The following is a 56816-nucleotide window of genomic DNA, read 5'->3' on the forward strand; positions in this document are numbered from 1 at the left end:
CGCCCGCCGCCACCGTGCCCACGTTCCGCGACACCTCCTCCGCCGCCGCCGACACCACACCCGACTGCGCGGAGGTCTCCTCCGCCGACGCCGAGATCTGCGCCGAGGACGCCGACAGCTCCTCCGACGACGCCGCCACCGCGTCCGCGGAGCCGGCGACGGTGGTCATCAGGCCGCGCAGGTTGTGCACGGCGGCGTCGAGCGAGGCGCCCATCAGGCCCAGCTCGTCACGGGTGTGCAGCCCGCTGGACCGGGTCAGGTCGCCCTCGGCCAGCGCGTCGGTGACCGCCCTGACCCGCCCCACGCTGCGGGCGATGCCCCGCGCCACCGCGAACCCGAGGCCGAGCGCGACGGCGACGCCGACGACGAGGACGACGAGGGCGACGGTCCGCTGCGACTGGTACTCGGACCGCGCCTCCGCCGCGGCGTCCGCAGCGGCCTGCTTCTCGAGACCGACCAGCTCGTTGAGCGAGTCCTCCACCTGCGCGGCGACCGGGGAGACCTGGGTGGTGTTGGCCGCGTTCCAGCCGACGACGTCGCCGGTCAGGGCCAGCGGAGCGAGGACGTCGACGCTCAACTGCTCGTACTGGGTGAAGGACGCGGCGGCCGAGTCGGCCAGCGCCCGCTTCTCCGCGGTCAGCTCGAGGGCCTCGTAGGAGGAGTGCGCGGCCTCGAACCGCTCCCCCGCGGCCACGACGTCCTCCACCGCCTGCTGCGCACCGGGAGAGCCGAGCTGGAGGACCACGTTCCGCGCACCCACTCGCATGTCCTTGACCGCGCCGCGCATGGCGGTGGCCTCGACGATGCCCTGGACGTTGGCGGAGTAGAGGTGCTGCGTCCGGTCGGCTCCGCTGCCCATGGCCGTCAGCCCGGTGAACCCGACGACCCCGGCGACGAGACCGGCGGCACCGACGGCGGTGAGGATCTTCGTGCTGACCCCGCGGTCGCCCCACCAGGAGGCCTTGCCGCCGGAGGCGCTGTCGTCGGGGGAGAGGGCGGCGCGCGGATGGTCGGCCATGGTGGAGCTCCTGGGGTCGGGCGGGTCGAGGTGATCGGTGCTGCCGGCGCGCGTTCGACATCGAGCCGCTGGCTCCAGAGGTGCCTGCCCGGCGCGGCACGGGTTTCATCGGCACGCCCGCCTACCGGTACAGCCGGCCGGCCGGACTCTGCCCGGAAAGTCCGGCGGGGCGCGCCGGAAGGCGTCTCGGCGCCGTGTCGACACGCTCAGCCGGCGAGCGCGGCCACCAGACGCTCGAGCACCGCGCGGACGCCGTCCAGGCCGGCCACCCGGTGGGCGGCGTCCGTCGGCCCCGCGCCGACCTTGACGCCCACCCCGTCGGCGTCCAGCGCGCGGAAGGCGTCCTCGTCGGTCACGTCGTCGCCGAGGTAGAGCACGCCGCGGGCGCCGAGCTCGCGGGCGAGCTGGGTGAGCGCCGTCCCCTTGTCGGCGTCGGTGACCGCGAGCTCGAGCACGTCCTTCCCCGGCTTGGCCGTGTGGTGCGGCCCGCCCGCGGCGGCGGCGCGCTCCAGCAGCGCCCGCCCGGCGGCCGGGTCGGCGACGGTGCGGACGTGCACGGCGACCGCGGCCGGCTTGACCTCCAGGCGGGCGCCGGGCACCGCGTCGACCAGCGGGGACAGGGCCGCGACGAGCTCGTCGCGGGCAGCCTGCAGCTCGCCGGTCAGCGGCCCGTCGAACTCCGCCCCGTGGCTGCCGATCCACCGGAAGGGCCCGGTGAAGCCGCTGGTCTGCTGCAGGTCGGCGACGCCCCGACCGCTGACCACCGCCACCGTGACGCCGTCGACCGCGGCCAGCCGGGCGAGCAGCTCGGGGACGCCGGACTCGGGGACGGCGGCCGCCGGGTCGTCGACCAGCCGGGCGAGGACGCCGTCGTAGTCGCTGGCCAGCAGCAGCGGACGCCGGGTCGCCAGGTCGTCCAGGGCCCGGGTGAGCCCGGGCTCCAGGCCCATCAGGCCCGGGCCTGCAGCGAGTCGAAGAAGGAGTTGGCCCAGTGGTCCAGGTCGTGCCGGGCCACGTGCCGCCGCATCGCGCGCATCCGCTTGGTCGCCTCGGCCGGGTCCATCCGCAGCGCCCGCAGCAGCTGGTTCTTCACCCCGGCGATGTCGTGCGGGTTGACCAGCAGCGCCTGCTTGAGCTCCGCCGCGGCGCCGGCGAACTCGCTGAGCACCAGCACCCCGCCCAGGTCGCCGCGCGCGGCGACGTACTCCTTGGCGACCAGGTTCATCCCGTCGCGGTACGGCGTCACGAGCATGACGTCGGCCGCCCGGTACATCGCGGCCAGCTCCTCGCGCGGCATCGACTGGTTGAAGTAGCGGACGGCGGACCCGGCGATCGAGCCGTACAGCCCGTTGATGTGCCCGACCTGCTGCTCGATGGTCTCCCGCATCGTGACGTAGTGCTCGACCCGCTCCCGGCTGGGGGTGGCCACCTGCACGAACGTCGTCCCCGGCGCCTCGATCGCGCCGTCCTCCAGCAGCTCCTGGAACGCCTCCAGCCGGACGGCGATCCCCTTGGTGTAGTCCAGCCGGTCGACCCCCAGCACGATCTTCTCCGGGTTGCCCAGCTCGGCCCGGATCTCCTTGGCCCGCGCGAGGACCTCCGGGGAGCTGGCCAGCTCGTCGAAGGAGCGCACGTCGATGGAGATCGGGAATGCCTTGGCCACCACCGTGCGGCCCTCGTAGGAGACGGTGTTGCCCTTGGTCGGCAGGTCGTGCAGGCGGCGGGCCAGGGTCACGAAGTTGCTGGCCGCGGTGGGCAGCTGGAAGCCGATGAGGTCGGCGCCGAGCAGGCCCTCCACGATGGCCGAGCGCCAGGGGAGCTGGGAGAACAGCTCGAAGGGCGGGAAGGGGATGTGCAGGAAGAACCCGATGGTGAGGTCGGGACGGCGCTGGCGGAGCAGCGCCGGGACCAGCTGCAGCTGGTAGTCGTGCACCCAGACGATCGCGCCCTCGCCGGCGACCTCGGCGGCCCGCTCGGCGAACCGCCGGTTGACCTGCACGTAGGAGTCCCACCAGGCCCGGTGGTACTCGGGCTTCTCGACGACGTCGTGGTACAGCGGCCACAGCGAGGCGTTGGAGAACCCCTCGTAGTAGCGGTCCACCTCGTCCTCGGACAACCCGACCGGGACCAGGTGCATCCCGCCGGAGTCGAAGGGCTCCGGGGCCTCGCCGGCCGAGCCGGACCAGCCGACCCACGCGCCGCCGCGGCCGGCGACGAACGGCTCGAGGGCGGTGACCAGCCCGCCCGGGCTGCGCTGCCACCGCGTCGTCCCGTCGGGGTCGGTGACCTGGTCGACCGGCAGCCGGTTGGCCACCACCACCACGGGGCTCTCGGCTGCCACTCGTTGCTCCCCGCGCTCGGCTGGCATTCCGTCGCTGACCCTACGCAACCCGGTGCCCGGTTGGCTCGCCACCGCCCCTGCAGGACCCCGGCTCAGCGCCGGCGGGTCTCCGGGAACAGCAGGTCGACGAAGCGTTCGGCGGTCGGCTGGGGCTCGTGGTTGGCCAGCCCCGGGCGCTCGTTGGCCTCGATGAAGACCGCCTCGGGCCCCTCGACGTCGGGGACCAGGAAGTCCAGCCCGGTCACCGGGATGCCGATGGCCCGGCTGGCCCGCACCGCCGCGTCCCCGATGTCCGGGTGCAGCCGGTCGGTGACGTCGACGATCGTGCCGCCGGTGTGCAGGTTCGCCGTCCGCCGGACCCGCAGCCGCGCACCGACGGGCAGGACGTCGTCCATCCCGTGGCCCGCGTCGGCGACGACCTCGGCGGTGGTGTCGTCCAGCGGGATCTGCGACTCCCCGCCGGTGGCCCGCTCGCGGCGCCGGCTGGTCTCGCGCACCAGGGCGGCGACGTCCCGGCGCCCGTCCCCGACCACCTCCGCCGGCCGGCGCAGCGCGGCGGCGACCACCTCGTGGTCGATGACCACCACGCGCAGGTCCTCGCCGGGGACCAGCTCCTCGACCAGCACGTCCGGGCAGTGCTGCAGCGCCAGCTCGACGGCGCGCGCCAGCCCGTCGGCGTCCCGGACACCGACGGTGATGCCCTGGCCCTGCTCCCCGCGGGCCGGCTTCGCGACCAGCGCGCCGCACTCGGCCAGCAGCCGCTCGGCCGGGGCGAGGTCGTCGCCGGTGACCACCGCCGCCCGCGGCACCCGCACCCCGGCCCGCTCGACGATCCGGCGGGTGACCCGCTTGTCGTCGCAGCGGCTCATCGCCACCGCGCTGGTCAGCTCGGACAGCGACTCCCGGGTGAGCACCGAGCGCGCACCCCAGCTCAGCCGCAGCTCACCCCACTCGGCGTCGGTCACCTCCACCCGGATCCCGCGGCGCAGCGCCTCGTCGGCGACGAGCCGGGCGTAGGGGTTGAGGTCGGTCAGCCCGCGCGGGGGAGCGGCGAACAGCGGGGCGTTGATCGGGTTCTTGCGCTTCACGCAGACCGCGGGGACCCGTCCGAACCCCAGCTTCCGGTAGAGCGCGATGGCGGCGTGGTTGTCGTGCATCACCGAGAGGTCGAGATGGGACCGCCCGCGGGCGACGTAGCGCTCGGCGAGCACCCGGACGAGCGCCTCGCCGGTGCGTGGTGGCGCGTCCTGCGGGTCGACGGCCAGGCACCACAGGCTCGTGCCGCCGTCCGGGTCACCGAAGGCGAGCCCGTGGTCCACGCCGGTCACCGTGCCGACGATCGTGCCGGTGCGGGAGTCCTCGGCGACCAGGTGGGTGTACGCCCGGGTGCGGTGGTTGGCCCACATGGTGGCCGGGTCGCCGGCGACCAGGCCGGTCCGGGTGTAGAGCTCCACGATCCGGTCCATCTCCGCCGCGGAGGTCACGGTGCGGACGAAGACCCCGCGGATGAGCTCAGCGCGCGGCCGGTAGCGGTGCAGCGGGAGCCGGTAGACGAACGACGGGTCGATGAACAGCTCGTCCGGGGCCAGGCCGACCAGCACCTGCGCGTCCCACGGGTAGACGCAGATGTCCCGCCGTCCGGACTCCTCGGCGCGCAGCGCGGCGACGATGCCCTCGAGGTCGTCGAAGGTCTGGCCGAAGACCAGCCGGCCCCACCCCATGTCCAGCACGACGTCCGCGCCCATGTCCTGCCGCTCCCGCGCGGTGGGCCGGCGCCAGGACCGGCTGGTCAGCGGATCGGGGGAGCGACGGGAGCGGTGGCCGGCGAGCCGACGGGTGCTGCTCACCCCGCCCATCGTGCCGGAGTGCGGGGTGAGGGGGACGACCGGCCGTGGTGGCCGACATGGCCGGTCGCTGGTTCCACGTGGAACGGGGAGCCGCTCAGTAGTAGACGGCGAGGCGGCCGCGCGGCCCGTCGACGACCTCGACCTCGGTGTCGAAGACCCGGGTGAGGACGTCGTCGGTCATCATCTCGCCCGGCGTGCCGACCGCCACGACGCGACCGTCCTTCATCGCGCAGATCCGGTCCGCGTAGTGCCCGGCGAAGTTGATGTCGTGCAGGACGATCACGATGGTCCTGCCCAGCTCGGTCGCGGCGCGGGCGAGGTGCTGCATCATCTGGACCGAGTGCCGCATGTCCAGGTTGTTGAGCGGCTCGTCGAGGAGGACGTACTCCGTGTCCTGCGCGAGGACCATCGCGACGTAGGCACGCTGGCGCTGACCGCCGGAGAGCTGGTCGAGGTAGCGGCCCTCGAGCTCGCCGAGGTCCAGGAAGTCGATCGCCCGGCTGATGTGCTCCTCGTCCGCCGGGGTGAGCCGGCCCCGGGAGTGGGGGAACCGGCCGAAGCCCACGAGCTGGCGCACCGTGAGGCGGGTGACGAAGTGGTTCTCCTGCCGGAGGATCGAGATGATCTTCGCGAGGTCCTTGGAGCCGGTGCGCGCGACGTCGTAGCCGGCGATCTCGATCGTCCCCTCGTCCATCCCGAGGAGCCGCCCGATCATGGTGAGCAGGGTGGACTTGCCGGCACCGTTGGGGCCGACGAGGGCCGTGATCCCGCCGACGGGGATGGTGAGGTCCAGCGGCCCGATGGCGACCTCTTCGCTGTACTTCTTGACCACCCCGGTGGCTGTGATCACAGACGTCCCTTTCGGAGGATGTGGACCAGGAAGAACCCGCCCCCGACGACCTCGATGATGATCCCGACCGAACCCTCCGCGTAGAACAGGTGGCGGAGGACGAAGTAGGCGCCGGAGAGCACCACGAACCCGGTCAGCCAGGCGACGGGGAAGACGTACCGGTGGTCGTGGGTGTCGGCGAGCTGGTAGGAGAGCATCGCCACCAGGAAGCCGAGGAAGGTCAGCGGGCCGACGAGCGCGGTGGAGACGGCCATGAGGACCGAGACCAGGAGCAGGACCTTCATCGTCTCGCGCCGGTGGTCGAGCCCGAGGTTCACCGCCGCCTCGCGACCGAGGGCGAGGACGTCGAGCCGCCGCGCGTCCAGCCACAGGCACCCACCGGCCAGCGCGACCAGCGGGACGGCGAGGGGCAGGTAGCCGGCGTCCGCGTTGGAGACGTCGCCCAGCAGCCGGGCGGTCAGGACGTCGAACTCGCTGGGGGAGAGCAGCCGCTGCATGAACGTGGCCACCGCACCCAGGCCGCCACCGAGGATGATCCCGATGAGCAGCATGATCTGCAGGTTCGCGAACCTGCCCGAGAGCAGCCAGCCGTAGAGCAGCGCGGCGAACACGACCATCAGCAGCACCTGCAGCAGGAACTGCAGGCCGCCCTGGACCGCGACGACGCCGGCGGCCCCGAGCAGGAAGACCGCGCCGGTCTGCACGAGCCGGTACAGCGACTCGAAACCCATGATCGACGGGGTGATGATCCGGTTGTTCGCCGCCGTCTGGAAGCTCACGGTCGCGATCCCCTGGCAGAACGCCACCAGGAGCATGACCACCAGGTTGGTGCTGCGCATCTCTGCGATGAGCCAGAACCCCTCGCTGCCGACCGGCATGGGGTTGCCGTAGGCGAGGTTGCCGGCCCCGGAGGCCGCGGCCAGCACGGCGAGCACCGCGACGACGGTCCAGTACCGGCGTCGGGCGCGACCGGACGGCAGGGCGCCCGACCGGCGTCCGGACCGGCCCCCGGGCGCGTCCGGGCTCCGGGTGGACGGTCGCTGCCGCCGCGTCCCCTGCCTGGTGTCAGCCACGACGACGCTGCCGGAGGAGGAGGGTGATGAACACGGCGGCGCCCAGCACCGCGAGGATCAGGGAGACCGGCACCTCGAACGGCATGATGATCGTGCGGCCGACGATGTCGCACAGCGTGACGACGGAGATGCCGAGCAGGCACACCCACGGCAGGTTGCTGCGCAGGTCGTCCCCGCGGAACATCGAGACGATGTTGGGCACGATGAGCCCGAGGTAGGGCAGGTTCCCGACGACCACCGTGACGACGCCGGTGGCGACCGCGATGAGGCCGGTGCCCAGCAGGACGATCCGGCCGTAGTCGAGGCCCACGTTGGTGGACACCTCCTCGCCGAGACCCGCGACGGTGAACCGGTCGGCGACGAGGAAGACGACGACGCCGACGACGGCGACCACCCACAGCGGCTCGTACTGGCCGCGGAGCACGGAGGTGAAGCTGCCGGCGAACCAGATGCCCATGCTCTGCAGCAGGTCGGTCCGGAGTGCGATGAAGGTGGACACGGCCCCGACGACGGCGCCGAGCATGATCCCGACGATCGGCACGATGACCGACGACTGGAGCGTGACCCGGCGGAGGAACGCGAAGAAGACCATCGTCCCGAGGAACGCCGCGACGCAGGCGCCGGTCATCCTCACCAGGAGCGAGGCGTCCGGCATGAGGATCATGACGCCGAGCAGGCCCAGCCCGGCCCACTCGGTCGTGCCCGTGGTCGTGGGCTCGACGAACCGGTTCTGCGTGAGCAGCTGCATCACCAGACCGGACATGGCCATGGCGGCGCCGGCCAGCACGAGGGCGATCGTCCGCGGGATGCGGGTGATCGCGAACATCTCCCCGCCGTCGTCGGAGCCGAAGATGTCGTAGACCCCGACGAAGAGCGAGGCGATCACGAGCCCGGCGGTGACGACCGCGCCGATCAGGAGGGGCCAGGAGAAGAGCGGCCCCCGGGCGGGCGAGGCCGGTCGGGTGGCCGTCGCCGTGCCGCGGGTCGTCCGGTCCGTGCGGGTGGGGCCGGACACCGCCGGAGAGGCCCAGCGGCGGTCGCCGCTGGGCCTCTCCGGGGAGGAGGCGTCCATCTCAGGACAGCTGGGATGCCGCGGGGCGGTGCTAGTTGCTCGCCTCCATGGCGTCGGCCAGGGTGTCGAGGAACTCGGTGTAGGTGAGGATGCCCTCGTTGAGGTAGGTGTCCTGCGGTGCGTAGACGATCTGCCCGTCCCGCACCGCCGTGGTGTTCTGCAGGGCCTGGGAGCCGGCCAGCAGCTCGTTCGCCGGGGTGTACGCCTCCCCGGAGTTCGCGGCGACGCCGGCATCGCGGTCCATGACGAGGACCCAGTCGGGGTCGGCCTCGGCGATCGCCTCGACGCTGATGTCGTCACCGTGCGACTCGTCCTCCGCCGCGACCTCGAGAGCCGGTGTGAGGCCGAGGATGTCGTACAGCGGGCCCAGGGTGCGGCCGGTGGACGGCGCCACGTAGCTGATCTCGCCACCGGAGGTGAGCACGGCCATGACGGTGTCCGCGGGGTCGTAGGCGGCGATGACCCGCTCCGCGGCGGCGTCGAAGTCGTCGACGAGCTGCTGGGCGTCGTCCTCGTGACCGAAGATCTCGCCGAGGGCCAGGGTCTGCCGCTTGAGCTCGTCGGCGAAGGGCTCGCCGTCCCGGGGGTCCAGCTCGACGATCGCGGCGTCAGGCACGAGCTTCCTGAAGTCCTCGTGGTACTGCGAGAAGCGCTGGCCGTTGACGATGAGGTCCGGCTCCGCCGCGACGACGGCCTCGAGGTCGGGCTCGTTGTGCGTACCGAGGTCGATGACGGAGTCGTCGGTCTTGTAGGACAGGTCGGCCGGCATGAGGGCCACGGCCCCGGCGGAGAGCTCGACACCCCAGCTGTCGAGCAGCTCGAACGTGCGGTTGTCGGTGGCCACCACGCTCGTCGGGGGCACCGGGACCGTCTGGGTGCCGTGGTTGTCCTCGATCTCGACGGTTGCCGGGCCGGTCGCGGCCGCCTCCTCGGGAGCCTCCGCGGCGGAACCGCACCCGGCCAGGCCGAGGGTGAGCGCAGCCGTGGCGGCCACGGCCACCGAGGGGCGGCGGTGCCGGGCGGAGCGGGCGGCCACTCCGGTGGCACGGGTCGAACGGCGCATCAAGGACTCCATCGTCGGGCGTCGAGGAAGGCAAGGCTGACCTCAGTAAGCGGAGCCTAACCTGACAGCTGCGCAGGCTGTGGACCAGGTCCGGACGCATCCGGGGCCGGTGATCCGGGCCACTGCCGCGCGGGCACGGTGCCGGCCCCGGGTCGGGTTGCGCGCCGGCCACCGCGGGCAGGGCCCTCCCATGCAGACACGCAGACTGCGCGACCTGACCGTCTCCGCCCAGGGCCTGGGCTGCATGGGGATGAGCGAGTTCTACGGCACCGGCGACCAGACGGAGGCCGAGCGCACCATCCACCGGGCGCTCGACCTGGGCGTCACGTTCCTCGACACGGCCGACATGTACGGCCCGTTCACCAACGAGCGGCTGGTCGGCCAGGCCCTCGCCGGCCGCCGGGACGAGGTGGTGCTGGCCACCAAGTTCGGCAACGAGCGCGGCGAGGACGGCTCCTTCCGCGGCATCAACGGCCGGCCGGAGTACGTCCACCGGGCCTGCGACGCCTCGCTGCAGCGGCTCGGCGTCGACGTCATCGACCTGTACTACCAGCACCGCGTCGACACCGCGGTGCCCGTCGAGGACACCTGGGGCGCGCTCCGGGAGCTGGTCGAGGCCGGCAAGATCCGGCACGCCGGCATCTCGGAGGCGGCACCGGAGACGATCCGGCGGGCGGACGCCGTCCAGCCGGTGACCGCCGTCCAGACCGAGTACTCGCTGTGGAGCCGCGACCCCGAGGACGACGGCGTGCTGGCCACCTGCGCCGAGCTCGGGATCGGGTTCGTCGCCTACTCGCCGATCGGCCGCGGGTTCCTGTCCGGGCAGATCCGCAGCATCGACGACCTGGCCCCCGACGACTTCCGGCGGCACAACCCGCGCTTCCAGGGGGAGGCCTTCGTGCGCAACCTGGAGCTGGTCGACCGGGTGCGCGCGCTCGCCGACGCCAAGGGCGTCACCGCCACGCAGCTGGCGCTGGCCTGGGTTATGGCCCGGTCCGGCGCGGACGGGAACCCCGCGATCGTGCCCATCCCGGGGACCAAGCGGGTGCGCTACCTGGAGGAGAACGCCGCGGCCGCCGACGTCGAGCTGACCGCCGAGGACCTGCGCGCCCTCGACGAGGCGGCCCCCGCCGGCGCCACCGCCGGGGACCGCTACCCCGACATGTCCACCGTCCACCGCTGAAGGGGCGGCCAGGCCGGCAGGCAGGATGGCCGGGTGCACCCCCGTTCCTCCCGCCGCCTCCGGTGAGCACGCCCCTGGTGGCGGCCGCGACCGTCGTCGCCCTCGTCCTCGCCGCGGTGGGCGGGGTGAGCACCGGGATGCGCCGGCGCATCGGCTCGGCGCACGTGGCCGGGGCGGTGCTGCTCGAGGCGCTGCTGCTCGTGCAGGCCGCCGTCGTCGTGGTGGGCATGGCCGGCGGCCACCGTCCGGCCGAGCTGGCCACCTTCCTGTCCTACCTGGTCAGCGTGGTGCTGCTCCCGGTGGCCGGGCTGCTCTGGGCGCGCAGCGAGCCGACCCGGTGGGCGGGGACCGTGCTCGGGGTGGCCGCGCTCGCCGTCACCGTCATGCTGTGGCGGCTGCTGGACCTGTGGGAGGTGACCCGTGGCTGAGCGACCGGGCCCGGAGCCGACCGGCGCGCTGGGCGGTCCGGCCGCCGAGCGGGCGGGCGGGACGGCGGACACCTCCCGCGGCCCGGGGCGCGTGCTGGTCGCCGTGTACGCGGTGTTCGCGCTGGCCGCGGGCGCGCGGGCCGCGGTGCAGCTGGCCACGCGGTTCGGCGAGGCACCACTGGCCTACCTGCTGTCCGCGTTCGCCGCCGCGGTGTACCTGGTGGCCGCCGTGGCGCTGTCCCGCGGCGGGCGGGGCGGGCGGCGCACCGCGCTGGTCGCGTGCATGGTGGAGCTGGTCGGCGTCCTCGTCGTGGGCACGCTCTCGCTGCTCGACCCGGCCGCGTTCCCGGACGAGACGGTGTGGTCGAACTACGGCCAGGGGTACCTGTTCATCCCGCTCGGGCTGCCGGTTCTGGGGCTGCTGTGGCTGCGGCACCAGGCGGAGGCCGACCGGGCCCGCTGACCCCTGGGTGCCGGGGATAAGCGGGGCGGGTCAGAACTCGCCGCCGAAGTCCCCACCACCGAAGTCCCCGCCGCCGAAGTCCCCGCCACCGTCGTCGTAGCCGCCACCACCGTCGCCGCCGTCACCGGCGCCGTCCTGGTAGCCCTCGGCGTAGGCCTCCTCGTCGCCGCCGCCGAACAGGCCGCCGTCCCCGAGGCCGGTGTCGAACAGCGCGTCGGCCACCGCGGTGCCGACGACGACGCCGGCGACCGTGCCGAGCAGGCTGCCGCCGATCATGCTGCCCATCCCCATGCCGCCACCCATGCCGCCACCCCAGCCGTAGCCACCGGGGCCGTAACCGCCGGGGCCGTAACCACCCTGGCCGTACCCCGGGCCGCTGAAGGTGCGCTCGAGGAAGCCCGGCTGCCGGAACTCGGCCCGGGTCGCCGCGCGCGCCAGGGTCTGCGGGTCGTCACCGCGGGGACGCTCACCGGGCGGGACCGCCGAGGAGAGCTGCTCGAGGACCTGCCGGCGCTGGTCGGGGGTCAGCTTGGCGAAGGCCTCGGCGTGCGCCGCCTCGACCTGGTCCGGAGGAGCGGTGCGCAGCAGGTAGCGGTAGCGCTCGATCGCCTGCTCGTCCGCCGAGCGGGCGGGCTGCCGGCCGTACCCCTGCTGGCCGTACCCCTGCTGGCCGTACCCTTGCTGGCCGTACCCCTGCTGGGGGTACTGCTGCGCGTACTGGCCGCCGTGGCCGGGGCCGTACGGGGAACGACGCTGACCGCGACCGAACAGCCTGTCCAGGAGTCCCATGGCACGTCCTCTCCCGGGAGCCGTGCTCCCGTCTCCGCCGCCCGGCACGACGAGTGGGACCGGCCGGGCGTTCCCGCCCTACCCCCGGGCCGCCCGGGTGGAACCCGCGTGCCACCCGGTCGGTGGTGGGCAACCGGGTGCCCGGCTACTGTCCTGCCGTGCGGGAGGACCTGGGGGCCTCGGTGGAGCCCGACATCGCCACCGTGCCGCCGGAGGCCGCCGCGGTGGTCGCCGCGGCCGGCGCACCCGTGACCCCGGAGGACAGCGACCAGCAGGCGTCGATCGTCGGGGCGGCCGAGGCGGCCGTCTCGGCGACCAGCACCCAGCGCGGAGCGCAGGCCGCGCTGCCTGCCGTGCTCGCCGACGTGCCGGTCGCCGTGCTGGTCATCGACCGGGCCACGGACACCGTCACCTACGCCAACACGGCGGCGATCGAGCTGGCGGGCAACGTCGGCCTGCCGGTGCCGGTCGACGTCTGGGGAGCGGCGGCCGGGCTCACCGACCTGACCGGCGCCCCGCTGGCCAGCACCGGCAACCCGCTGTCCCGGCTGGGCCAGGGGCGCCCGGTGACGGGTGAGGCCGTGCGCCTGTCCGGCCGGCGCAGCACCGACGGGGCGCGCGCGTCGGCGACGGCGGACGACGCCGATCTCCTGCTCTGGGTCACCGGCTTCCCGCTGTCCCAGTCCGCCAGCGAGCAGCAGCTGGCGCTGGTGGTCTTCCTCCAGCTGGAGGACGGCGACGGGCTCGGGGACCCCGAGGCGCAGCTGCGGGCGCTGCGGGAGCGCGCGGTCGTGGCCACCGACATCGCCTTCACGATCACCGACCCCCGCCAGCCCGACGACCCGCTGGTGTGGGTGAACCCGTCCTTCAGCCGGATGACCGGCTACGGCTACGAGGAGAGCGTGGGGCGCAACTGCCGCTTCCTGCAGGGTCCGGCGACCGACCGGGAGACCGTGGCCCGGCTGCGCGAGGCGCTCCGGGCCCAGCGGCCGACGACCGTCACGCTGCTCAACCACCGCAAGGACGGCACCGCCTTCTGGAACCACCTGTCGGTCACGCCGGTGTTCGACGGCGCGGGGGAGCTGGTCAGCTTCGTCGGCGTGCAGACCGACGTGACCGAGCGGGTGCGCGTCGAGGACGACCGGGCAGCCGCGTTCGCCGCGGAGCGGGCGGCCCGGCACGAGGCCGAGGTCGCGCACGCCGCCGCGGAGCGCGCCCGGGTGGACGCCGAGCGGGCGCAGAGCCGGCTGGCGCTGATGGCCGAGGCGACCAGCACGCTCAGCGCCACCCTCGACATGGACGACCTCCTCGACCGGCTGGCCGGGCTCTGCGTGCCGCTGCTGGCCGACTGGGTGTTCCTGACCCTCGCCGACGAGCACGGCGCCATCACGGGCACGGCGGCCACCCACCGCCGGGGGCTGCAGTCCGAGCTGCACGACTTCGCCGTCCGGTGGCTGGCCGACGCGCCCACCCGCTCGCCCGCGCGGCGGGTGCTGCGCACCGCGGAGCCGGTGCTCACCGACCCGGTCACCCCCGGGTGGCTCGAGCAGGTGCTGCCCAACCCGGCCACCCGCGCGGCCCTGGACCGGCTCGGGATCTGCTCGATGCTGACCGTCCCGCTCACCGCCCGGCGGCGCACCCTCGGGGTGCTGTCCCTGGTCGCCGAGCAGCCGGAGCGGCGGTTCACCACCGAGGACGTCGACCTCACCCGGGACCTGGCCCGGCGGGCGGCGATGGCGATGGACAACGTGCGGCTCTACCAGCAGGAGCACACGGTCGCCGAGACCCTGCAGCGCTCGCTGCTCCCGCAGCTGCCGGAGATCCCCGGGCTCAGCGTCGCCGGGCACTACCTCAGCGCGTCCAGCGGGGCGGACGTGGGCGGCGACTTCTACGACCTGCTGCACCTCCCCGACGGGTCGGTGGGCATCGCGATCGGCGACGTCGTCGGCCACGACGTCGCCGCGGCCGCCGCCATGGGACACCTGCGCGGCCTGCTGCGCGCCGTCGTCTGGGACGCCGGGGACGCCGACCCCGGCGAGCTGCTCGGCCGGGTGGACCGGCTGGTGCAGGGCCTGCACGTGGCCCCGCTGGCGACGATGGCCTACGCCCGGGCCGTGCCGCCGGCGACCGCGGGGGACCCCTGGCGGCTGACCCTGGCCAACGCCGGCCACCCGCCGCTGGCGCTGCGCGCGCCGGACGGGACGGTGCGGCTGCTCGACGGGGTCAGCGGGCTGCTGGTGGGGGTCCGGGAGGGCGCGCGCCGGGTCTCGGCGACCGTGGACGTCGTCCCGGGGTCGACGCTCGTGGCCTTCACCGACGGGCTGATCGAGCGACCGGGGCTGGACCTGGACGCAGGGCTGGCCGAGCTCGCCGGCCGGCTGGCCGCGGCGCCGGCCGACGCGGCACCCGCCGAGCTGTGCCTGCACGCCGTGGGCCCGGCGCCGGACCGGCGGGACGACGTCGCGGTGCTCGCCGTCCGCTTCTCCTAGATCCCCCGTTCAGCCCTCCAGCAGGGCCGACTGCAGGCCGTAGCTGCCGCGGTGGAACAGCAGCGGGGTGCGCCGGGCGTCCGCGCCCAGGTCGAGCACCCGGGCCACCACGATGGTGTGGTCACCGCCGTCGTACTCCGCCCACAGCTCGCTGTCGATCCAGGCGACCACGCCGTCGAGCATGGGGGAGCCGTGCGGGCTGGGCGCCCAGGAGACGCCGGCGAACTTGTCGCTGCCGGAGCGGGCGAACTGCGCGGAGAGGTCGCTCTGCCCCTCCGCCAGGACGTTGACGCAGAACCGCCCGGCGTCGCGCAGCTGCGGCCACGTGCGGGAGCTGCGCGCCGGGGCGAAGGCGACCAGGGGAGGGTCCAGCGACAGCGAGCTGAACGACTGGCAGGTGAAGCCGGCGGGCCCGGCCGGCCCCGTCGCGGTCACCACGGTCACCCCGGAGACGAAGTTGCCGAGCACGCTGCGCATGACCTCCGGTCCCACCACGGGCGGGGGGACGTGCGCCTCGTCTGCCGTCACGCCCCCGATCCCATCACGGACCGGCATGCGCAGCCGGACTCAGGCCGGGACGACGGCGCCACGCGGCACGTTGGCCCCGCCGGCCCGGTACAGCGAGCTGGGCAGGGGGTGGCCGACGGCCCGCTCGGTGGCCGCCGCCGCGCCGAGCACCGCGTCCAGGTCGATGCCGGTCGCGACCTCCGCGTCGGCCAGCCAGTAGACGAGCTCCTCGGTGGCGATGTTGCCGCTGGCGCCGGGGGCGAACGGGCAGCCGCCGAGGCCGCCGACCGAGGCGTCCAGCTGGGTCACCCCGGCCTGGATCGCCGCCAGGGCGTTCGCCTGCCCGGTGCCGCGGGTGTCGTGGAAGTGGACGCCCAGCGGCATGCCGGGGCAGGCGCGGCGGACCGCGTCGAGCAGCCGGATCACGCGCACCGGCGTCGTCGTCCCGATCGTGTCACCGAGGCAGAGCGCGTCGGCGCCGGCGGTCACCGCGGCCCGGGTGGCGTCGACGGTGCGGACGACGGGGGTGCGGCCCTCGAACGGGCAGTCCCAGGCGGTCGCGACGATGACCTCCAGCGAGCCGCCCGCGGCGTGCGCCAGGTCCGCGATCTCGCCGACCGCGGCGACCGCGTCCGCGGTGGGCCGGCCGGCGTTGGCCCGGCTGTGCGAGTCGGAGGCGGAGACCACGTACTCCAGGTGCGCGATGCCGGCGTCGACGGCCCGCACCGCGCCCCGGGTGTTGGCGACCAGGGCGGAGAAGTGCACGCCGTCGAACCGGTGCAGCTCGGCGGCGACCTGGTCGGCGTCGGCCAGCGCCGGCACGGCCTTCGGCGAGACGAACGACGTCACCTCGATCCGCCGCACGCCGGTGGCCACCAGTGCCTCCAGCATCGCGAGCTTCCCGGCCAGCGGGACGGGCTCCTCCAGCTGCAGGCCGTCGCGCATGCCGACCTCCCGCACGTCCACCTCGGTGGGCAGGACCAGGTCGAAGTCGTTCACGCAGGCCTCCTCGTACGTCGTCGTCCCCGCCATTCTGCGCCCCGCCCGGGACGCCGGTTCCACGTGGAACCCCGGCTCAGCCGTGGACGGCGTCGTGGAACGCGATCTCGGCCTCCAGGACGGCGCCGAACCAGCGGTCCAGCGCGTCGTCGGGCACGGCGGCCGGGTGCAGCGCGTCGACGTCGGCCCGCAGCGCGGTGACCTGGCCGAGGAACGTCTCCCCGGCGTGCAGGTCGATCCAGGCCTGCAGGTCCGGGTGCCGTCCCGCCGGGACGGCGGCCGCAGCGGTGCACCAGCGGGCGTACATCGTCTCCGCCGCGAGCATGCCGGTGAGCGCGGCCGGCCGCCCGGCGTCCCCCACCTGGCCCAGGACGACGTCGGAGAGCGCGGCCGCCCGCGCGAGGACCGCCGTCCCGTCCGGCACCGGCCAGCGGTGCCGCAGCCCGGCGAAGTAGTCCCGCTGCTCGGTGACCAGGTTGGACAGCGACCGCGCCGAGGGCAGCAGCTCCTCCCAGGTGGGCGACTCCCACACCACCCGGCCCAGCACCCGCGAGGCGGTCAGCACGAACGCCTCCTCAACCAGCAAGTACCGGGCGAAGTCGCCGTCGCTGAGGCTGCCGTCGGTGGCCTCGCGGACGAACCGGATGCCGCACGCCCGGTCGAGCAGCGCGGCGTGCCGCTCGACCAGGGCGGCGGACCGGCTCATCCGCGCACCAGCCAGCGGACCAGGCCGTCGAACAGGTCGGCGTAGCCCTTCCACTCCTCGCAGAAGGCCGGCGGCGCCCAGTGCGGCGAGCAGTCCGAGGTGAACACCCCGGCCCGGCCGCTGCCGAAGGGCGCCACCGCGACCAGCGGGTCGTCGCCGACCCGGGCCGGCACCTCGGCGCCGCCCTTGGCCACGACCCGGTTGTAGCCCAGCAGCAGCGGCCAGTCCGCGCCGGCGCCACCGAGCGCCGGGTGGTCGGGGTCGTCGACGGTGGGGACGATGCCGGCCGGCTGCTCGACCCGGTCGTCCTCGGCGAGCATGGTGACCGGCAGGACCTCGGCCAGCACCGTCTGCCGGAACGCCGCCCGCGCCTGGAACCCGCTGAAGGACAGGTACCCGCCGATCATCAGCAGCGCGCCGCCGCCGGCCACCCAGTCGCGCAGCGCGGCGAGCCGGTCCTGCCCGGGCACCGACCCCTCGAAGACGCCGGGGGCCAGCTGGATCGAGTTGGCGCCGATGTCGGAGAGGACCACCAGGTCGTACCGGTCCAGGGCGGCGGCGTCCCCCGGGAAGCCGGTGGGCACCAGGTGCGCCGGGAGGTGGACCACCTCGTGCCCGCGGGCGGTCAGGGCGTCGCGCAGCGGGCCGACGCCCTCCACGTACGAGTGCACGGAGAACTCGTCGACGCCCTTCACGTGCGTCGAGGTGGTCATCCAGCTCTCGCCGGCGATCAGGATCCGGGCCATGGTCAGGAGTCCTTCCGTAGGGCGCGCTCGGCGAGCGCACGGGGGTGGTGGGTCGGGCGGGCGGTCACCGGGCTCCGGTCAGCTTCCGCAGCACGGAGCCGAGGTCCGCGCCGCGCAGGTTGACCCAGATGACGACCACGAGCACGGTGCCGGTGATGATCGGCGTCAGGTACGGGCTGACGCTCATCAGGGTCAGCCCGTTGGCGATGAGCCCGGTGAGGACGGCGCCGATCAGCGTGCCGACGATCGTGCCGCGGCCGCCGAGCAGGCTCGTGCCGCCGAGGACGACGGCGGCGATCACGGTGAGCTCGAAGCCCTGCGCGGCGTTCGCCGAGCCGGAGCCGAGCCGGGCGGCGATGAGGATGCCGGCGACGCCGGCGGCGAGCCCGGAGAAGCCGAGGGCGGCCATCTTCACCAGCCGCACGTTCACCCCGGCCCGCCGCACCGACTCCTCCGCTGAGCCGATGCCGATGACGTACTGGCCGAACCGGGTGTGGTGCAGCAGGACCACGCCGACGACGGCGAACCCGAGTGCGATCCAGGCGCTGCTGGAGAGGCCGAACCACCTGGCCGAGCCGAGCCGGGCGAACGCCGTCCACGACTCGATGGGCACCGAGAACCCCTCGGTGGTGAACAGGGCCAGCCCGCGCACCACCGAGAGGGTGGCCAGCGTGACGATGAACGCGGGGATCCGCTGGTAGGCGGTGAACCACCCGTTGACCAGGCCCCAGCCCAGGCCCATGGCCAGCCCGGCGAGGAAGACCAGCGAGGAGTCCCAGCCGGCGACCAGCAGCTGCGCGCAGGTGGCCGAGACGAACGCGACGATCGACCCCACCGACAGGTCGATCTGGCCGGCGGTGATCACGAACGTCATGGCGACGCCGACGATGAGCGCAGGAGCGACCTGGGTGGCCAGGTTGGACACGTTGCCGAAGGTCAGGAAGTTGTCGCTGGCCAGCGAGAAGAAGACGAAGACCAGCAGGGTCACCCCGGCCATGACCAGGGTGGCCTTGTTGGTGCGCTCCCACCAGGAGCGCTGCTGGGCCAGCCGGGCGACGGCGGGGGCCGGGGCGCCGGTGGCGGGTGCGGTGGTCGCGGTCATGCCGTCGCCTCCTGCTGGGTCTGCGTGGTCGGCTCCGCGGGCACGCCGGTCCGGGTGATCAGGCCGACGAGCGACTCGATGTCGAGCTCGCCGATCGGCACGTCGTCCACGCTCTGGCCCTCGTACATGACGGTGATCCGGTCGCAGACCCGGAACAGGTCCTGCAGCCGGTGGGTGACGAGGACGACGCCCACCCCCTGGGCCGCCACCTCGGTGATCAGCCGCAGCACCGACTCGACCTCGGCGACGGCCAGCGCCGCCGTCGGCTCGTCGAGGATGAGCACGTCGGGGGCGAAGGAGACGGCCCGGGCGATCGCCACCGTCTGGCGCTGGCCGCCGGAGAGGGTGCCGATCTCCTGGTGCGTGCTGGTGACCTTGACGTGCAGGTCGGCGAGGATCTGCGCCGCCTGCTCGTGCATCCGGCGGCGGTCGATGAACGGGCCGCGCCGGGGCTCGCGGCCCAGGAACAGGTTGCTCGCGACGTCGAGCGTGTCGCACAGCGCCAGGTCCTGGTAGACGATGCCGATCTTCTCGGCCTGGGCCTCGGCGGGGTTGCTGAACCGGATCGGGCGGCCCTTCACCCGGATCTCGCCGTCGTCGTGCTGGACCGCGCCGGCCAGCACCTTCATCAACGTGGACTTGCCGGCACCGTTGTCACCGACGAGGCCGAGGACCTCCCCGCGTCGCAGGGTCAGGTCGACGCCCCGCAGCGACCGCACCGGCCCGTAGGACTTGGTGATGCCGGTCAGCTCGACGAGGAGGTCCTCGGTCATCGGGTCAGCCCTCCAGGTAGAAGGTGAAGTCGTCGACGTTGTCCGGCGTGACGATGTGGATGTCGACCGGGTTGTCGCGCTCGACCGGGTTGCCGCACGCCAGGTCGATCGCGGCGGCCATCGACTTGTAGCCGAACTCGAAGGTGTCCTGCTGGACGACGCCGGTGATCCAGCCGTCCCGCAGCCCCTCCACGGCCGGGTCGGAGAGGTCCCAGCCGACGACGTTGATCCGGTCCTGCGCGTTCTGGCTGCGCACGGCGGCCGCCAGGCCGATCAGGGCCGGCTCACCGGTGGCGTACGCGTACTCCAGGTCCGGGTTCCCGGTGAGCAGGTTCTCCGCGGCACCCTGGGCGGTCTCCTGCACGTTCTTGCCGTCGACCACGGTGCCGACGGTCATGCCGCCGGCGGTGACGGCGTCCTCGAAGCCCTTCTGCCGCTCCAGCTGGATGGTGCTGTTCAGCGCGCCGACGACGCCGACCTCGCCGGTGCCGCCGGACTGCTCCAGCAGCGCCTCGCCCAGCTGCGCGCCGCCCTCGGCGTTGGCGGTGCCGACCTGCGCGTCGACCGCCGGGTCGTCGACGATCGCGTCGACGGCGACCACCGGGATGCCGGCCGCGTCGGCGTCCCGGATCGCCGGCTTGATGCCCTCGGTGTCGACCGCGGCGACGATGATCGCGTCGACGCCGTCGGCGACCAGGGTGTCGATCGCGTTGGCCTGGGTGACCGAGTCGTCGTTGCCGCTGATGATCTGCAGCTCGACGCCCTGCTCGTCGGCCATCGCCTGGGCGGCCTCGTTGATCTGGTTGAAGAACAGGGCCTGCAGGTTGATGGTGACCAGGCCGACCCGCAGCGGGCCGTCGGTGGGCTCGCAGCCGACCGGCTGCACCGAGGGCTCGGGCAGCGAGCCGCCGGCCGCGGAGCTCTCCGCGGCGGACGGGCCGCCGGACGACGACGGCTCGGGCGGGGCGCTGTCGCAGGCGGCGAGGGTGAGCAGGCTGATGCCTGCCGCGAGGACGAGGGGACGCTTCACGGATCCTCCTACGGGACCGGTCGGGACGGAGGCGGTGCGGGGGTGCGGCGGTGCCGGAGTGCCTCGGTGCGGGAGTGCCTCGGTGCGGGAGTGCGGTGGCTCAGGGGGCCGGCGTCGCGGCGGGCTGCGCCAGCGCGGCGTCGACGAGGTCGGGGGAGGGCGCCCCGCGGGCGCCGCGGACGGTGCAGGACAGGCTGGCGGCCGCGCCGGCCCGGACCGCCGCCCGGGCCGGGGGGAGGCCGGCGTCCAGCCCGGCGAGGTAGGTGCCGGTGAAGCAGTCCCCGGCGCCGGTGTCGTCGACGACGTCGACCGGCAGCGCGGGCTCGGTCACGAGCCGGCCGTCGGCGCCGTGCAGGGTCCAGCCGGCCGGCCCGTCGGTCACCACGAGCGTGGTGCGCCGGCCGGTGGCCAGCCCGGGCCAGCTCGCCGGCGGGACGCCCAGCAGCTGCTCCAGCCGGGCCCGCCCGACGACGACGTGGTCGGCCCGGCCGATCGCGGCCAGGGCGGCCGCCCGGTCGTCGCAGCCGTCGAGGTCCACCGCGAGCGTCACCCCCGGGCGGGCCGCGCCGGCGAGCGCCGCGGCCCGGTAGCCGTCGAGGTAGAGGTACCCCCCGCCCGCCGCGGCGAGCCGGTCGGCCACGGCGGCGACGGAGGCGGCGTCCAGGGCGTCGTCCTGGCTGACCACCGAGCGCCGGCCCGCGCCGTCGACGAGCACGATCGCGGTGGACAGGAACGCCGTGCGCGCCGTCCACCCGACGTCCGCGCCGTCGGCGGCGAGCTCGGCGAGGAACCGGTCGGACACCGGGTCGGCGCCCACCACCCCGGCGAACGCGACGTCCGCGCCGGCGCGGGCCGCGGCGGACGCGGCGTTCGCGGCCATGCCGCCGGACAGGTGCTCCACCGCGGTGGCGTGCACCCGCTCGTCCGGGCGGGGGAAGCGGGGCACGCGCCCGACGACGTCGAGGTTGGCGTACCCGCAGAAGACGATCACCGCCCCGCACCCCGGGCGACGGCGCGCACCTTATCCGGCGCCACGCGACCCCACCAGCGGCCGTTCTCCTTGGCCGCCGAGGCCACGATCGCCCCGTCGCACTCGCGCAGCAGCGGGCCGACGTTCTGCGGGTCGATCCCGCTGCCGATGATCACGGGGAGCTGCGTGTGGTCGCGGATGCCGACGACCTCCTCGACCGAGGTGGCGTGACCGGTGCGGGACCCGGTGGCGATGAGGACGTCGGCGTCGAAGAACTCGGCGTCCTCGGTCTGCTCGGCCAGTGTCCGGTCGGCGACGATCGCGTGGGCACCGTGTTTCACGTGGACGTCGGCGAAGACCTTCACCGGCTCGGCCCCGATCGCGTGCCGGTAGCGCGTGGTGGTCGCCGCCTGACCCTCGATGACCCCCTCGTTGGCGACGTAGGCGTTGACCCACTGGTTGACCCGCACCCACCCGGCGCCGGCGGCCCAGGCGGACGCGACGGAGCACCGACCGGCGTTCGACAGCACGCTGACGCCCACCGACGGGCCGAGCTCCGCCACCACCGCGGCGGTGATGACGCCCATCGCCGCGGCCACCTCGTAGCCGTGCTGGCCGGGCTTGAGGAAGGGCAGGTCCCAGTGGTTCTCCACGATCACCGAGTCGAAGCCGTTGTCGACGTAGGTCCGGGCCTCCTCGACGGCGAACCGGCAGAGCTCGGCCACCGGCTGGCCGCGGTAGGACGGGCTCCCGGGGAGCGGGGGCAGGTGCACCGCGCCGACCAGCACCTTCTCCGAGGCGAACAGCTCGGCGATCGCCGAGGGCTTGCGGGGGTAGACCCCGAGCGGTCCGGTCACGTCCACCACTCCGATGTAATCGATTGCCCGACCACGGGGACGCTAGCCCTCCAGGCCCTGGTGCCGTCAAGAGGCAATCGTTTACCTTCAGGATGACGATCGACCGCGACGGACGGGCAGGAGGGCGCGTGCAGAGGGTGACGATCCGCGACGTAGCCGAGCGGGCGCAGGTCTCGACCGCCACCGTCTCGCGCGCGCTGTCCGGGGCCAAGCCGGTCAGCCCGGCGGTCCGCGAGCAGGTGCAGCGCGCCGCCGACGAGCTCGGCTACGCGGGCAACGGCATCGCCAGCGCCCTGCGGCGCAGCCGCACCGACACCGTCGGCATGCTGGTGCCCAGCATCGCCAACCCGTTCTTCACCGGCCTGGTCGAGCACGTCGAGCACGCGCTGCAGCAGGTCGGCCGGCAGCTGTTCCTGTGCTCGTCCCGCTCCGACCCGGAGCTGGAGGCCCAGCGCCTGCGCAGCCTGGTCGCCCGGCAGGTCGACGGCATCGTCATCAGCCCGGTGCACGGCAGCCTGAGCACCCCCGCCGTCCAGCGCGCCGCCGCGGAGCTCCCGCTCGTGCAGGTCGACCGGTACGTCACCGGCGTCGACAGCGACTGGATCGGGGTGGACGACGACGCGGCCCTGGACCTGGTGATGACCCACCTCGCCGAGCGCGGAGTCCGCAGCGCCGCCTTCGTCAGCTCGCAGCTGACCAACTCCTCCACCGAGCTGCGGCTCGCCGGGTTCCGCCGGCACGCAGCGCGGCTGGACGTCGCGGTACCCGAGGGGCACGTCCTGCTCGGCGAGTACTCCATCGAGTGGGGACGGGAGGCGGCGGCCGGCCTGATCGCCACCGCGGGCCTGCCGGACGCGGTGGTGTGCGCCGACGACCTCATCGCGCTGGGCGTGCTGCAGGCGTGCGCCGCGGCCGGCGTCGCCGTCCCCGGCGACGTGCTGGTCACCGGGTTCGACGACATCCCCTACTCGGCGCTGTCCGCCCCGCCGCTGACCACCGTGCACCAGCCCCAGGCCGAGATCGCGGCCGAGGCGGTGCGGCTGCTCTCCCGCGTGCTGGGCGACGAGCCGACGGCGCACGACCGGGTGGCGCTGCGGCCGACGCTCACCGTGCGGGCGAGCACCGGCGGCTGACGATCAACGCCACCGGCTGAGCACGTCGCCGAAGGCGGTGACCGCCTGGTGCACCTCGGCCAGCTCGACGTACTCGTCGACCGCGTGCATGACCGCCGGCGTGCCCGGCCCCCACACGACGATCGGGGCCCGGCCGGTGACGCCGGTGAGCACCGACGCGTCGGTGAAGTAGGTCGCCGGCGTCGGCTCGACCTCCGCGGGCAGGGTGGTGACCCACGGGTCGTCGGCCGGCGTGCGCACGGGCGGCAGGTCGACCAGCACGTCGATGCCGGCCACCTCGGGCTGCTGCTGCCACCAGGTGCGCAGCTGGTCGCCGGTGCCGACGAGCCGCTGGTCGACGACGGCCTCGGCCCGGTCGGGGACGACGTTGGGCACGGTGCCGCTGCGCAGCACGCCCGGGTTCCAGGTCTCCCGGCCCAGGAACGGCTCGGTGCCCAGGGGCAGCTGCTCGCCCGCCCGGCCCAGCACCGCGACGAGGTCCAGGAGCGCGTTGTGGCCGCGCTCGGGGGTGCTGCCGTGGGCCGCGACACCCTCTGCCCGGACCCGGAGCCACAGCGCGCCCTTGTGGCCGAGCACCACCCGGTTGCCGGTGGCCTCGGGGACGACGACCGCGCCGACGGCCAGCTCGGCGACCGCGCCGGCGGCGGCCGCGGCACCGCGGGACCCGGTCTCCTCGTCGCTGGTGAGCAGCAGGGCGACCGGGGTCTCCGGGTCCGCGGCGGCCACCGCGGCCGCGGACGCGACGACCCCGGCCTTCATGTCCGACCCGCCCCGGCCCCAGATCCGCCCGCCGTCCAGCTCGGCGCTGAACGGGTCGCGCTGCCAGCTGCCCGGATCGGCGGCCGGGACCGTGTCGACGTGGCAGGCCAGCAGCAGCCGGGGGCGGTCCGGGGCGGCGGGGGAGGTGAGCAGCGTCCACGGCTGGTCCCGGTCGGTGCCGTCCCGGCGCTGGAGGTGCGGTGCGGCGGCGGTGACCGCGTCGGCGACCGCGCCGAGCACGGCGCGCTGCGCGGCGGCGTCCCCGGAGATGGTCGGGGTGCGGACGAGCTCGCGGAGCAGGTCGACGGCGTCCACGGCACGGCTCACGCGTACTGGCAGGCCTGGCACAGGCCCGTGTCGTCGGGGACGTCCTCGACCGCGACGATCTCGACCCGCTGGCCGCACAGCGCCGGGACCTGCTCGTCCGCCTCGCGCGCGGCCCGGCCGGGGCCCTCCGCGACGGCGTGCAGCGGCCCGGTCCACCGCTCGGCCGGCGGGACCTGCTGGTGATCCGGCGCCGCGGCGTTGCGCGCGCGCCCGACGAGGTTCGGCATGCCCCTACCCTGCCATCGGTCCCGGCCCACGACCGAACCCACCGCCGGTACGGATGACCGGCCGCGAGGCCGTCCGGGGCGCCGGTGCGGACCCGGAGGGTCCCGCCGGCGACCCGGGCAACGGCTCAGCGACGGCCGGGACGGCACGTGGCCGCGGTGGAGCCCGGAAGGGCGACCTTCAGTGCAGCGCCCGGCCCACGGCCACCGCGCGGGTGTCGGGGGCGGCGGCCCGGACGGCGTCCGCGGCCTGGTCGTCGGCCGCCTCCTGCGAACGCCGCTCGGCGTCGACCCGGGCGCGGTAGCTGTCCACCTCGTTGGCGATCCGCCCCTCGTCCCAGCCGAGGACCCCGGCCACCGCACGGGCCACCGGCTCCGCCGAGTCGACCCCGCGGTGCGAGGTCTCGATGGAGATCCGGGTGCGGCGGGCGAGCAGGTCGTCCAGGTGCTGGGCGCCCTCGTGCGCCACCCCGTACACGAGCTCGACCATGAGGTACTCCTCGGCACCGGGCACCGGCTCGAGCAGCGTCGGGTCGTCGGCGGCCAGGGACAGGACCTCCGGGGTGAGCGACCCGTACCGGTTGAGCAGGTGCTCGGCGCGGAAGTGCGGGATGCCCCAGCGCTCGGCGAGCGCGTCGAGGGAGTTGGCCATCGCCGCGTACCCCTCGGCACCGACCAGCGGGATGTTCTCGGTGACGCTGTGCGGAACGGGCCGGGTCACGTCGTCGGCGACGGCGTCCACCGCGTCGGCGGCCATCGGCCGGTAGGTCGTGTACTTGCCGCCGGCCACCGCGATGACGCCGGGCATCGGCCGGGCCACCGCGTGCTCGCGGGACAGCTGGCTGGTCAGCTCCGACTCACCGGACAGCAGGGGGCGCAGCCCGGCGTACACGCCGGTGATGTCGTCGTGGGTCAGCGGCACCGCCAGGACGGCGTTGACGTGCTCGAGGATGTAGTCGATGTCCGCCCGGGACGCCGCGGGGTGCGCCTTGTCCAGCGTCCAGTCGGTGTCCGTCGTGCCGACGATCCAGTGGCTGCCCCAGGGGATGACGAACAGCACGGACTTCTCGGTGCGCAGGATCAGCCCGGTCTCGCCGTTGATCCGGTCACGCGGGACGACGATGTGCACGCCCTTGCTGGCGCGCACGTGGAACCGGCCGCGGCCGCCGACGAGGGTCTGGATGTCGTCGGTCCACACGCCGGTCGCGTTGACCACGACCTCGGCCCGGACGTCGACCTCCTGCCCGGTCTCGACGTCCCGCACGCGGACGCCGGTGACCCGGCCCCCCGCGTGGGAGAAGGCCACGACCTCGGCCGAGTTGAGCACCGTGGCGCCGTACAGGGCGGCGGTGCGCGCGACGCTCAGCGTGTGCCGGGCGTCGTCGGCCTGCGCGTCGAAGTAGCGGACGGCGCCGACCAGCGCGTCGGGCTTGAGCGCCGGGAACAGCTTGCGGGCACCGGTGCGGGTCAGGTGCTTCTGCATCGGCATCGGGGTGGACAGCGCGCCGACCCGGGCCAGGCCGTCGTAGAGGGTCAGCCCCGCGGTGACGTAGGGCCGCTCCCAGTGGCGGGTGAGCGGGTAGAGGAAGGGCACCGGCTTGACCAGGTGCGGGGCGAGCCGGGTGACGCTGAGGTCGCGCTCGTGCAGCGCCTCGCGGACCAGGGTGAACTCGAAGGACTCCAGGTAGCGCAGGCCGCCGTGGAAGAGCTTCGACGAGCGGGACGACGTGCCGCTCGCGAAGTCGCGCGCCTCGACCAGCGCGGTCCGCAGGCCACGGGTGGTGGCGTCCAGCGCGACGCCCGCGCCGGTCACGCCGCCACCGACGACCAGCACCTCGAACTGGGTCGTGGCGAGCTCGGCCCAGGCCCGGGCACGCTGCTCGGGGCCGAGCGGGGGGACTGCGGTCATTCCGACACCTCCGACGGGAAGGGCTGGGCAGCCACGTTAGGCGGGGTGGATCTCCACCGTCGACGTCGCGCGTTCGACATCGTCGGACGGATCTGGCCTACCGTGCCGCCATGCCGGGCAGTGTGCAGTCTCTGGAGCGCGCTGCGGCGATCCTGCGCGCGATCGCCGGATCCGGCGGCCAGATGGGCGTCACCGAGCTGGCCGGCGTCGTCGGGCTGGCCAAGACCACCACCCACGGGCTGCTGCGCACCCTGCTGTCGCTGGGGTTCGTGGAGCAGGACGCCGACTCCGGGCGGTACCGCCTGGGCACCGGGCTGCTGGACCTCGGGTCCCACTACCTCGACGCCAACGAGCTGCGGTCCCGCGCCTCGAACTGGTGCGACTCGCTGGCCGCCCGCAGCGGCTGCTCGGTGCGGCTGGGCACCCTGGCCGGGTTGCAGGTGGTCGTCGTCCACCACGTCTTCCGGCCCGACGACTCCGCCCAGGAGCTGGAGGTCGGTGCCGCGCTGCCCGCCCACGCCACGGCCCTGGGCAAGGTGCTGCTGGCCTTCCGGCCGGCCGCCAGCCGGCCACCGGCGGACCCCCGCCTGGAGCGGTCGACCGCCGCGACGATGGTCGACCCGGCCAAGCTGGCCGCCGAGCTGAAGGCGGTGCGCGGGCGCGGCTGGGCGGTCCAGCGCGAGGAGCGCGTCCCCGGCGAGGGCGGGCTGGCGGCACCGGTGCACGGCGCCGGCGGCCTGGTGGTCGCCGCGCTCGGGGTGACCGCACCGGTGCCGGAGGTGCTCGGGAGCGCCGGCGCGGTCCGCCCGGCGCTGCTGGAGATGGTGCTCGAGGCGGCCGCGGCGGTCTCCCGGGAGCTGGTGCGGTCGTGACCGAGCGCTACGTCCTGGCCGTCGACCAGGGGACCACCTCGACCCGGGCGATCGTCTTCGACCGGGGCGGCCGGCTGGTCGCCGTCCGCCAGCGGGAGCACCGGCAGTTCTTCCCCCGGCCGGGCTGGGTCGAGCACGACCCGGAGGAGATCTGGGCGAACACCCAGCTCACCGCGGCCCAGGTGCTGCGCGACGTGGCCGGGCGCCCGGGGCGCGTGGTGGCGCTGGGCATCGCCAACCAGCGGGAGACGACGGTCGTCTGGGAGCGGGCCACCGGCCGGCCGGTGCTCCGGGCGCTGGTCTGGCAGGACACGCGCACCGGCCCGCTGGTGGAGGAGCTGTCCGCCCGGCCGGACGCCGCGATCGTGCGGGAGCGCGCCGGCATGGAGATCGCCGGCTACTTCGCCGGCCCGCGGCTGCGCTGGGTGCTCGACGCCGTCCCGCGCGCGCGGGAGCGCGCCGAACAGGGCGAGCTGCTCTTCGGGACGATGGAGAGCTGGCTGATCTGGAACCTCACCGGCGGACCGGACGGCGGCGTCCACGTCACCGACGTCACCAACGCCAGCCGCACGCTGCTGATGGACGTGCGCACCTGCGCGTGGGACCCCGACCTGCTGGACTTCTTCGGGGTGCCCGCCGCGATGCTGCCGGAGATCCGGCCCTCGATCGGGGTGCTGGGGACGGCGACCGCACTGCCGGTGCCGGTGCCCATCGGCGGGGCCCTGGGCGACCAGCAGGCCGCGCTGTTCGGGCAGACCTGCTTCTCCCCCGGCGAGGCCAAGTGCACCTACGGGACCGGGAGCTTCCTGCTGCAGAACACCGGCACCGAGCTGGTCCACTCGGCGCACGGGCTGATCAGCACGGTCGCCTACCAGCTGGCGGGGGAGCCGGCGCACTACGCGCTGGAGGGCTCGATCGCGGTCACCGGCGCCCTGGTGCAGTGGCTGCGGGACGGCCTGGGCCTGATCGGCTCCGCCCCGGAGGTCGAGACCCTCGCCCGCACGGTCGACGACAACGGCGGGTGCTACATCGTGCCGGCCTTCTCCGGGCTGCTCGCCCCGCACTGGCAGGGGGAGGCCCGCGGGCTGGTCGCCGGGCTGACCTCCTACGTCACCAAGGGCCACCTGGCCCGGGCGGTGCTGGAGGCCACCGGGTGGCAGACCCGGGACGTCGTCCGGGCGATGGACGCCGACTCCGGGCTGCACCTGTCCGCGTTGCGCGTCGACGGCGGCATGACGACCAACAACCTGCTCATGCAGTTCCTCGCCGACGTCCTCGACACCCCGGTCGTGCGGCCGATGGTGGGGGAGACGGTGAGCCTGGGTGCCGGGTACGCGGCCGGGTTGGCCGTGGGGATGTGGTCGGACACCGGAGCACTGCGCGGGAACTGGCACCGCTCGGCCCAGTGGTCGCCGCGCCCGCAGCGGGCCGCCGAGCTCGACGCCGAGTACGCGGCGTGGGAGCGCGCCGTCCGGCTCAGCATCGCGTGGGGCGACCGGCACTTCCGCTGAGCAGACACCCCGTCCGACATGGTCGTACACCGACCCGTTGCCGGGTGTTGATCACTGTGATTACGGTCACCCGGCCAGCCGTCGTCCCCCCGCACCGGCCGGGCGGCGGCACCGCATCACCGATGATGAGGAGAGCCGCGCGTGGACACGACCAGTCTGTGGACCGTCTTCTTCAGTGAAGTGCTCGGTACCGGCATCCTGCTGCTGCTGGGCGTCGGCGTGGTCGCCAACGTCGCGTTGCCCAGGACGTACGGCAACGGCGGCGGCTGGATCGTCATCATCTTCGGCTGGGGGCTCGCCGTCTTCGCCGGTGTCTACGCCGGCGCCTCCTCCGGGGCGCACATCAACCCGGCGGTGACGCTCGGCCTGCTCGCCAGCGGCACGGACGAGTACGCGCCCGGGGTCGACGTCAGCGTCGCCAGCACGCTCGTCTACGTGGCCGGTCAGCTGGTCGGGGCGTTCCTCGGCGCTGTCGTCGCGTTCCTGGCCTACCGCGCCCACTACAACGACCCCGACGCCGCCGGCACCCAGCTGGGCACCTTCTCCACCGGCCCGGCGATCAAGAGCACCGCGGACAACCTGGTCACCGAGATCATCGGCACGTTCGTGCTCGTCTACATCATCCTGCGGTTCGGCGACACCCCGGGCCAGCTCGGCCCGCTGGCCGTCGCGCTGCTGGTCGTCGGCATCGGCGCCTCGCTGGGTGGGCCGACCGGCTACGCGATCAACCCGGCCCGCGACCTGGGCCCGCGCATCGCCCACGCGGTGCTGCCCATCCGGGGCAAGGGTGACAGCAACTGGGGCTACTCCTGGGTGCCGGTCGTCGGCCCGATCATCGGCGGCGTCATCGCGGGGCTCTTCTCGCACGTCTCGATCTGACCCCTCTTCCACCCGGGGTCGGAGGCGAGCAGCCTTCCCCCACGCGGACCCCGGACCCCATCCGACCCGTAGCAGGACACGACCGAGCAAGGAGGCTCCCGTGGCTCAGTACGTCGCCGCGATCGACCAGGGCACCACGAGCACCCGCTGCATGCTCTTCGACCACGACGGCGCCGTCGTGTCGGTGGGCCAGAAGGAGCACGAGCAGATCTTCCCGCGCGCCGGCTGGGTCGAGCACGACCCGATGGAGATCTGGCGGAACACCCGTGAGGTGGTGGGCCAGGCCATCGCCCGCAGCGACGCCGGCGTCTCGGACATCGTCGCCGTCGGCATCACCAACCAGCGCGAGACCACGGTCGTGTGGGACAAGAGCACCGGCCAGCCGGTCTACAACGCGATCGTCTGGCAGGACACCCGCACCGCGGCGATCGTCGAGCAGCTCGGTGCGCTCGGCGGCGGCGCCGACCGGTACAAGGACCGGGTCGGCCTGCCGCTGGCCACCTACTTCGCCGCGCCGAAGGTCCGCTGGATCCTGGACAACGTCGACGGCGCGCGGGACGCCGCCGAGCGCGGTGACCTGCTCATGGGCACCATCGACGCCTGGCTGATCTGGAACATGACCGGGGGGACGGACAACGGCCTGCACCTCACCGACGTCTCCAACGCCTCCCGGACCATGCTGATGGACTACCGCACGCTGGCCTGGGACCCGGCGATCGCCGAGGAGATGGGCGTCCCGATGTCCATGCTGCCGGAGATCCGGTCCAACTCCGAGGTCTACGGCAAGGGCCGGGCCGCCGGCTTCCTCGCCGGCGTGCCGATCGCGGGCTCGCTGGGCGACCAGCAGGCCGCCACCTTCGGCCAGGTCTGCTTCACCAAGGGCATGGCCAAGAACACCTACGGCACCGGCAACTTCATGCTGCTCAACACCGGTGAGGAGGCCGTCCCGTCGAAGAACGGGCTGCTCACCACGTTGTGCTACCAGCTCGGCGACGCCAAGCCGGTCTACGCCCTCGAGGGCTCGATCGCGGTCACCGGCTCGCTGGTGCAGTGGGTGCGGGACAACCTCGGCATGATCAAGAGCGCGCCCGAGATCGAGGACCTGGCCCGCTCGGTCGACGACAACGGCGGCTCGTACTTCGTGCCGGCGTTCTCCGGGCTCTTCGCGCCGCACTGGCGGTCCGACGCCCGTGGCGCCGTCGTCGGGCTCACCCGCTTCGTCAACAAGGGACACCTGGCCCGCGCCGTGCTGGAGGCGACCGCCTACCAGACCCGCGAGGTGCTCGACGCGATGAACGCCGACTCGGGGGTCGACCTCACCGAGCTGCGGGTCGACGGCGGCATGGTGGGCAACGAGCTGCTCATGCAGTTCCAGGCCGACATCCTCGACGTGCCGGTGATCCGGCCGAAGATCGCCGAGACCACCGCCCTGGGCGCGGCGTACGCGGCCGGGCTGGCGGTCGGCTTCTGGAACGGCCTGGACGAGCTGACCGCGAAGTGGGCCGAGGACAAGCGCTGGGAGCCGCAGATGGCCGACGACCAGCGGGAGCGCTACTACCGCAACTGGCAGAAGGCGGTCACCAAGTCCCTGGACTGGGTGGACGAGGACGTCAGCTAGACCAACCTCCCGCGTGCACGCCGCGCATCTAGCTTGCCAGACTGACTAGTAAGCCGTACTGTCTACCGCGTGGTGGAGGAACGGTGGCCTGGCGAGTGGATGCGCGGCGTGCTGTCGTTGTGCGTGCTGCGCGTGGTGGCCGACGGCCCGACGTACGGCTACGCGATCGCCGGTCGGCTCGCCGACGCCGGGCTGGGCTCGGTCAAGGGCGGCACGCTCTACCCGATCCTCGCCCGGCTCGAGGCCGACGGGCTGGTGACGTCGTCCTGGGAGGCCGGCGACGCCGGTCCCGGCCGCAAGTTCTTCACGCTCACCGGCGCCGGGACGAGCGCCCTCGGCGAGCGCACGGAGCAGTGGCACGCCTTCACGCAGCGGGCTGCCGCCCTGCTGTCGTCCCCGCACGTCCCCGCCTGAGGAGGCTCCCGTGGAGTACCGGCTGAGCACCACCGACCAGGGCTGGTGCGACGACCTGCTGCTCGCCCTGCGGCTCCGGGACGTCCCCGGCACCCGGATCGGCGAGGTGCTCGCCGAGGTGCAGAGCCACCTCGCCGAGACCGGCGAGGACCCCCGCGAGGCGTTCGGCGAGCCGGGGGAGTACGCCGACGAGGTCGCCGAGGCGCTCGGGATGCCCGTCCCCGTCACCGCCGGCGGCATCTGGCGGGGGCTGATCCGCTCGCTGACCTGGCGCGACCTGGCCACCGCCGTGGTCGTCGGACTGGCCAGCGCCCTGCTCGCCGACGGGCTGTGGTCCCTCGGTGCCGGCGAGACGGCGGCGTTCGGCCAGCCCGCCGGACTGGTGACCGCGGCCGCCGCCCTCGTGCTCGCGGGGTACGTCACCTGGCTGGTGCGGGGGGCCCGGCGCGAGCCCGGCGACCCGGTCGTCGACCCCCGCACCGGCGAGGACATGGCCCGTTTCCCCCGCGCGGCGATGGCCCTGATGGTCGCCGTCCCCGTCCTGTCCCTGGCCGGGATGGTGTTCGGCGGGTACCTCACCCGCACCTGAGCGGCCGGAGACGCGACGTCGGCCGCTGGGGTCAGCCGGCGAGCGCGGCGCTCACCACCGCCCGGGCCTCCTCCTGGACCTCGGTCAGGTGGTCGGGGCCGCGGAAGGACTCCGCGTAGATCTTGTAGACGTCCTCCGTGCCCGAGGGCCGCGCGGCGAACCAGGCGTTCTCCGTGGTGACCTTCAGCCCACCGATCGAGGCGTCGTTGCCGGGGGCCCGGGTGAGCTTCGCGGTGATCGGCTCGCCGGCCAGCTCGGTGGCGGTGACCGCCTCCGGGGAGAGCTTGCCCAGCTTCGCCTTCTCCTCCCGGCTGGCGGCGGCGTCGACCCGCGCGTACGTGGACTCGCCGAAGCGTTCCGTCAGTGACGCATGCAGCTGCGACGGCGAGCTCCCGGTGACCGCCTGGATCTCGGCGGCCAGCAGGGCGAGCAGGATGCCGTCCTTGTCCGTCGTCCACACGCTGCCGTCCCGGCGCAGGAAAGACGCGCCGGCCGACTCCTCGCCGCCGAACCCGACCGTGCCGTCGAGCAGGCCGGGCACGAACCACTTGAACCCGACCGGCACCTCCACCAGCCGGCGGCCGAGGTCGGCGACCACCCGGTCGATGAGCGACGAGGACACCAGCGTCTTGCCCACCGCCGTCCCCGCCCCCCACTCCGGGCGGTGCGAGAACAGGTAGGAGATCGCGACGGCGAGGAAGTGGTTGGGGTTCATCAGCCCGCCGTCGGGGGTGACGATGCCGTGCCGGTCGGCGTCGGCGTCGTTGCCCGTGGCGATCTGGAAGTCGGCGCGCTTGCCGATCAGCGAGGCCATCGCCGCCGGGGACGAGCAATCCATCCGGATCTTGCCGTCCCAGTCCAGCGTCATGAACCGCCAGGTCGGGTCGACCAGCGGGTTGACCACGGTGAGGTCCAGCCCGTGCCGCTCGGCGATCTCGCCCCAGTAGTCGACGCTCGCCCCGCCCAGCGGATCGGCGCCGATGCGCACCCCGGCGTCCTTGACCGCGGCCAGGTCCAGGACGCTCGGCAGGTCGTCGACGTAGGTGCCGAGGAAGTCGTAGGGCTGGGCGGCCGCACGGGCGCGGGTGAACGGGATCCGCTGCACGCCCTCCAGGCCGGCGCGCAGCAGCTCGTTCGCCCGGCGGGCGATCCAGCCGGTCGCGTCGGTGTCGGCCGGTCCGCCGTTGGGCGGGTTGTACTTGAAGCCGCCGTCCCGCGGGGGGTTGTGCGACGGGGTGACGACGATGCCGTCGGCGAGACCGCTGGTCTTGCCACGGTTGGCGGTGAGGATCGCGTGGCTGACCGCGGGCGTGGGCGTGTACCCGTCGGCGGCGTCGACCAGCACGGGGACGTCGTGGGCGGCCAGCACCTCCAGCGCGCTGGCCCAGGCCGGCTCGCTGAGGCCGTGCGTGTCGCGGCCGATGAACAGCGGACCGTCGTAGCCCTGCTGCGCCCGGTACTCGCAGATCGCCTGGGTGGTGGCGAGGATGTGCGGCTCGTTGAAGGCGCCGTCCAGCGCCGAGCCGCGGTGGCCCGAGGTCCCGAACGCCACCTGCTGCGCGACGTCCTCCGGATCGGGCGCGACGGTGTAGTAGGCGGTGACCAGGTGCGCGACGTCGACCAGGTCACTGGGCTGCGCGGGCTGTCCGGCACGGTCGGAGCTCATGGCCCATGATCCTGGCCCGTCGGGGGCCCGGACGGCGACTCGGTGTCACCCGCTGGTGGTCGTCCCCGTGGGCTCGCTTCCCCGGTCCGGTCGGTGGGCGGCCGTAACCTGGCCGGGTGCTCGGCGCCTGGCAGGAGATGGTCACCGACGCGGCACTGCAGGACGCGGTCGGGCCGGAGGTGCTCGACCGCGCCCGGGCGTACGTCGCGCGCAGCGTGCTCGACGTCCGGCTCGCCGACGACGCCCGCCGGCTGACCGGGCTGGTCCAGGGGGGCGCGCCGACGCCGTACCGGACGACCGTCGTCCGCACCGACGGCGGCCGGGTCGGCTGGGCCGGTGCCTGCACCTGCCCGGTGGGCGATGACTGCAAGCACGCCGTGGCGGTCCTGCTGTCCCTGCGGCCGGCCCTCCATGACGCCCGGCGCACCGCTGTGCGCAGCTGGGAGCAGGAGCTCGAGGAGCTCGTGGGCGCCGCCGCGCCGGAGGCCCGCGCGGCGGTGCCGATCGGGCTGCAGTTCGAGCTGGTCGACCCCGGGCCCGGGCGCGGTCGCGCCTCGGTCGGCGCGCCGGGCAGCCGGCAGCGCCTGGTCCGGCTGCACCCGGTGATGCCCGGCAAGCGGGGCTCCTGGGTGCGCACCGGCGTCTCCTGGCGGCAGCTGCAGTACGACAGCGTCCGGGCCGGCTGGGACCCGGCGCACCTGGCCGCGCTGCGCGCCCTCCACGCCACCCACCAGGCGGCGCGCAACCAGTACTACTCCTACGCCCCGACCGACGTGTACCTGCACGAGTTCGGCCCGGGGCTGTGGCGGCTGCTCGCCGAGGCCGTCGCCGACGGCGTCCCGCTGCTGACCGCCGACCGGCCGCACCGGCCGGTGCGGCTGCTCGCCGACGCCGCGGACGTGGCCGTCGACCTGCGCCGGGACGGCGACTCCACCGATCTGTCCGCCGTGCTGCGGGTCGACGGCCGCGCGATCGACCCCGGGCGGCTGTCCTTCCTCGGCGTCCCCCCGCACGGGGTCACCGTGGACGGGCCCCGCCGGGACGAGGCGGCCGACGGCGCGCCCGGTCTGCTGCTCGCCCGGCTCGACCGGCCGGCGCCGCCCGCGCTGGCCGGCCTGGTGATGCGGGGCGGCACGATCGGCATCCCGGCCGGTGACGTCGACCGGTTCCTGCGCGACTGGTACCCGGGGCTGCGGCAGACGCTGCCGGTCATCTCGGCCGACGGCTCCGTGGAGCTGCCCGACGTCCTGCCGCCGCGGCTCGCCGTCGAGGCCCGCTACCCCGGCGACGGGACGGTCTGCGTCACCTGGTCGGTCCGCTACGGCGCGCACCGGTCCTTCTCCCCGGCGGCTGCCGACGAGCTGGTCCCCGCCGGCTCCGGCCGGGACCCGGCGGCGGAGGAACGGCTGGTGGAGGCGCTCCCCGGCCCGGTCGGCGGGCTGCCGGAGCTCTGGACGCCGGGGCGCCGGCTGGCGGCGACCGCCGAGCTGTCCGGGATGGAGGCGCTGGAGTTCACCACCGACGTGCTCCCCGCGCTGCGCGCCGACGGGGGAGTCGACATCACCGTCGTGGGCACCCCCACCGCCTACCGGCAGACCCACTCCGCGCCGCAGATCAGCTTCACCGCCCGGGACAGCCGGGAGTCCGACTGGTTCGACCTCGGCGTCACCGTGACCATGGACGGCCAGCACGTGCCGTTCGCCACCCTCTTCCAGGCGCTGGCCGCCGGCCGCACCCGGCTGGTGCTGCTGTCCGGCACCTGGTTCTCCCTGCAGCGCCCTGAGTTCGAGCAGCTCCGGCTGCTGATCGAGGAGGCCCGCGCGCTCCAGGACGTTCCCGGGGACGGGGTGAAGGTCAGCCGGTACCAGGTCGCGCTCTGGGAGCAGCTGATGGGCCTGGGGGTGGTGGAGGAGCAGAGCGAGCGCTGGACCCGCGAGGTGCGCGGGCTGATCGACGCCGAGCACGCCGCCCCACCGCCGGTGCCCGCCGGGCTGGCCGCGCAGCTGCGGCCCTACCAGCACGAGGGGTACGGCTGGCTGTCGTTCCTGTGGGACCACCGGCTGGGCGGTGTGCTCGCCGACGACATGGGGCTGGGCAAGACGCTGCAGACACTGGCCCTGCTGGCCCGGGCGCACGAGGCCGGGGAGCTGGACGCCGCGCCCGCGCTGGTGGTGGCACCGACCAGCGTGGTCTCCACCTGGGCCCGGGAGGCGGCCCGGTTCACGCCGGGGCTCCGGGTGGTCACCGTGGACGAGACCGAGCGGAAGCGGGGCACCTCGCTGGCTCGGCGGGTGGCCGGCGCGCACGTCGTCCTCACCTCGTACGCCCTCTTCCGGATCGACGCCGACGCGTGGACGTCCCTGCCCTGGCGCGGGCTGGTGCTCGACGAGGCCCAGTTCGTCAAGAACCACCGGGCGCGCACCTACCAGTGCGCGCGCCGGCTCGAGGCGCCGGTCAAGCTGGCCCTGACCGGCACGCCGCTGGAGAACAGCGTGATGGACCTGTGGGCGCTGATGTCGATCGTCGCGCCCGGGCTCTTCCCCGATCCGCAGCGGTTCACCGAGCAGTACCGGACGCCGATCGAGCGGGACGGCGACGCCGAGCGGCTGGCCGTGCTGCGCCGGCGGATCCGCCCCCTGGTGCGCCGCCGGACCAAGGAGATGGTCGCCGCCGAGCTGCCGCCCAAGCAGGAGCAGGTGCTCGAGGTGGTCCTCAACCCGCGGCACGAGAAGCTGTACCTGACCCACCTGCAGCGGGAGCGGAGCAAGGTCCTCGGGCTGGTCGAGGACATGCAGAAGAACCGGATGACGATCTTCCGGTCGCTGACCCTGCTGCGGCAGCTGAGCCTGGACCCGGCGCTGGTCGACCCGGCCTACGCCGACGTGCGGTCCAGCAAGGCCGACGCGTTCCTCGAGCACCTGCGCGAGGTGGTCGCCGAGGGCCACCGGGTGCTGGTCTTCAGCCAGTTCACCCGGTTCCTGGGCGGCATCCGCGACCGGCTGACCGCCGAGGGCGTGGACTGGGTCTACCTGGACGGGCGGACGCGCGACCGGGACGCACGGCTCGAGGAGTGGCGCACCGGGACCGCGCCGGTGTTCCTGATCAGCCTCAAGGCCGGCGGCTTCGGGCTGACGCTCACCGAGGCCGACTACGTCTTCGTGCTCGATCCCTGGTGGAACCCCGCGAGCGAGGCCCAGGCGGTCGACCGGGCGCACCGGATCGGCCAGGACAAGACCGTTCTCGTCTACCGGCTGGTCGCGGTGGGCACCATCGAGGAGAAGGTGATGGAGCTCAAGGCCCGCAAGCAGGCGCTGTTCTCCCGCGTCGTCGACGACGGCGCCCTCGCCTCCGGTGCGCTGACCGCCGACGACGTCCGGGGCTTGTTCGGATAGGGCCTCCTCGGACAGGGCCTGGCCGGCTGACCGCTCACCCCCGCCGCGGCTGTCCCCGGTAGGTCCCGACGCTCCACAGGTTGCCCTCCGGGTCACGGACGGCGAACTCCCGGCCGTGGCCGGCGTCGTGGAGCTCCTGCAGCACCTCGGCACCGGCGGCCCGCGCCCGGGCGTACGCGGCGTCGACGTCGTCGGTGACCAGGTAGGTGGCCGCGCTCCCGGGCTGCACCGGCCAGGCGCCGTCGTCCCGGACCGAGCCGAGCATGACGCCCCCGCCGAGGGGCCAGGACAGCTCCGCGTGGGCGACGACGTCCCCGCCGCCGTCGGGCTGGTCGCCGTACACGGCGGTCTCCTCGAAACCGAACGCGTCGACGAGGAAGCGGATCAGGCCGCGGGCGTCCCGGGCGCGGAAGGCGGGCCAGACGGTGGGCAGCGGAGCGTCGGGAGTCGTCATGCCGATGATCGTGCCGTCACCGGCGGGCCTCCGTCTTGCACGAATCGGACCTCGGCGGCCAGCCAGCGGGTGGGGGACAGGCCGCTGAACGCCCGCCACTCCCGGGTCAGGTGCGCCTGGTCGGCGAAGCCGGCGGCGACGGCCAGCCCGGCGAGGTCCGGGCTGCGGCCGGCGCCCACCCGGGCGGCCAGCGCGCGGCGGGCCCGGTCGAAGCGGACGACGCGGGCGGCCTCCTTGGGCGACAGGCCGGTCTCCGTGCGGAACCGCGCGCCCAGGTGCCGCTCCGACCAGCCGACCCGGGCGGCGATCTCGGCGACCCGCATCCGCCCACCCGAGGCGGTGGTCAGCCGCCACGCCTCGGCCACCTCGGGCGGTGGCGCACCGCCGTCCGGCGCGCCGCCGTGCCGCAGGCCGCTGTCCCGCACGCCGCGCAGCAGCACCCGCTCCAGTGCCGCGAACCGCTCCGGCCAGGTGCGCGCTGCGCGGAACCGTTCGGTCAGCTCCGCGCCGGCCCGGCCGAGCACGTCGGCGGGCGGGCAGTCGAGCGCGGCGAGCTCACCGGCCGGCAGCCCGAGCAGCCGGCGGGCACCGAGCGGGGTCAAGGCCAGCTGGACGCCGGCCTGCCGCCCCGGGTGGCTGATCAGCGCGGGGGTGGTGTGCAGGCCGCCGAGCAGCGCGTCGAACTCGCCCGGGGCCTGGCGCGGATCGGGGTGGGCGGCCATCCGCAGCGGCTCGTCGAGGGTGACGACGAGCGTCAGGTGCGGCGAGGGGAGCCCGCGGTGGACGCCCGCCGGCAGCCCCTCCTGGCGGTAGCCGACCGCGGCGGTGACCAACCCGCGCAGCGCCGGGTGCGGCCGGTGCGGGAACCACTCCTCACGCATCTGACCAGCATGGACGCCCGGTCGCCTGCTGACCAGGCGGTCAGGCCGTCAGGCGGTCAGGCCGTCAGGCGGTGGCGATCGCCGCCACGAGCCCGAGGGTCAGGAAACCGATGCCGACCCAGCCGAGCACGATGCCGGCGGTCGCCATGCCACCACCGGCGTCGCCGCGCTCCCGGATCTGGCGCTTGGCGATGTAGCCGAAGACCAGGGCGAGCACGCTGCCGATCCAGTAGATCCAGACGATGCCCAGCACCATCGACGCGATGGCCAGCCCGTTGGTGCGCCGCGGCGGCGCGTACGGGTACCCGTACGGCTGACCGTGCGGTCCGGGGTACGGGGGGCCCTGCGGCGGCGGACCGGCCGGCTGACCCCCGTAGGGCGCCGGGTTCCACCCGCCGCCGTCCTGCGTTCCGTAGTACGGCTGGCCGTCCCCAGAGGTCATCTGCTCGTCCCCGTCGTCCCCGGCAGGCCGACCGTCCGGCTCGCCTCGTTCCGGCGAGCGTACGAGCCGGGGCGGCGCGGTGATCAGCGGAGTTCCCCCGGGAGGGTGAGGTCAGCGGTCGACGCGGGCGGCGGTGCGGCGGACGGCGAGCCCCTGACGGAGCAGCCCGGACGCGAGCGCGGCGCCGACCCCCTCGCCGGCGCGCAGCCGCAGGTCCAGCAACGGCTCGCAGCCCAGGGCCTGCAGGACCAGCTCGTGCCCCCGCTCCCGGCTGCGCTGCCCGGCGACCAGCGCGGACTGCGCGGCCGGCTCCAGCAGGACGGCCACCAGCGCCGCCACCGAGGTGGCGAACCCGTCGACCACCACCACGGCCCCGGCGCCGGCGGCCCCGAGCGTCACCCCGGCGAGCACGGCGAGCTCCGGCCCGCCCAGCTCGCTCAACGCGGCCATCGGGGAGAGGTCGGTGCCCGCGCGGGCCAGCGCTGCGCCGACCGCGGAGAGCTTGCGGTCGAGCATCGTGGAGTCCGCCCCCGACCCGAGGCCGACCACCTCCCGTGGTTCCACGTGCAACAGCGCACAGGCCAGCGCCGCCGCGACGGTGGTGTTCGCGACGCCGACCTCGCCGAGCGCGACGAGCCCACCGCGGCCGTGCTGCTGCCCCAGCTCCCGACCGGCGGCGACGAGCCGCTCGGCGTCCGCCGGGGTCATCGCGACGGCGGTCACCAGGTCGCCCCGCGGGCCCGCGGGGCGGACGGCGACCGCACCGGGCACCGCCGGTCCGGTGACCCCGGCGTCCACCACGACGACGCGCGACAGCCCGGCCTCCCGGGCCGCGGTGACCCCGACCGCCGTCCCGGCCACGGCGGCCCGCACGACGTCCCGGGTGGTGCCGCCCGGATAGGCCGACACCCGGTGCGCCGCGAGCGGGTGGTCCGCAGCGGCGAGCACCAGGACCCCGCCGGTCAGGTCCGCGTGCCCCAGCGCGACCGCCCGGTCGACCGCCCTGTCGAGCACGCCCAGCGAGCCGGGCGGGGTCAGCAGCCGGTCGCCGGCGTCCCGGGCGGCGACCACCGCGGGCTGGTCGGGGGCGCGCAGCCGGGACGGGGGAGACGCAGGCTCCTCGCCGTCCTCGGCCGGCCACCGGTCGGTGAGGACGACGTCGGTCAGCGGCTGCCGGCGCGACCAGCCCGCGCGCTCCAGCCCCGGGTCGGGCGGCCGCTCGTCGGGCCAGCCCAGGCACAGCCAGCCCAGGGTGACCACGCCGTCCGGCAGGCCCAGCAGGCCGGCGAGGTCCTCGGGCCGGAAGAGGGTCACCCAGCCCAGGCCCAGTCCCTCGGCGCGGGCGGCGAGCCACAGGTTCTGGACCGCCGCGGCGCAGCTCCAGAGGTCGGCGTCGGGGAACGTGGCCCGGCCGAGCACCCCGGCCGCCGGCGTCCGCCGGTCGCAGCACACGACCACGCCGAGCGGCGCGTCCCGCACGCCCTCCAGCTGCAGGTCGAGCAGCCGGCGGCCGGCATCCGGGTCCAGCTGTGCCGCCTGGCGGAGCCGCTCGCGGTCGGTGAGCACGGCGGCCCGGTCCCGGAGGGCGGCGTCCCGGACGACGACGAACCGCCACGGCTGGCTGTGGCCCACCGACGGCGCCTGGTGCGCGGCGGTGAGGACCCGGGTGAGGACCTCCTCGGGCACCGGATCGGGGCGGAAGCGGCGGATGTCCCGGCGGGCGCTGATGGTGCGGTAGAGCCCGGCCCGGTCGGGGCCGGGCAGCGCCCAGCCGGTGGGGTCGGCGGCGCGCTCGGTGGCGGAGGTGCGGTCGCCGATCACGGGGACGGGCCGCGGCCACGTCGTCACTGCCCGACCTGCCTCACTGCTCGGCCTGCCTCACTGCTCGACCTGCCGGAGGAACCGCCGGACCGCCTCGAGGAAGACCTCCGGCTGCTCCGAGTGCACCCAGTGGCCGGCGTTCTTGACCCGCACCAGCCGGGTGGCGGGGAACAGCGCGTCCATCCGGGGCCGGTCCTCGTCGAGCACGTAGGTGGAGTTGGCGCCGGCGATCCACAGCACCGGCCCGTCGTAGCTCGCGCCCGGCGGGGGAGCGGGGAACCGGCGCAGCTCGCCGAGGTCGCGGGCCAGCGTCTCCAGGTTGAGCCGCCACTTCCAGCCGCCGCCGGCACCGATGCCGTCCCGGACCAGGCTCTGCAGGAGGAAGGACCGGACCATCGTGCTCGGCACGGCGTCCCGCAGGCGCTGGTCGGCCTCTTCGCGGGTGCCCAGCGCGTCGAGGTCGATCGACTGCATCGCCTCGATGAAGGCGGCGAACGGGCTGGCCTCCTCGTCGGGGTCCTCGGTCCGGCCGCCCTTCTCGGGGTAGTCGGTGGGGGCGATGTCGACGACGACGAGGCCGCGCAGGAGCTCCGGCCGGCGCAGGGCGAGCAGCATGGCCACCTTGCCGCCCATCGAGTGCCCGACCAGCGTGACCGGGTTCCCGAGCAGCCCGATCTCCGCCGCGACGAACTCGGCCATGTCGCCGTAGTCGACCCGGTCGGTCCACGGGGAGTGCCCGTGGTTGGGCAGGTCCAGCAGGGTGACCCGGTGACCGTCCTCGGCGAGCTTCCGCGCGATCGTCGTCCAGTTCTTGCCCTGGCCGAACAGGCCGTGCACGAACACCACCCGGGGCCCGGCCTCGCCGAGCGTGCGGGCCGCCAGTCGGATCGGGTCGGTCATCCCCCGATCCCATCAGATGAGGCCGGGCCCATGTCACTGCACCGGTTCGTCGGTGGCCGCGGTTAGCGTCGACGCGCGCCTCCTGGGCGCCCGGTCCCGTCACCTGCCCCTCGTCGTCGCCCTCAGGAGACCTCTGTGCCCGGACGCCGTCGGCGCTCCTCGACCCGTTCCGCCGCTCCTGCGCGGCCCGCGCCCGCGCGGGCGACCCGGCCGCGCGCCGCCGCGCCCGACCTGCCGGTGGCGGGCCCGGGCGAGCGGGTGTGGGTGCTCGCCGTCCCCTTCCGCGCGCCGGCACCGGGGGCGACCTGGCACGCGGGCCTCTCCGCGCACGTGTACGTGGGCCGGGAGCTCCCGCCCGAGCTGGCGCCCTACGACCCGCCGCCGTACACGTTCGAGCGCTTCGTCGAGGACGAGCTCAACGACGTCCCGCGCCCCGTGCCGCCGGCCCGGCCGATGACCCCGCGGCCGGAACAGGTCACCGGGTCCGCGGGGATCGCTGCGCATGCGGCCGCCGGCGGCCGGATGTTCCTGCTCGGCGACGACCCGGGCGTCGGCAAGACGGGCACCGCCGTCCTGGCCGTGCAGCAGATCGCCGGGCAGCGGCCGGTGCGGACCGTGCTCGTGGTCGCCGACCGGCCCGCGGCGATCACCGTGCCGCACTGGGTCCGGTCCATCGCGGCGTTCGGCGGCGCCGCGGACGGAGGGCAGGGCCTGCGCTGGTGCGTCACCACCTGGGACCGGCTGGGCAAGGTCGCCGGGCTGATGAAGGCGACCGGGCAGCGGTTCGACGTCGTCGTCGCCGACGAGGCGCACATGGTCCGGCACACCACGACGCAGCGGTGGAAGCACTGGCGGACCGTCTCAGGGGCGGCGCGGGTGAAGGACGCCCCCTTCGTGCTGCTCGCAACGGCGACGCCGGCGCACAGCCCGCTGGAGCTGCCCTACCTGGCCCCGCACTTCGCCGCCGTGCACGGGGAGCCGCTCCGGGAGTGGTCGGACCTGCCGTCGCGGCTCGCGGCGCACGGGTTCCACGTGGAACGTGCGCGCTACGGGTGGGCCTGGACCGAGGACGCCGACGAGCGCCGCGCGGACCTGGCCCGGCTGCGCAGCTGGCTGGCCGACACGGACCCGCCCGCGACGCTGCACCGGCCCGCACCCTGGGGGCCGGTGTCGGTGACCGGGACGCCGGTCGCGCTGACCCCGGCCGAGCGCGCGCAGTACGAGGCCGAGTGGTCGGAGTTCCGCGCCGAGATGCAGCTGGCGCGGCGGGGCCGGGAGACCGCCCGCGGACGGGCGGCGCTGCTGCGGTTCCGGCAGAAGGCGGGGCTCATCCGGGCCGAGGCGACGGTCGACTGGGTGCGCGCGCAGGTCGAGGCCGGGCGCCAGGTCGCCGTGTCGGTCGAGTTCGTGGAGACGGCGGCCGACCCGATCCGCGCGGCGCTGCTGGACGGCGGCGTCGCGGTCGCCGGCATCTACGGCCGGGACCGCTTCGACGTGGAGGCCGAGCGGCTGCGGTTCCAGCGCGGCGACGCGCCGGTCTGCGTCTTCACCGTGACCGCGTCGATCAGCCTGCACGCCGGAGAGCTGCTGCCCGACGGCCGCACGGCCTCCACCACGCCGCGTGTCGGCCTGTTCCACCAGCCCCGGTTCTCCGGCATCGGCGCCCGGCAGGTGACCGGCCGGACGCACCGGGACCACCAGGTGTCCCCCTGGCGGGTCGCCTTCGCGCAGGACACGGTGGAGGAGGACGTCGCCCGGGTGATGGTCGAGCGGCTCGCGGTGACCGGTTCGACCGCCGGCGGCGACACCGCCGGCCTCCAGGAGATCGCCGAGCTGTTGGACGCCGGCTGGCTGCCGGCCACCTCGCTGACCGGCACCGACTGACCGGCACCGACTGACCGACCCGTCAGGCCGACTGCCGGCGCAGGTGCTCCCGGTGCGCCAGGAGGGCCCAGACGACGTGGCCGAGGTCCATCCGCTCCCCGCCGGAGGACAGGCCGTCGGGCCGGTCGGCGGCCGGATCGACCGGGAGGAGGGGGCGCAGCGCGTCGGTCATCGAGCGTGCGGCGGACGCCCGGCGGGGTGCGGTCGGCAGCGGCGTGACGGTCCCGCCGGCCGGCGCTGCGTCGGCCGGGTCGGTGGGGCTCGGGCGCCGGCCACGGAGCTGGTCGATGGGGTGCACGCCCGCCAGCGGCTCGTCCGTCGGCTGTCCGTCGAGGCCGGCGGCGAAGGCCGCGTCGGCCGGGCCCCAGATCCGCTGCCCCTCCGGCGTGAGCACGATCAGCTGACCGCCGCGCCGGGACATCACCAGCTCCCGGTCGTGCACCAGCCCGTGGTCGACGTCGCAGAGCAGCACCATGCCCGACACGTCGGTGCGCCCGCCGAACGCCCAGCGCCGCAGGTGGTGGGCGTGCAGCCGCTCGATCCGGTCCTCCGTGCAACCGGGCCGCACGCACCCGCCGTCGCGGGCGAGCAGGGCCCGCCGCTGCGCCCGGGTGGCCAGCCGGGCCCGGCGCCCCAGGGCCAGCGGCTGCCCGTTGCGCTCGACGATGACCGTCAGCGCCGCCTCGCACGCCATCCGGCGGACGACCGAGGGGTGCAGGGCGGGACCGCCCTCCAGGTGGGCGCGTCCGGCCGCGGCGTCGTCGGCCAGCACGTCCGCGTCGACGTGGACGACGACCTCCCGCCGCGGCGGGTCGCCGGCCCGCCGGTCGGCCGCGGCGGCGGCGGCGAGCTGCCCCAGGGCCCGGCAGCGGCGGGCGGCCGTGCGCTCCCGCGGGAACGCGTCGGCGTCCGAGCACCCCGGCGGGAACGCATCAAGGGCGTCGCCGGTGCCGGGTGCGGCGGCCCCTCGGGCAACCGCGGCCCGCTCAGCAGCCGCGGCCCGCTCGGTGGCCGCGCGCTCACGGCGGGCGTCCCGCTCGGCCAGCGACTCGATCGCGGCCAGCAGCGCGGCGCCCTCCTCGGCGTCCATGCGGACCTGCAGGGTGAGCATGCCGTCGTCGTCCCACGACCACCGGAAGGCCCGCTTCCCGGTGACCACCCCGTCGTCCACCGCGTCCGACCGGCGCCAGGCCCGCACCACCTTGGCCAGCTGCGAGGCGGTGGTGTGCCCGGCCAGCTCGACCAGCTCCGTCTCCGTCGCCGCGTCGGCCACCCGGGTCAGCTCGCGCACCTTGGAGTACGACAGCCTGCCGTCGGCGAAGGCCCTCGCCGTGACGGGCAGGCCGCTCAGCGCCCGGGCCACCCGGACGTGCTCACGGGCCGCACCCGGACTCAGCCCGCACTGCCACGCCAGCCAGTGGGCGCAGGACACGATGCCGACCCCGGCCCAGCCCCGCCGCCGGTCGAACTCCGCCACCAGGACCAGCCAGGCCGCGGTGGCCGCGGCCAGCCGCACCGCGCCCGAGGTGATCTCCTGCGCCAGCTCTCCCAGCGGCCGCTCCACCGCCGGTGCCGTACCCGTCCCGTCGTCCATGGCGCGACGTTAGGGGAGGGGTACGACGGAACCGGCTGGTCAGGAGGCGGACGGCGTTCCCGCGGGAACGTCCCGGGTCAGCCGGGGAGCCGGCGCATCGGCAGGTGCGGGATGCCGTCCTCCAGGTAGTCCGGGCCGGAGCGCCGGAAGCCGAACCGCTCGTACCAGCCCTCCAGGTAGGCCTGGGCGCCGATGTCGATGGTCCGGCCGTCGCACAGCTCGATGCCGCGCCGGATGAGCTGGGCGGAGAGCCCCCGGCCACGGGCGGGGACGGCGGTCGCCACCCGCCCGATCGACCGGTCCTCGCCGTTCTCGAGCACCCGGATCGTGGCCAGCACGGAGCCCGCGTCGTCGGCGAACCACAGGTGCACCGTCCCGGGTTCGGCGTCCCGCCCGTCGAGCTCGGGGTAGGGGCAGGCCTGCTCGACGACGAACACGTCGACCCGCAGCCGGAGCAGCCCGTAGAGCTCACCGGGGGTCAGCTCCTCGAAGCGGGCGGTCCGCAGGACGGGGGTGCCGGTCACCCGCAGATCGTCCCCCGGGCAGGTGCCCGGCCGGTCGCCCGGGTCAGGACCGCGCCGCGCCGGGTCAGGACCGCGGCTGCGCGCCGTCGCCGTCCAGCTGCACCCGGGTCGCGGCAGGCGCCCCGCCGTCCTCGGTCACGCCCTTGCCCAGCCGGCGCAGCACCGCCCCGACGTCCAGGCCGGTCAGGTCACCGGACAGCTGCAGCCCCTGGGCCACGTTCGCCGCCACCGAGCGGCCGAGCGCTCCCGGGCCGTCGGCGGAGATCACGGTCATCTTCTCCACGCCGGCCAGCGGCGCGGACGCCGCGGCCACGACCTCGGGCAGCACCTTGACCAGCAGGTCCAGGATCGCCGCCTCGCCGTAGTTCTTGAACGCCTCGGACCGGGCGTCCATGGCCGACGCCCCCGCCTGCCGGCGCAGCTTCTCCACCTCGCCCCGCTTGGCGCCCTCGATCGCCTCGGCCTCGGCCTCCTGCTCCACCCGGTAGCGCTCGGCGTCGGCCGGACGGCGGACCTCGGTGTCCAGCTGCGCCTGGGTGAGGCTCGAGTGCGCTCGGCCACCTTCTCCTGGGCGGCGAGCACCTCCTGGTCCTGGGCGGCCTGGGCGAGCGGGCCGGCCGCGGCCGCGCGGGCCTTGGCCGCGTCGATCTCCGCGTCGATCTCGGCCTGCTTGAGCGCGAGCTGCCGCTGCGACGGCGATCGCCTCGTCCGCGAGCAGCTGCTCCTGCTGGGCGGCCTGCCGGGCGCGCGCCTCGGCGATCGAGGTCTCCTTGAGCACCCGCGCCGCTGGTCAGCCGGCCCACGATCGAGCGCAGCGCGCCGGCCAGCACCTCCGAGGTGAAGGTGTCGCCGATCGCGATGAGCAGGGTCACGAGGGCTCGCCGGGGGGTGGGAGGAGGGGCGGTCAGGGAGCGGTGGAGACGACCTCCACGGACGTCTCGGTGGGGGTGTCGACGACGTACACCGGGGTGCCGGCGGGCAGCGGGACCGCACTGCGGGCGTGGTACTTCAGCTGCTGGCCGCCGACGGTCAGCCGGACCTCGCCCAGCCCGCCGGCCGGCACCCGGGAGACCACGACCCCCTGGGCACCGAGCAGCCGGTCGCGGGTGGGCGTCGGCTCGGTCGGCATGTCCCGCAGAGCGGCGGACAGCCGGACGGCGCCGGCGGCCAGCGGCAGCGCGACGAGGAGCCCGCCGGCGAGCGCGAGGGAGAGGGCCACCGGCCGCGGGAGGTCGGGCAGCAGGGCGGTCACCGCCGCTCCGCCGAACCCGACGCCGCCCAGCAGCGCGGCGATCGCCGGGAGGGAGAACGGTCCGTCGGCGTCCGCGGAACCGAGGTCGAGGTCGCCCAGCACCAGGGCGAGGACCAGCACGACGACCCCGGCACCACCCAGCACGAGGAACGCGACGGCGGTCGGTTCCACGTGTCCTCCAGTGCTGCCGTCCGGGTCGGGCGAGCGCACAGCGTCACAGCCGCAGCGGCGGATGATCAAGACGAGTGACGTGGGACGGGCCACCACCACCCGGTCGGGTGAACGATCGTGTTGTACGTTCGCGGCCGACACGGGGTGTCCCGCCCGGGACTGAGAGCACACCCGTCGAACCTGCCCCAGTTGACACTGGCGAAGGGATGTCACGGCGTGGAAGCCACCGACCTCCGCGCGGCCCACGCGGCGCTGCGCGAGACCGCACCCCTGGTGCACTGCCTCACCAACACCGTCGTCCAGACGATCACGGCGAACGCGCTGCTCGCGGTCGGCGCCGCGCCCGCGATGGTCGACGACCCCGCCGAGGCCGGCGAGTTCGCCGCGGTGGCGTCGGCGGTGCTGGTGAACGTCGGTACCGTGCAGCAGCGCACCGCCGAGGCCATGCGGATCGCCGCCCGGGCCGCCGGGGACGCCGGGACCCCGTGGGTCCTCGACCCGGTCGCCGTCGGCGGGCTGACGTTCCGCACCGAGCTGGCCGCCGACCTCGCGGCCCTGCGGCCCACCGTGGTCCGCGGCAACGCCTCCGAGGTGCTCGCGCTCGCCGGGGCCGGCAAGGGCGGCCGCGGGGTGGACAGCACCGCCACACCGGAGGACGCGCTGGAGGCCGCCGGGGAGCTGGCCCGGCGCACCGGCGGCGTGGTCGCGGTCAGCGGGCCGGTCGACGTGGTCACCGACGGGACCCGCGTGGTGCGGATCGGCGGCGGCTCGGCGCTGCTCACCCGCACCACCGGCGCCGGCTGCGCGCTGGGCGCGCTCGTCGCCGCGTACGTCGCCGCCGCCGCCGCCGGCGACCCGCTCACCGGCACCGTCGCCGCGCACGCCCACGTCGCGCTCGCCGCGGAGATCGCCGCGGACCTCGCCGACGGGCCGGGCACGTTCCCCGCCCAGTGGCTGGACGCCCTCGACGCGCTGGACGACGACGCGCTGACCCGTGCCGACCTGCGCACCGACGACTGAGGACGACGGCGTGCGGCGTCCCCTCGACCCCACCCTGTACCTGGTCACCGACACCGCGCTGAGCGCGCCGCGCCCGGTGCCGGACGTGGTGGCGGCCGCGGTCGCCGGCGGGGTGACGTGCGTGCAGGTCCGGGACAAGACCGCGAGCCGCCGGGAGCTGCTGGCGCTGACCCGCGCGGTGCGGGCGGTCCTGGCGGCCACGCCGCACGTGGCGCTGGTCGTGAACGACGCCGTCGACGTCGCGCTGATCGCCGGGGCAGACGGCGTGCACGTGGGCCAGGACGACCTCCCGCCGGCCGACGTGCGGGCGCTGCTCGGCCCGGACCCGTGGCTGGGCGTCTCGGTCAGCGGGGACGCCGACCTCGACGCCGTCCTCGCGCTGCCGCCGGGGACCGTCGACCTGGTCGGGCTGAGCCCGGTCTGGGGCACGCCGACGAAGCCGGACACCGGCCCGGCCCTCGGTCTGGACGGCGTCCGCCGGCTGGCCGCACGGGCGCGGGCGGGCGGGGTCCGCTCGGTCGCGATCGGGGGCATCCACGCGGAGAACGTCGCCGCGGTCGCCGCCACCGGGGTCGACGGGGTCTGCGTCGTCTCCGACGTCTGCGCCGCCGCGGACCCGGAGACCTCGGCGCGGCTGCTGCGCGACCGGCTGCGCCCGGAGGTCGGTGCCCGATGAGCGCCGCGGTCGCGCTCACCGTGGCCGGCAGCGACCCCAGCGGCGGGGCGGGCATCCAGGCCGACCTGAAGACCTTCAGCGCGCTCGGTGCCTACGGGACGGCGGTGCTCACCGCGCTCACCGCGCAGAACACCCGCGGCGTCACCGGCGTGCACCCGGTGCCGGCGGAGTTCGTGGGGGAGCAGCTCCGCACGCTGTTCGCCGACGTGACCGTGCACGCCACCAAGCTCGGCATGCTCGGGACGGCGGAGGTGGTGCGCGAGGTCGCCGCGGTGCTCGCCGGCCGCCCGGGCGGACCGGTGGTCTGCGACCCGGTCATGGTCGCGACGAGCGGGGACCGGCTGATCTCCCAGGAGGCGGTGGACGCCGTCCGCACCGAGCTGCTGCCGGTCAGCGACCTGGTCACCCCCAACGCGCCCGAGGCCGCCGCGCTGCTCGACGTCGCGCCGGCCACCCGGGTCGACCAGCTGGTCGAGCAGGGGTGGGCGCTGCTGGCGCTCGGCCCGGCCGCGGTGCTGGTGAAGGGCGGCCACCTGGGCGGCGGGGAGAGCGTGGACGTGCTGGTCACCGCGGGCGGTGTGGTGGAGACCCGCCGTCCCCGGGTGGCGACGACCTCGACCCACGGCACCGGCTGCACCCTGTCCTCGGCGCTGGCCGCGCTGGCCGCCCGGCTGCACGCGGTGGACGGCGGGGATGCCGGGCTGGACTGGGCGCCCCTGGTCGAGCAGGCCCGCGACTACCTGCAGCAGGCCCTGGAGTCCGGCGGCGCGCTCGGGGTCGGTGCCGGGCACGGCCCGGTGCACCACTTCGCCCGCTGGTGGAGCGCCTGAGGAGTCACTCCTCCTCCAGCACCTCCCGCAGGACGCGGGCGGCGAGCTCGTCACCGCCCTCGGCGCCGAGCAGCAGCTGCTCGACCGCGCCGTCGACGTCGCCCTGCGCGAGCAGCAGCACGCCCAGGTTGTGGTGGCAGTGCAGGTCACCGGCGTCGATGCCGGCCCGGTACGCGGCGGCAGCGGCGACCTCCTGCTGGAACTCGTCGAGGAGCAGGTTGCCCAGCGGCAGCCAGGTGTCCTCCTCGTTGCGCAGCGCGCCGGCCTCGAGGGTGCTGCGCGCCTCCTCGACCCGGCCGGTGGCGCGCAGCAGGTGGGCGAGGTCGACCCGGGCGGGCGGGTAGACCTCCGCGCCGGCCCGCAGCTCGTCCTCCAGCGCCGCGTCGGTGGTGGCGTCCCAGCGCCAGCAGGCCAGGACGGCGCGGGCCTGGGCGTCCCCGCCCTCGGCGGCCCGGCGCATCCACGCCTGCGCGGCGGTGTCCTCGCCGTCCTCGTGCAGCGCCCAGGCCAGCTGCACCGTGGCGGCCAGGTCGCCGCGCTCGGCGCCCAGCCGGAAGGCGGACACGGCCTCACCACGGCGGCCCTGCTCCTCCAGCGCGCTGCCCAGCGGACCCCAGCCGGCCGTGTCGCCGAGGGCGATCGCCCGGCGGGCGGCCCGCTCGGCCTCCGGCCAGCGGTGCAGGTCGAGCAGGACCAGCGCCAGGTTCAGCCAGGCGTCGCCCTCGCCGAGCGCGGCGGCCTGCTCGTGGGCCCGGACGGCGTCCTCCCAGCGGTGCAGCGCGCGCAGGCTGTTGCCCAGGTTGAACCAGGCCAGCGCGGAACCCTGCTCGGCAGCCCGGCGGAACAGCGCCGCGGCGCCTGCGTGGTCGCCGGCGTCGGCGAGGTCGCAGCCGCGGTGCACGAGGTCGTCGATGGCGGCCTCCAGCGCGTCGTCCCCGGTCATGGGCCCGAGTCTGGGGTGGCGGCGGTGCCCGCGTCGACCGGGTCTGACCAGTCCGGGGGATCGCCGGGCCGCAGGTCGGGGTCGTCGGCGGCCAGCGTCCGCACCGGCCCGGGCGCCGTCCGCGGCCCCTCGAACCGCACGGTGACCCGGTTCAGCCCGCTGCCCCACACCCAGCCGGCCCCGAGCCCGGGGTGGACGACGTCCTGCCCGGGGTACCAGGCGACGACGGCGGGACCGGGCGGCGGCTCCTCCTCGACCGGCTCGGGCTCGACCGGGGCCGGCTCGGGCTGCGGGGGAACCGGCTCGGCGAACAGGTCGCCCTGCACGTAGCTGGACAGCCCGGAGACCCCCACCCCGAGCAGCCGCAGGCCCCCGCTGCGGTCGACGGCGCCGAGCAGCCGGTGGGCGACCTCGGCGATCTGCCGGGGGTCGTCGACCGGGTGCGGCAGGGTCTGCGACCGGGTCAGCGTGGTGAAGTCGAACCGGCGCACCTTGAGGGTGACCGTGCGGCCGGAGGTGCCCGAGCGCTGCAGCCGGCTGCCGACCCGGGTGGCGAGCGCCTCCACCTCTGCGGCCAGCCGGGCGGGGTCGGTGAGGTCGCGGGCGAAGGTCTCCTCGGCGCTGACCGACTTCGCCTCCCGGTCGGGCACCACCGGGCGGTCGTCGTCGGCCCGGGCCAGCCGGTGGAGCCCGGCGCCGTGCGCCTGGCCGACCAGGCTGGTGAGGTCGACCAGCGACAGCCGGTGCAGGTCGCCGACGGTCTTCACCCCGATGCTGGCCAGCCGCTCGGCGGTGGCCGGCCCGACGCCGCCGAGGCTGCGCACCGGCAGCGGGTGCAGGACGGCGAGCTCCTGCCCGGCCGGGACGACGGTGAGCCCGTCGGGCTTGTCCAGCTCCGAGCCGATCTTGGCCAGCGCCTTGGAGGTGCCGATGCCCACCGAGCCGGTGACCCCGCCGGTGGCGGCGGCGATCCGGGCCTTCAGGGCGCGGCCGAGGGCGGTGACCCCGGGCACGCTCAGGTCGTGGTCCCCGGCCGCGAGGTCGACGTACGCCTCGTCGATGGACACCGGCTCGACCAGCGGGGAGAGCTCGCGCAGCAGCGCCATCACCACGTCCGACGTCCGCTTGTAGGCGGCGAAGCGGGTGCCGAGGAAGGCGGTGCCGGGCGGGCAGACCCGGCGCGCCTCGGCGGTCGGCATCGCGCTGCGCGCGCCGTACGCGCGGGCCTCGTAGGAGGCGGTGGAGACCACGCCGCGGCCCCCGACGCCGCCGACCACCACCGGGCGGCCGCGGAGCGAGGGCTTGTCGCGCTGCTCGACGGCGGCGAAGAAGGCGTCAAGGTCGAGGTGCAGGATGCTCGGCTCGCGCCGCACGCCACCTCCCCTGTCCCGGACCGACCGTCGATGATGCCCCCATGGCCGAGCCGAGCGCATGGACGCAGATCACCCAGCAGGACCCGGGCCACTCCGCCGCCTACGTCGAACGGTTCCGGACGATGGCCGCCGACGGCGCGGACCTGGCCGGCGAGGCCCGGCTGGTCGACGCGCTGCTGCCCCGCTCGGCCCGGGTGCTCGACGCGGGCTGCGGCCCGGGCCGGGTGGGCGCGTTCCTGGCCGCCGCCGGGCACGAGGTGGTCGGGGTGGACGCCGACCCGGTGCTCATCGCGGCGGCCGAGGCCGACCACCCGGGCCCGCGCTGGGTCGTCGCGGACCTGGCCGAGCTGGACCTGCCCGCGCTGGGCATCGCGGAGACCTTCGACGCCATCGTCTGCGCCGGCAACGTGATGACCTTCCTCGCCCCGAGCACCCGGCGGGAGGTGCTGCGCCGACTGCGCGCGCACCTGGCGCCCGGCGGGCGGGCGGCGATCGGGTTCGGCGCGGGCCGGGGCTACCCGTTCGAGGAGTTCCTGGACGACGCCCGGGCGGTCGGCTGGACCGACGACGTCCTGCTGTCCACCTGGGACCTGCGGCCGTGGTCCCCGGACGCCGACTTCCTGGTCGCGGTGCTGAGCGGGGTGTAGGCACTCCGGCATGACCTACCTGCCCGACCCGGCGACCGTCTCCCGCCACGGTGACCAGCGCACGGCCGGCCGCGCACGGTTCGTCGCCACCGGCAGTCAGACCCGGGGGGACTTCGGCCTGTACGAGTTCACCCTGCCGCCCGGCGCAGTCGGGCCCGGTCCGCATCTGCACCGGACGTTCAGCGAGTCCTTCCACGTGCTGGACGGCGAGCTCGCCGTGCTCGCCGGCGAGGAGTGGACGACGGCGTCCGCCGGCGACCTGATCTACGTGCCGCGCTCGGGGGTGCACGCCTTCCGCGCCGCCCGCGAGGACGTGGGCGCCCGGTTCCTGATCCTGTTCACCCCCGGCATCCCGCGCGAGCGGTACTTCGAGGGCCTGGTCGAGCTCTACGCCGACGGACGGCGGCCGACCACCGAGGAGATCGACGCGTTCGCGCTGCAGCACGACCAGCTCAACCTGCGCGGGTGAGCGTCCCGTGCCGCTGCTGACCGTCGGCCACGGGCCCGACCACCGCGACCGCCTCGGGGACCGGCTGGCCGCGGCCGGGGTCGAGGAGCTGGTCGACGTGCGCCGCTTCCCCGGCAGCCGGAGCAACCCGGACGTCACCCGCGACGAGCTGGCCGCGTGGCTGCCGGCCCGCGGGGTCGCCTACCGGTGGGAGTCGCGTCTGGGCGGGCGGCGACGGCTGCCGGCGGGGGAACCGGTCGTCGACGACTGGTGGACCGTCGCCCAGTTCGCGGCCTACGCGGCGCACACGCGGAGCCCCGAGTTCACCGCGGCCCTGGACGACGTGCTGGCGGTGGCGGGCGAGCGCCGGGTGGCGGTGATGTGCAGTGAGTACGTGTGGTGGCGCTGCCACCGGCGGCTCGTCGCGGACGTCGCCGTCCTGGGGCGCGGGCTGCCGGTGGAGCACCTCATGCCGGACGGGCGGCTCGCACCGCACCGGCCGTCGGCGGGCGCGGTGCTGGGGGACGACGGCCTGGTGCGCTGGCCGGCGTCCTGAGGCCCGATCACTCGCAGGCGGTGCCGTCCCCGTCGCCGTCCATCGCGTCGGACCAGCCCGGGTCGCCGCGGTGCAGCGGCGCCGCGCCGGCGGCCCGCGCGGCGGCGCAGTCCGGGTAGGGCTGCTGCGTCGACGTTCCCGCGGGAACGTCCACCGGCGCGGGCACCGGCTCGCCCGGGCAGGTGCCGAGGACGCGCTGCAGGGCGTCGTGCTCGGCCCGCGTCACCCACAGCCCGTAGGCGGCCTTGACGGCGACCTGCCGGGCCGCGTAGCCGCAGCGGGCCGCCCGGTTGGGCGGCAGCCAGGTTGCGGCGTCCGCGTCGCCCTTCTGCCGATTGGCGGATGAGTCGACCGCGAGCAGGTTGAGCGGGTCGTTGGCGAAGGCGGTGCGGCGGGCGTCGTCCCAGGCGAACGAGCCGGTCTGCCAGCTGTTGCCCAGCGCGACGACGTGGTCGATGTCGACGCTGCTGCCGTCGCCCTTGACGAACTCGATGGTCCGCGCGGTGTACGGGTCGGCCAGGGTGCCGCGGACGACCACGCAGTCGTGGGTGCCACGCTGGAACGTCTCGCCGGTGAGGTCACGGGCCAGCACGTCGTTGCGGGTGTCGCAGCCGTTGCGGTCCGGGTCGGTCCACCCCGGGCCGAAATCGTCGCGGTCGTAGCCGGTCTGCGGTGCGCGGCCCTTGACCGCGAGGGTGGCGAGGACCTCGGCCGCGGGGCGCCCCGCCGCCGGCGCGCTCGCGGAGGCCCGAGTCGCGGCCTCCGAGACGGCGTCCGGAGCGGAGGCGGTGCTGGTCCCGGCCGGCTGGCAGGCGACGGTGGCCAGCACGGCCAGCGCGGCTAGCGCGAGGGACCGGGTCGGACGCGGTTTCACGTGGAGCCCCCGGGGAGTCGGTACCCCTCGACGCTAGGCGCGCGGGTGCCGCTCCCCGGGGACGTCGCCAGCCCGTGTCGCCGGGCCGGTCGGCTCAGCCCTTGCCGTTGCCCTTGCCGCCGCCGCCGTTGCCGTTGTTGCCGGGAGCCGGGGCCGGGGCCTCGCCGGTGGCGGGCTCGGCGGTGTCCCCGCCCTTGCCGGCGTTGCTGCGCGCCATCTCGGAGACTGCCCGGCCGTGCTCGCGGCCGGACTCGAAGCTCTGGCGGGCGACCTCGGAGACGGCCTGGCCGTGGTTGGCCGGCGCCGTCGGCGCCGGCACCTCGATGACCGGCTCCTCCACGACCGGCTCCTCGACGGGCTGCTCGACGACCGGCTCCTCGGCGGGCTGCTCGACGGCCGGCTCCTCGACGACGGGCTCCTCGACGACGGGCTCCTCGGCGGGCAGCTCGACGACCGGCTCCTCCACGACCGGCTCCTCGACCGGCTCCTCGACAGTGGGCTCCTCGGCGGGCTGCTCGGCGGTCTCCGACGGCTCCGCACCCTCAGCCGGCTCGACGCCGTCGTCGGTCGGCTCGGTGGTGACCTCCGTCGAGCTGTCCGACGTCGGCTCGATCGCCTGGGCGACGCCGATGGTGCCGCCACCGACGATCGCGAGGGCCACGGCGCCGACCGCGACCTTGCCGGCGAGTCCAGCAGGGGCGAGCTTGGCGAGCAGGGCAGGGAAGAGAGCGGGCACAGCGGACTCCTAGGGAGGAGAGGACAACGTCCTGGGAGTCCTCGACGGAACTCGGCCCGGTCTTGAGCAGGTCCACCCGGTCAGGGGACGTGCCGTACCCCCGTCGGGGGTCTACCCGCCCGGGCGGCAACGCTCCGAAGCGGCGCTGGGCACGGTCTCCCCCAGGCTGGTGCGCCGCGCGAGGCTCAGGTCACCGGGGCGAAGCGCAGGTGCACGTGGTCCAGCCGCCGCCCCACGACCGTGCCGACCGGCCAGAACCCGGCGAACTGCACCACGTCGTGCACCGACTCCTCGAGGTGGTCGGCGAAGACCTCGGCGCCCAGCACGTCAGGGCCGAGGCCGGCGGCCAGCAGGTGGGCCTCCACCGCCAGCTGGACGTCAGGCACCGTCAGCTCCAGGTCGCGCACCATCGCGGTGGTCGTGGCGCGCAGCGAGTTGGTGCCGGTGAACGCCCGACCGCAGCCGCAGTCGCCGTCCGCCCCGCCGTCGTCGCAGCCGCACGACCAGCCCAGGACGACCAGCTCGCCCTCGATCGCGTGGCAGAAGTCGCCGGGCCAGGTGCCCTGGGTCTCGCTCGTCGCCGTCAGCAGCTTCACGCCGGCAGCGTGACAGCGGGGTCCGACAGTTCTAGTTCGCCATGTCCACGAAGCGGCTGTAGTGGCCCTGGAAGGCGACGGTGACGTTGGCGGTGGGGCCGTTGCGGTGCTTGACCAGCATGATGTCGGCCTCGCCGGCCCGCGGTGATTCTTTCTCGTACATGTCTTCGCGATGAATCATCATCACCATGTCCGCGTCCTGCTCGATTGATCCACTTTCGCGAAGGTCGGACAGCATTGGTTTCTTGTCCTGGCGCTGCTCGGAGCCACGATTCAGCTGGCTCATCGCGATGACCGGGACCTCGAGCTCCTTGGCCAGCAGCTTGAGCGCACGGGAAAACTCCGAGACCTCCTGCTGGCGGCTCTCGACCCGCTTGCCCGACGTCATCAGCTGGAGGTAGTCGATGACCACGAGCTTGAGGTCGTTGCGCTGCTTGAGCCGCCGCGCCTTGGCCCGGATCTCCATCATCGTCATGTTCGGGGAGTCGTCGATGTAGAGCGGGGCGTCGGCGATCTCGCCCATCCGGCGGGCCAGCTTCGACCAGTCCTCGTCCGACAGGGTTCCGGCGCGCATGTGGTGCAGCGGCACCTTCGC

The 56816-nt window shown here is 75.1% G+C and carries 56 protein-coding genes and 1 riboswitch (1 of these 57 running past the window's edge); of the genes, 19 read left to right on the top strand and 37 right to left on the bottom strand.

Annotated features, from left to right (window positions below; translation table 11 throughout):
- The 8 genes from HL189_RS21280 to HL189_RS21315 form a co-directional block, all read right to left on the bottom strand.
- Positions 1 to 1018, bottom strand: a 1018-nt coding sequence (locus HL189_RS21280) for an MCP four helix bundle domain-containing protein (protein WP_369135734.1), incomplete at its 3' end; no start/stop codon positions are given.
- Positions 1019 to 1224: 206 nt separating this feature from the next.
- Positions 1225 to 1968 (bottom strand): trehalose-phosphatase, encoded by a 744-nt coding sequence (otsB, locus tag HL189_RS21285; RefSeq protein WP_369135735.1) that lies wholly within the window; start codon positions 1966 to 1968, stop codon positions 1225 to 1227.
- Entirely contained in the window at positions 1968 to 3359 is a 1392-nt protein-coding gene (locus HL189_RS21290) for a trehalose-6-phosphate synthase (protein ID WP_369135736.1), read from the bottom strand. Before HL189_RS21290 ends, otsB begins: the two co-directional genes overlap by 1 nt.
- 92 nt (positions 3360 to 3451) lie before the next feature.
- Complete coding sequence (gene ngg / locus HL189_RS21295; protein WP_369135737.1) at positions 3452 to 5206, bottom strand: N-acetylglutaminylglutamine synthetase; 1755 nt, start codon at positions 5204 to 5206, stop codon at positions 3452 to 3454.
- 94 nt (positions 5207 to 5300) lie between these two features.
- Positions 5301 to 6056: an ABC transporter ATP-binding protein gene (locus tag HL189_RS21300; protein WP_369135738.1), complete on the bottom strand. Its 756-nt coding sequence runs from the start codon at positions 6054 to 6056 to the stop codon at positions 5301 to 5303.
- Positions 6053 to 6991 carry an iron chelate uptake ABC transporter family permease subunit gene (locus tag HL189_RS21305; protein WP_369135739.1) on the bottom strand — a complete coding sequence of 313 codons (939 nt, stop codon included), beginning with the start codon at positions 6989 to 6991 and terminating at the stop codon, positions 6053 to 6055. The genes HL189_RS21300 and HL189_RS21305 overlap by 4 nt, the downstream gene beginning before the upstream one ends.
- Before the next feature lie 130 nt (positions 6992 to 7121).
- Positions 7122 to 8201, bottom strand: coding sequence for an ABC transporter permease (locus HL189_RS21310; RefSeq protein WP_369135740.1), 1080 nt, complete (start codon positions 8199 to 8201; stop codon positions 7122 to 7124).
- A gap of 31 nt (positions 8202 to 8232) precedes the next feature.
- Positions 8233 to 9264, bottom strand: a complete 1032-nt coding sequence (locus HL189_RS21315; protein WP_369135741.1) for a siderophore ABC transporter substrate-binding protein — start codon at positions 9262 to 9264, stop codon at positions 8233 to 8235.
- Positions 9265 to 9454: 190 nt separating this feature from the next.
- Here HL189_RS21315 and HL189_RS21320 point away from each other — a divergent pair, with 190 nt between their 5' ends.
- From HL189_RS21320 to HL189_RS21330, 3 genes are all read left to right on the top strand, one after another.
- Positions 9455 to 10447, top strand: a complete 993-nt coding sequence (locus HL189_RS21320) for an aldo/keto reductase (RefSeq protein ID WP_369135742.1) — start codon at positions 9455 to 9457, stop codon at positions 10445 to 10447.
- 62 nt (positions 10448 to 10509) lie between these two features.
- Entirely contained in the window at positions 10510 to 10875 is a 366-nt protein-coding gene (locus tag HL189_RS21325) for a hypothetical protein (protein WP_369135743.1), read from the top strand.
- Positions 10868 to 11338 carry a hypothetical protein gene (locus tag HL189_RS21330; protein ID WP_369135744.1) on the top strand — a complete coding sequence of 157 codons (471 nt, stop codon included), beginning with the start codon at positions 10868 to 10870 and terminating at the stop codon, positions 11336 to 11338. Before HL189_RS21325 ends, HL189_RS21330 begins: the two co-directional genes overlap by 8 nt.
- A gap of 30 nt (positions 11339 to 11368) precedes the next feature.
- On the opposite strand, the gene HL189_RS21335 is transcribed toward HL189_RS21330, so the two are convergent.
- Positions 11369 to 12127: a hypothetical protein gene (locus HL189_RS21335; protein WP_369135745.1), complete on the bottom strand. Its 759-nt coding sequence runs from the start codon at positions 12125 to 12127 to the stop codon at positions 11369 to 11371.
- A gap of 158 nt (positions 12128 to 12285) precedes the next feature.
- Between HL189_RS21335 and HL189_RS21340 the strand changes: the two genes are divergently transcribed.
- Positions 12286 to 14616: a SpoIIE family protein phosphatase gene (locus HL189_RS21340; protein ID WP_369135746.1), complete on the top strand. Its 2331-nt coding sequence runs from the start codon at positions 12286 to 12288 to the stop codon at positions 14614 to 14616.
- Between the two features lie 9 nt (positions 14617 to 14625).
- Here the strand turns inward: HL189_RS21340 and HL189_RS21345 are convergent, their stop codons facing one another.
- From HL189_RS21345 to HL189_RS21385, 9 genes are all read right to left on the bottom strand, one after another.
- Positions 14626 to 15144 carry a flavin reductase family protein gene (locus tag HL189_RS21345; protein WP_369135747.1) on the bottom strand — a complete coding sequence of 173 codons (519 nt, stop codon included), beginning with the start codon at positions 15142 to 15144 and terminating at the stop codon, positions 14626 to 14628.
- A 39-nt stretch (positions 15145 to 15183) separates the two neighbouring features.
- Positions 15184 to 16122 carry a hydroxymethylglutaryl-CoA lyase gene (locus HL189_RS21350; protein ID WP_369135748.1) on the bottom strand — a complete coding sequence of 313 codons (939 nt, stop codon included), beginning with the start codon at positions 16120 to 16122 and terminating at the stop codon, positions 15184 to 15186.
- A 76-nt stretch (positions 16123 to 16198) separates the two neighbouring features.
- Complete coding sequence (locus HL189_RS21355) at positions 16199 to 16828, bottom strand: TenA family protein (protein ID WP_369135749.1); 630 nt, start codon at positions 16826 to 16828, stop codon at positions 16199 to 16201.
- Entirely contained in the window at positions 16825 to 17574 is a 750-nt protein-coding gene (locus tag HL189_RS21360; RefSeq protein ID WP_369135750.1) for a glutamine amidotransferase, read from the bottom strand. Before HL189_RS21360 ends, HL189_RS21355 begins: the two co-directional genes overlap by 4 nt.
- A gap of 64 nt (positions 17575 to 17638) precedes the next feature.
- Positions 17639 to 18676: an ABC transporter permease gene (locus tag HL189_RS21365; protein WP_369135751.1), complete on the bottom strand. Its 1038-nt coding sequence runs from the start codon at positions 18674 to 18676 to the stop codon at positions 17639 to 17641.
- A complete protein-coding gene (locus HL189_RS21370) occupies positions 18673 to 19449 on the bottom strand; it encodes an ATP-binding cassette domain-containing protein (protein WP_369135752.1) in 777 nt (258 codons plus the stop codon). Before HL189_RS21370 ends, HL189_RS21365 begins: the two co-directional genes overlap by 4 nt.
- Positions 19450 to 19453: 4 nt before the next feature.
- Positions 19454 to 20479, bottom strand: a complete 1026-nt coding sequence (locus tag HL189_RS21375; RefSeq protein WP_369135753.1) for a substrate-binding domain-containing protein — start codon at positions 20477 to 20479, stop codon at positions 19454 to 19456.
- 100 nt (positions 20480 to 20579) lie between these two features.
- Positions 20580 to 21470: a carbohydrate kinase family protein gene (locus tag HL189_RS21380; protein WP_369135754.1), complete on the bottom strand. Its 891-nt coding sequence runs from the start codon at positions 21468 to 21470 to the stop codon at positions 20580 to 20582.
- The gene (locus HL189_RS21385) at positions 21467 to 22306 is read right to left on the bottom strand and encodes a BtpA/SgcQ family protein (protein WP_369135755.1); all 840 of its coding nucleotides are present in this window, start codon (positions 22304 to 22306) and stop codon (positions 21467 to 21469) included. Before HL189_RS21385 ends, HL189_RS21380 begins: the two co-directional genes overlap by 4 nt.
- Before the next feature lie 128 nt (positions 22307 to 22434).
- Here HL189_RS21385 and HL189_RS21390 point away from each other — a divergent pair, with 128 nt between their 5' ends.
- On the top strand, positions 22435 to 23439 hold the full coding sequence (locus tag HL189_RS21390; RefSeq protein WP_369135756.1) for a LacI family DNA-binding transcriptional regulator: 1005 nt from the start codon (positions 22435 to 22437) through the stop codon (positions 23437 to 23439).
- Between the two features lie 3 nt (positions 23440 to 23442).
- Here the strand turns inward: HL189_RS21390 and HL189_RS21395 are convergent, their stop codons facing one another.
- The 3 genes from HL189_RS21395 to HL189_RS21405 form a co-directional block, all read right to left on the bottom strand.
- On the bottom strand, positions 23443 to 24525 hold the full coding sequence (locus tag HL189_RS21395) for a M20 family metallopeptidase (RefSeq protein ID WP_369135757.1): 1083 nt from the start codon (positions 24523 to 24525) through the stop codon (positions 23443 to 23445).
- Positions 24522 to 24752: a hypothetical protein gene (locus HL189_RS21400; RefSeq protein WP_369135758.1), complete on the bottom strand. Its 231-nt coding sequence runs from the start codon at positions 24750 to 24752 to the stop codon at positions 24522 to 24524. Before HL189_RS21400 ends, HL189_RS21395 begins: the two co-directional genes overlap by 4 nt.
- A 178-nt stretch (positions 24753 to 24930) precedes the next feature.
- A complete protein-coding gene (locus tag HL189_RS21405; RefSeq protein ID WP_369135759.1) occupies positions 24931 to 26658 on the bottom strand; it encodes a glycerol-3-phosphate dehydrogenase/oxidase in 1728 nt (575 codons plus the stop codon).
- Between the two features lie 110 nt (positions 26659 to 26768).
- Here HL189_RS21405 and HL189_RS21410 point away from each other — a divergent pair, with 110 nt between their 5' ends.
- From HL189_RS21410 to HL189_RS21435, 6 genes are all read left to right on the top strand, one after another.
- Positions 26769 to 27530, top strand: coding sequence for an IclR family transcriptional regulator (locus HL189_RS21410; protein WP_369135760.1), 762 nt, complete (start codon positions 26769 to 26771; stop codon positions 27528 to 27530).
- Entirely contained in the window at positions 27527 to 29041 is a 1515-nt protein-coding gene (gene glpK / locus HL189_RS21415) for a glycerol kinase GlpK (protein WP_369135761.1), read from the top strand. Before HL189_RS21410 ends, glpK (HL189_RS21415) begins: the two co-directional genes overlap by 4 nt.
- A 141-nt stretch (positions 29042 to 29182) precedes the next feature.
- Entirely contained in the window at positions 29183 to 29920 is a 738-nt protein-coding gene (locus HL189_RS21420) for an MIP/aquaporin family protein (RefSeq protein WP_369135762.1), read from the top strand.
- Positions 29921 to 30020: 100 nt separating this feature from the next.
- Positions 30021 to 31538 carry a glycerol kinase GlpK gene (gene glpK, locus HL189_RS21425; protein ID WP_369135763.1) on the top strand — a complete coding sequence of 506 codons (1518 nt, stop codon included), beginning with the start codon at positions 30021 to 30023 and terminating at the stop codon, positions 31536 to 31538.
- A gap of 69 nt (positions 31539 to 31607) precedes the next feature.
- Positions 31608 to 31952, top strand: a complete 345-nt coding sequence (locus HL189_RS21430; protein ID WP_369135764.1) for a PadR family transcriptional regulator — start codon at positions 31608 to 31610, stop codon at positions 31950 to 31952.
- A gap of 10 nt (positions 31953 to 31962) precedes the next feature.
- The gene (locus tag HL189_RS21435; RefSeq protein WP_369135765.1) at positions 31963 to 32541 is read left to right on the top strand and encodes a hypothetical protein; all 579 of its coding nucleotides are present in this window, start codon (positions 31963 to 31965) and stop codon (positions 32539 to 32541) included.
- A 31-nt stretch (positions 32542 to 32572) separates the two neighbouring features.
- Here HL189_RS21435 and pgm read toward each other — a convergent pair whose 3' ends face one another.
- Positions 32573 to 34207: a phosphoglucomutase (alpha-D-glucose-1,6-bisphosphate-dependent) gene (gene pgm, locus HL189_RS21440; RefSeq protein ID WP_369135766.1), complete on the bottom strand. Its 1635-nt coding sequence runs from the start codon at positions 34205 to 34207 to the stop codon at positions 32573 to 32575.
- A 116-nt stretch (positions 34208 to 34323) separates the two neighbouring features.
- Between pgm and HL189_RS21445 the strand changes: the two genes are divergently transcribed.
- Positions 34324 to 37599 (top strand): SNF2-related protein, encoded by a 3276-nt coding sequence (locus HL189_RS21445; RefSeq protein ID WP_369135767.1) that lies wholly within the window; start codon positions 34324 to 34326, stop codon positions 37597 to 37599.
- Between the two features lie 34 nt (positions 37600 to 37633).
- On the opposite strand, the gene HL189_RS21450 is transcribed toward HL189_RS21445, so the two are convergent.
- The 5 genes from HL189_RS21450 to HL189_RS21470 form a co-directional block, all read right to left on the bottom strand.
- A complete protein-coding gene (locus HL189_RS21450; protein WP_369135768.1) occupies positions 37634 to 38053 on the bottom strand; it encodes a VOC family protein in 420 nt (139 codons plus the stop codon).
- A complete protein-coding gene (locus tag HL189_RS21455; RefSeq protein ID WP_369135769.1) occupies positions 38050 to 38934 on the bottom strand; it encodes a helix-turn-helix domain-containing protein in 885 nt (294 codons plus the stop codon). Before HL189_RS21455 ends, HL189_RS21450 begins: the two co-directional genes overlap by 4 nt.
- Before the next feature lie 64 nt (positions 38935 to 38998).
- Positions 38999 to 39376 (bottom strand): DUF4190 domain-containing protein, encoded by a 378-nt coding sequence (locus HL189_RS21460; RefSeq protein WP_369135770.1) that lies wholly within the window; start codon positions 39374 to 39376, stop codon positions 38999 to 39001.
- Positions 39377 to 39487: 111 nt separating this feature from the next.
- Entirely contained in the window at positions 39488 to 41224 is a 1737-nt protein-coding gene (bluB, locus tag HL189_RS21465) for a 5,6-dimethylbenzimidazole synthase (RefSeq protein ID WP_369135771.1), read from the bottom strand.
- Between the two features lie 30 nt (positions 41225 to 41254).
- Positions 41255 to 42097, bottom strand: a complete 843-nt coding sequence (locus HL189_RS21470) for an alpha/beta fold hydrolase (RefSeq protein ID WP_369135772.1) — start codon at positions 42095 to 42097, stop codon at positions 41255 to 41257.
- Positions 42098 to 42232: 135 nt separating this feature from the next.
- Here HL189_RS21470 and HL189_RS21475 point away from each other — a divergent pair, with 135 nt between their 5' ends.
- Positions 42233 to 43981, top strand: a complete 1749-nt coding sequence (locus HL189_RS21475) for a DEAD/DEAH box helicase family protein (RefSeq protein ID WP_369135773.1) — start codon at positions 42233 to 42235, stop codon at positions 43979 to 43981.
- A gap of 22 nt (positions 43982 to 44003) precedes the next feature.
- On the opposite strand, the gene HL189_RS21480 is transcribed toward HL189_RS21475, so the two are convergent.
- From HL189_RS21480 to HL189_RS21495, 4 genes are all read right to left on the bottom strand, one after another.
- Positions 44004 to 45575 carry a DUF222 domain-containing protein gene (locus tag HL189_RS21480; RefSeq protein WP_369135774.1) on the bottom strand — a complete coding sequence of 524 codons (1572 nt, stop codon included), beginning with the start codon at positions 45573 to 45575 and terminating at the stop codon, positions 44004 to 44006.
- 77 nt (positions 45576 to 45652) lie between these two features.
- Complete coding sequence (locus tag HL189_RS21485; RefSeq protein WP_369135775.1) at positions 45653 to 46099, bottom strand: GNAT family N-acetyltransferase; 447 nt, start codon at positions 46097 to 46099, stop codon at positions 45653 to 45655.
- 64 nt (positions 46100 to 46163) lie between these two features.
- Complete coding sequence (locus HL189_RS21490) at positions 46164 to 46580, bottom strand: flotillin domain-containing protein (RefSeq protein ID WP_369135776.1); 417 nt, start codon at positions 46578 to 46580, stop codon at positions 46164 to 46166.
- A 423-nt stretch (positions 46581 to 47003) separates the two neighbouring features.
- Positions 47004 to 47522 (bottom strand): NfeD family protein, encoded by a 519-nt coding sequence (locus HL189_RS21495; RefSeq protein ID WP_369135777.1) that lies wholly within the window; start codon positions 47520 to 47522, stop codon positions 47004 to 47006.
- A 130-nt stretch (positions 47523 to 47652) separates the two neighbouring features.
- Positions 47653 to 47746: riboswitch (TPP riboswitch) on the top strand.
- Between HL189_RS21495 and thiM the strand changes: the two genes are divergently transcribed.
- From thiM to thiD, 3 genes are all read left to right on the top strand, one after another.
- On the top strand, positions 47739 to 48542 hold the full coding sequence (thiM, locus tag HL189_RS21500) for a hydroxyethylthiazole kinase (protein ID WP_369135778.1): 804 nt from the start codon (positions 47739 to 47741) through the stop codon (positions 48540 to 48542). It overlaps the preceding riboswitch by 8 nt.
- Positions 48543 to 48552: 10 nt before the next feature.
- On the top strand, positions 48553 to 49218 hold the full coding sequence (gene thiE / locus HL189_RS21505; RefSeq protein ID WP_369135779.1) for a thiamine phosphate synthase: 666 nt from the start codon (positions 48553 to 48555) through the stop codon (positions 49216 to 49218).
- Positions 49215 to 50048 (top strand): bifunctional hydroxymethylpyrimidine kinase/phosphomethylpyrimidine kinase, encoded by an 834-nt coding sequence (gene thiD / locus HL189_RS21510; protein ID WP_369135780.1) that lies wholly within the window; start codon positions 49215 to 49217, stop codon positions 50046 to 50048. The genes thiE and thiD overlap by 4 nt, the downstream gene beginning before the upstream one ends.
- Before the next feature lie 4 nt (positions 50049 to 50052).
- Here thiD and HL189_RS21515 read toward each other — a convergent pair whose 3' ends face one another.
- Both HL189_RS21515 and HL189_RS21520 read right to left on the bottom strand, forming a co-directional pair.
- A complete protein-coding gene (locus tag HL189_RS21515) occupies positions 50053 to 50991 on the bottom strand; it encodes a tetratricopeptide repeat protein (protein WP_369135781.1) in 939 nt (312 codons plus the stop codon).
- The gene (locus HL189_RS21520; RefSeq protein WP_369135782.1) at positions 50988 to 52364 is read right to left on the bottom strand and encodes a DNA polymerase IV; all 1377 of its coding nucleotides are present in this window, start codon (positions 52362 to 52364) and stop codon (positions 50988 to 50990) included. Before HL189_RS21520 ends, HL189_RS21515 begins: the two co-directional genes overlap by 4 nt.
- Positions 52365 to 52405: 41 nt before the next feature.
- On the opposite strand from HL189_RS21520, the gene HL189_RS21525 reads away from it, so the two are divergent.
- From HL189_RS21525 to HL189_RS21535, 3 genes are read left to right on the top strand one after another with little or no spacing between them, the layout of a single operon-like run.
- On the top strand, positions 52406 to 53011 hold the full coding sequence (locus HL189_RS21525) for a class I SAM-dependent methyltransferase (protein WP_369135783.1): 606 nt from the start codon (positions 52406 to 52408) through the stop codon (positions 53009 to 53011).
- A 10-nt stretch (positions 53012 to 53021) separates the two neighbouring features.
- Positions 53022 to 53480, top strand: a complete 459-nt coding sequence (locus HL189_RS21530) for a cupin domain-containing protein (RefSeq protein ID WP_369135784.1) — start codon at positions 53022 to 53024, stop codon at positions 53478 to 53480.
- A gap of 7 nt (positions 53481 to 53487) precedes the next feature.
- On the top strand, positions 53488 to 54015 hold the full coding sequence (locus HL189_RS21535; RefSeq protein ID WP_369135785.1) for a DUF488 family protein: 528 nt from the start codon (positions 53488 to 53490) through the stop codon (positions 54013 to 54015).
- Between the two features lie 7 nt (positions 54016 to 54022).
- On the opposite strand, the gene HL189_RS21540 is transcribed toward HL189_RS21535, so the two are convergent.
- The 4 genes from HL189_RS21540 to dnaB all read right to left on the bottom strand — a co-directional run.
- Entirely contained in the window at positions 54023 to 54889 is an 867-nt protein-coding gene (locus tag HL189_RS21540; protein WP_369135786.1) for a DUF1524 domain-containing protein, read from the bottom strand.
- A gap of 94 nt (positions 54890 to 54983) precedes the next feature.
- Positions 54984 to 55625 carry a hypothetical protein gene (locus HL189_RS21545; RefSeq protein ID WP_369135787.1) on the bottom strand — a complete coding sequence of 214 codons (642 nt, stop codon included), beginning with the start codon at positions 55623 to 55625 and terminating at the stop codon, positions 54984 to 54986.
- A gap of 185 nt (positions 55626 to 55810) precedes the next feature.
- A complete protein-coding gene (locus tag HL189_RS21550; protein ID WP_369135788.1) occupies positions 55811 to 56221 on the bottom strand; it encodes a hypothetical protein in 411 nt (136 codons plus the stop codon).
- 31 nt (positions 56222 to 56252) lie between these two features.
- Positions 56253 to 56816: the end of a replicative DNA helicase gene (dnaB, locus tag HL189_RS21555; RefSeq protein WP_369135789.1), read on the bottom strand. Its footprint extends 2040 nt past the window's final position; only the last 564 of its 2604 coding nucleotides appear in the window; its start codon lies beyond the right edge, outside the window; it ends in the stop codon at positions 56253 to 56255.

It is taken from the genome of Modestobacter sp. I12A-02662 (assembly GCF_041028325.1).
Lineage (GTDB): Bacteria > Actinomycetota > Actinomycetes > Mycobacteriales > Geodermatophilaceae > Modestobacter.

What these genes read in the sequence shown, in the direction of transcription:
- HL189_RS21410 (WP_369135760.1), top strand. Translation starts at nt 26,769, where the DNA reads ATGCCGGGCAGTGTGCAGTCTCTGGAGCGCGCTGCGGCGATCCTGCGC.
- pgm (WP_369135766.1), bottom strand. Translation starts at nt 34,207, where the DNA reads ATGAGCTCCGACCGTGCCGGACAGCCCGCGCAGCCCAGTGACCTGGTC.
- HL189_RS21320 (WP_369135742.1), top strand. Translation starts at nt 9,455, where the DNA reads ATGCAGACACGCAGACTGCGCGACCTGACCGTCTCCGCCCAGGGCCTG.
- HL189_RS21365 (WP_369135751.1), bottom strand. Translation starts at nt 18,676, where the DNA reads ATGACCGCGACCACCGCACCCGCCACCGGCGCCCCGGCCCCCGCCGTC.
- HL189_RS21525 (WP_369135783.1), top strand. Translation starts at nt 52,406, where the DNA reads ATGGCCGAGCCGAGCGCATGGACGCAGATCACCCAGCAGGACCCGGGC.
- HL189_RS21335 (WP_369135745.1), bottom strand. Translation starts at nt 12,127, where the DNA reads ATGGGACTCCTGGACAGGCTGTTCGGTCGCGGTCAGCGTCGTTCCCCG.
- HL189_RS21460 (WP_369135770.1), bottom strand. Translation starts at nt 39,376, where the DNA reads ATGACCTCTGGGGACGGCCAGCCGTACTACGGAACGCAGGACGGCGGC.
- HL189_RS21450 (WP_369135768.1), bottom strand. Translation starts at nt 38,053, where the DNA reads ATGACGACTCCCGACGCTCCGCTGCCCACCGTCTGGCCCGCCTTCCGC.
- otsB (WP_369135735.1), bottom strand. Translation starts at nt 1,968, where the DNA reads ATGGGCCTGGAGCCCGGGCTCACCCGGGCCCTGGACGACCTGGCGACC.
- HL189_RS21515 (WP_369135781.1), bottom strand. Translation starts at nt 50,991, where the DNA reads ATGACCGGGGACGACGCGCTGGAGGCCGCCATCGACGACCTCGTGCAC.
- HL189_RS21370 (WP_369135752.1), bottom strand. Translation starts at nt 19,449, where the DNA reads ATGACCGAGGACCTCCTCGTCGAGCTGACCGGCATCACCAAGTCCTAC.
- HL189_RS21530 (WP_369135784.1), top strand. Translation starts at nt 53,022, where the DNA reads ATGACCTACCTGCCCGACCCGGCGACCGTCTCCCGCCACGGTGACCAG.
- HL189_RS21480 (WP_369135774.1), bottom strand. Translation starts at nt 45,575, where the DNA reads ATGGACGACGGGACGGGTACGGCACCGGCGGTGGAGCGGCCGCTGGGA.
- HL189_RS21405 (WP_369135759.1), bottom strand. Translation starts at nt 26,658, where the DNA reads ATGACCGCAGTCCCCCCGCTCGGCCCCGAGCAGCGTGCCCGGGCCTGG.
- HL189_RS21360 (WP_369135750.1), bottom strand. Translation starts at nt 17,574, where the DNA reads ATGGCCCGGATCCTGATCGCCGGCGAGAGCTGGATGACCACCTCGACG.
- HL189_RS21400 (WP_369135758.1), bottom strand. Translation starts at nt 24,752, where the DNA reads ATGCCGAACCTCGTCGGGCGCGCGCGCAACGCCGCGGCGCCGGATCAC.
- HL189_RS21315 (WP_369135741.1), bottom strand. Translation starts at nt 9,264, where the DNA reads ATGCGCCGTTCGACCCGTGCCACCGGAGTGGCCGCCCGCTCCGCCCGG.
- HL189_RS21470 (WP_369135772.1), bottom strand. Translation starts at nt 42,097, where the DNA reads ATGACCGACCCGATCCGACTGGCGGCCCGCACGCTCGGCGAGGCCGGG.
- HL189_RS21455 (WP_369135769.1), bottom strand. Translation starts at nt 38,934, where the DNA reads ATGCGTGAGGAGTGGTTCCCGCACCGGCCGCACCCGGCGCTGCGCGGG.
- HL189_RS21355 (WP_369135749.1), bottom strand. Translation starts at nt 16,828, where the DNA reads ATGAGCCGGTCCGCCGCCCTGGTCGAGCGGCACGCCGCGCTGCTCGAC.
- thiD (WP_369135780.1), top strand. Translation starts at nt 49,215, where the DNA reads ATGAGCGCCGCGGTCGCGCTCACCGTGGCCGGCAGCGACCCCAGCGGC.
- HL189_RS21310 (WP_369135740.1), bottom strand. Translation starts at nt 8,201, where the DNA reads ATGGACGCCTCCTCCCCGGAGAGGCCCAGCGGCGACCGCCGCTGGGCC.